At 68.2% G+C, this 55,972-nt stretch carries 57 protein-coding genes and 2 pseudogenes (2 of these 59 cut by a window edge); 15 read left to right on the top strand and 44 right to left on the bottom strand.

Annotation, left to right across the window (positions count from 1 at the left end):
* Positions 1-499, top strand: the 3' portion of a protein-coding gene (locus ACIHA7_RS21060; RefSeq protein WP_397291967.1) for a thiamine pyrophosphate-dependent enzyme. It extends 1,943 nt beyond the left edge of the window; only the last 499 of its 2,442 coding nucleotides appear in the window; the start codon falls outside the window, past its left edge; it ends in the stop codon at positions 497-499.
* A gap of 5 nt (positions 500-504) precedes the next feature.
* Entirely contained in the window at positions 505-987 is a 483-nt protein-coding gene (locus tag ACIHA7_RS21055) for a hypothetical protein (protein ID WP_397291963.1), read from the top strand.
* A 129-nt stretch (positions 988-1,116) separates the two neighbouring features.
* Here the strand turns inward: ACIHA7_RS21055 and ACIHA7_RS21050 are convergent, their stop codons facing one another.
* The 6 genes from ACIHA7_RS21050 to ACIHA7_RS21025 are packed head-to-tail and all read right to left on the bottom strand — an operon-like array spanning position 1,117 to position 7,056.
* On the bottom strand, positions 1,117-2,298 hold the full coding sequence (locus ACIHA7_RS21050; protein WP_397291959.1) for a cytochrome P450: 1,182 nt from the start codon (positions 2,296-2,298) through the stop codon (positions 1,117-1,119).
* 29 nt (positions 2,299-2,327) lie between these two features.
* Complete coding sequence (locus ACIHA7_RS21045; protein ID WP_397291955.1) at positions 2,328-3,611, bottom strand: cytochrome P450; 1,284 nt, start codon at positions 3,609-3,611, stop codon at positions 2,328-2,330.
* On the bottom strand, positions 3,608-4,219 hold the full coding sequence (locus ACIHA7_RS21040) for an ATP/GTP-binding protein (protein WP_107657896.1): 612 nt from the start codon (positions 4,217-4,219) through the stop codon (positions 3,608-3,610). Before ACIHA7_RS21040 ends, ACIHA7_RS21045 begins: the two co-directional genes overlap by 4 nt.
* Positions 4,200-4,562, bottom strand: coding sequence for a DUF742 domain-containing protein (locus ACIHA7_RS21035; RefSeq protein WP_397291950.1), 363 nt, complete (start codon positions 4,560-4,562; stop codon positions 4,200-4,202). Before ACIHA7_RS21035 ends, ACIHA7_RS21040 begins: the two co-directional genes overlap by 20 nt.
* Positions 4,559-4,975 carry a roadblock/LC7 domain-containing protein gene (locus ACIHA7_RS21030; protein ID WP_397291947.1) on the bottom strand — a complete coding sequence of 139 codons (417 nt, stop codon included), beginning with the start codon at positions 4,973-4,975 and terminating at the stop codon, positions 4,559-4,561. The genes ACIHA7_RS21035 and ACIHA7_RS21030 overlap by 4 nt, the downstream gene beginning before the upstream one ends.
* On the bottom strand, positions 4,972-7,056 hold the full coding sequence (locus tag ACIHA7_RS21025) for a sensor histidine kinase (RefSeq protein ID WP_397291943.1): 2,085 nt from the start codon (positions 7,054-7,056) through the stop codon (positions 4,972-4,974). Before ACIHA7_RS21025 ends, ACIHA7_RS21030 begins: the two co-directional genes overlap by 4 nt.
* 493 nt (positions 7,057-7,549) lie before the next feature.
* On the opposite strand from ACIHA7_RS21025, the gene ACIHA7_RS21020 reads away from it, so the two are divergent.
* A complete protein-coding gene (locus ACIHA7_RS21020; RefSeq protein WP_397293113.1) occupies positions 7,550-8,023 on the top strand; it encodes a hypothetical protein in 474 nt (157 codons plus the stop codon).
* Between the two features lie 19 nt (positions 8,024-8,042).
* On the opposite strand, the gene ACIHA7_RS21015 is transcribed toward ACIHA7_RS21020, so the two are convergent.
* Together ACIHA7_RS21015 and ACIHA7_RS21010 are read right to left on the bottom strand one after the other, a co-directional pair.
* Entirely contained in the window at positions 8,043-8,645 is a 603-nt protein-coding gene (locus tag ACIHA7_RS21015; RefSeq protein ID WP_397291940.1) for a hypothetical protein, read from the bottom strand.
* Positions 8,646-8,828: 183 nt separating this feature from the next.
* Positions 8,829-9,239 (bottom strand): MarR family winged helix-turn-helix transcriptional regulator, encoded by a 411-nt coding sequence (locus ACIHA7_RS21010; RefSeq protein ID WP_397291936.1) that lies wholly within the window; start codon positions 9,237-9,239, stop codon positions 8,829-8,831.
* A 147-nt stretch (positions 9,240-9,386) separates the two neighbouring features.
* On the opposite strand from ACIHA7_RS21010, the gene ACIHA7_RS21005 reads away from it, so the two are divergent.
* On the top strand, positions 9,387-9,782 hold the full coding sequence (locus tag ACIHA7_RS21005) for a hypothetical protein (protein ID WP_397291932.1): 396 nt from the start codon (positions 9,387-9,389) through the stop codon (positions 9,780-9,782).
* Between the two features lie 208 nt (positions 9,783-9,990).
* Here the strand turns inward: ACIHA7_RS21005 and ACIHA7_RS21000 are convergent, their stop codons facing one another.
* A complete protein-coding gene (locus ACIHA7_RS21000; RefSeq protein ID WP_397291928.1) occupies positions 9,991-10,980 on the bottom strand; it encodes an alpha/beta hydrolase in 990 nt (329 codons plus the stop codon).
* Between the two features lie 54 nt (positions 10,981-11,034).
* Here ACIHA7_RS21000 and ACIHA7_RS20995 point away from each other — a divergent pair, with 54 nt between their 5' ends.
* Complete coding sequence (locus ACIHA7_RS20995; protein WP_397291924.1) at positions 11,035-11,883, top strand: SDR family NAD(P)-dependent oxidoreductase; 849 nt, start codon at positions 11,035-11,037, stop codon at positions 11,881-11,883.
* 199 nt (positions 11,884-12,082) lie between these two features.
* On the opposite strand, the gene ACIHA7_RS20990 is transcribed toward ACIHA7_RS20995, so the two are convergent.
* Positions 12,083-13,009 (bottom strand): LysR family transcriptional regulator, encoded by a 927-nt coding sequence (locus ACIHA7_RS20990; protein WP_397291922.1) that lies wholly within the window; start codon positions 13,007-13,009, stop codon positions 12,083-12,085.
* Positions 13,010-13,078: 69 nt separating this feature from the next.
* On the opposite strand from ACIHA7_RS20990, the gene ACIHA7_RS20985 reads away from it, so the two are divergent.
* Entirely contained in the window at positions 13,079-14,212 is a 1,134-nt protein-coding gene (locus tag ACIHA7_RS20985) for a YbfB/YjiJ family MFS transporter (protein ID WP_397291920.1), read from the top strand.
* Here the strand turns inward: ACIHA7_RS20985 and secG are convergent.
* From secG to ACIHA7_RS20960, 5 genes are all read right to left on the bottom strand, one after another.
* Positions 14,199-14,432 (bottom strand): preprotein translocase subunit SecG, encoded by a 234-nt coding sequence (gene secG, locus ACIHA7_RS20980; RefSeq protein WP_397291917.1) that lies wholly within the window; start codon positions 14,430-14,432, stop codon positions 14,199-14,201. The two genes, ACIHA7_RS20985 and secG, sit on opposite strands and share 14 nt — an antisense overlap.
* 60 nt (positions 14,433-14,492) lie before the next feature.
* Positions 14,493-16,085, bottom strand: coding sequence for an MFS transporter (locus tag ACIHA7_RS20975; protein WP_397293112.1), 1,593 nt, complete (start codon positions 16,083-16,085; stop codon positions 14,493-14,495).
* A 187-nt stretch (positions 16,086-16,272) separates the two neighbouring features.
* Positions 16,273-17,202: an EamA family transporter gene (locus ACIHA7_RS20970; protein WP_397291913.1), complete on the bottom strand. Its 930-nt coding sequence runs from the start codon at positions 17,200-17,202 to the stop codon at positions 16,273-16,275.
* Between the two features lie 198 nt (positions 17,203-17,400).
* Positions 17,401-17,928 (bottom strand): hypothetical protein, encoded by a 528-nt coding sequence (locus ACIHA7_RS20965; RefSeq protein ID WP_397291909.1) that lies wholly within the window; start codon positions 17,926-17,928, stop codon positions 17,401-17,403.
* Positions 17,929-17,937: 9 nt separating this feature from the next.
* The gene (locus ACIHA7_RS20960) at positions 17,938-18,567 is read right to left on the bottom strand and encodes a TetR/AcrR family transcriptional regulator (RefSeq protein WP_397291906.1); all 630 of its coding nucleotides are present in this window, start codon (positions 18,565-18,567) and stop codon (positions 17,938-17,940) included.
* Between the two features lie 169 nt (positions 18,568-18,736).
* Between ACIHA7_RS20960 and ACIHA7_RS20955 the strand changes: the two genes are divergently transcribed.
* Positions 18,737-20,158 carry a lipase family protein gene (locus ACIHA7_RS20955; protein ID WP_397291902.1) on the top strand — a complete coding sequence of 474 codons (1,422 nt, stop codon included), beginning with the start codon at positions 18,737-18,739 and terminating at the stop codon, positions 20,156-20,158.
* A gap of 48 nt (positions 20,159-20,206) precedes the next feature.
* Complete coding sequence (locus ACIHA7_RS20950; RefSeq protein ID WP_397291899.1) at positions 20,207-20,989, top strand: META domain-containing protein; 783 nt, start codon at positions 20,207-20,209, stop codon at positions 20,987-20,989.
* Between the two features lie 115 nt (positions 20,990-21,104).
* Here ACIHA7_RS20950 and tpiA read toward each other — a convergent pair whose 3' ends face one another.
* The 9 genes from tpiA to ACIHA7_RS20905 form a co-directional block, all read right to left on the bottom strand.
* Positions 21,105-21,902: a triose-phosphate isomerase gene (tpiA, locus tag ACIHA7_RS20945; protein WP_397291895.1), complete on the bottom strand. Its 798-nt coding sequence runs from the start codon at positions 21,900-21,902 to the stop codon at positions 21,105-21,107.
* 8 nt (positions 21,903-21,910) lie between these two features.
* The gene (locus ACIHA7_RS20940; RefSeq protein ID WP_397291891.1) at positions 21,911-23,125 is read right to left on the bottom strand and encodes a phosphoglycerate kinase; all 1,215 of its coding nucleotides are present in this window, start codon (positions 23,123-23,125) and stop codon (positions 21,911-21,913) included.
* 4 nt (positions 23,126-23,129) lie between these two features.
* Positions 23,130-24,149 (bottom strand): type I glyceraldehyde-3-phosphate dehydrogenase, encoded by a 1,020-nt coding sequence (gene gap / locus ACIHA7_RS20935; RefSeq protein WP_107657914.1) that lies wholly within the window; start codon positions 24,147-24,149, stop codon positions 23,130-23,132.
* 435 nt (positions 24,150-24,584) lie between these two features.
* Positions 24,585-25,568 carry a DNA-binding protein WhiA gene (whiA, locus tag ACIHA7_RS20930; RefSeq protein WP_040736336.1) on the bottom strand — a complete coding sequence of 328 codons (984 nt, stop codon included), beginning with the start codon at positions 25,566-25,568 and terminating at the stop codon, positions 24,585-24,587.
* Complete coding sequence (gene yvcK, locus ACIHA7_RS20925; RefSeq protein ID WP_397291887.1) at positions 25,559-26,605, bottom strand: uridine diphosphate-N-acetylglucosamine-binding protein YvcK; 1,047 nt, start codon at positions 26,603-26,605, stop codon at positions 25,559-25,561. The genes whiA and yvcK overlap by 10 nt, the downstream gene beginning before the upstream one ends.
* 37 nt (positions 26,606-26,642) lie before the next feature.
* Positions 26,643-27,623, bottom strand: coding sequence for an RNase adapter RapZ (rapZ, locus tag ACIHA7_RS20920; protein WP_240772276.1), 981 nt, complete (start codon positions 27,621-27,623; stop codon positions 26,643-26,645).
* Between the two features lie 334 nt (positions 27,624-27,957).
* The gene (gene uvrC / locus ACIHA7_RS20915; RefSeq protein ID WP_397291881.1) at positions 27,958-29,967 is read right to left on the bottom strand and encodes an excinuclease ABC subunit UvrC; all 2,010 of its coding nucleotides are present in this window, start codon (positions 29,965-29,967) and stop codon (positions 27,958-27,960) included.
* Between the two features lie 151 nt (positions 29,968-30,118).
* Positions 30,119-30,547 carry a hypothetical protein gene (locus ACIHA7_RS20910; protein ID WP_397291878.1) on the bottom strand — a complete coding sequence of 143 codons (429 nt, stop codon included), beginning with the start codon at positions 30,545-30,547 and terminating at the stop codon, positions 30,119-30,121.
* A 147-nt stretch (positions 30,548-30,694) separates the two neighbouring features.
* Complete coding sequence (locus ACIHA7_RS20905; protein WP_397291875.1) at positions 30,695-31,381, bottom strand: HAD family hydrolase; 687 nt, start codon at positions 31,379-31,381, stop codon at positions 30,695-30,697.
* Between the two features lie 234 nt (positions 31,382-31,615).
* On the opposite strand from ACIHA7_RS20905, the gene ACIHA7_RS20900 reads away from it, so the two are divergent.
* Together ACIHA7_RS20900 and ACIHA7_RS20895 are read left to right on the top strand one after the other, a co-directional pair.
* Positions 31,616-33,580, top strand: a complete 1,965-nt coding sequence (locus tag ACIHA7_RS20900; protein WP_397291872.1) for a gamma-glutamyltransferase family protein — start codon at positions 31,616-31,618, stop codon at positions 33,578-33,580.
* A gap of 90 nt (positions 33,581-33,670) precedes the next feature.
* A complete protein-coding gene (locus ACIHA7_RS20895; protein ID WP_397291868.1) occupies positions 33,671-34,210 on the top strand; it encodes a GNAT family N-acetyltransferase in 540 nt (179 codons plus the stop codon).
* A gap of 25 nt (positions 34,211-34,235) precedes the next feature.
* Here the strand turns inward: ACIHA7_RS20895 and ACIHA7_RS20890 are convergent, their stop codons facing one another.
* The 4 genes from ACIHA7_RS20890 to ACIHA7_RS20875 form a co-directional block, all read right to left on the bottom strand.
* Positions 34,236-34,616, bottom strand: coding sequence for a PH domain-containing protein (locus ACIHA7_RS20890; RefSeq protein ID WP_397291864.1), 381 nt, complete (start codon positions 34,614-34,616; stop codon positions 34,236-34,238).
* 129 nt (positions 34,617-34,745) lie between these two features.
* A complete protein-coding gene (ribH, locus tag ACIHA7_RS20885) occupies positions 34,746-35,225 on the bottom strand; it encodes a 6,7-dimethyl-8-ribityllumazine synthase (protein ID WP_397291862.1) in 480 nt (159 codons plus the stop codon).
* A 21-nt stretch (positions 35,226-35,246) separates the two neighbouring features.
* Positions 35,247-36,491, bottom strand: coding sequence for a bifunctional 3,4-dihydroxy-2-butanone-4-phosphate synthase/GTP cyclohydrolase II (locus tag ACIHA7_RS20880; RefSeq protein ID WP_135232026.1), 1,245 nt, complete (start codon positions 36,489-36,491; stop codon positions 35,247-35,249).
* 76 nt (positions 36,492-36,567) lie between these two features.
* On the bottom strand, positions 36,568-37,191 hold the full coding sequence (locus ACIHA7_RS20875; RefSeq protein ID WP_397291857.1) for a riboflavin synthase: 624 nt from the start codon (positions 37,189-37,191) through the stop codon (positions 36,568-36,570).
* Positions 37,192-37,765: 574 nt separating this feature from the next.
* On the opposite strand from ACIHA7_RS20875, the gene ACIHA7_RS20870 reads away from it, so the two are divergent.
* On the top strand, positions 37,766-38,236 hold the full coding sequence (locus ACIHA7_RS20870) for a hypothetical protein (protein WP_397291853.1): 471 nt from the start codon (positions 37,766-37,768) through the stop codon (positions 38,234-38,236).
* 99 nt (positions 38,237-38,335) lie between these two features.
* Here the strand turns inward: ACIHA7_RS20870 and rpe are convergent, their stop codons facing one another.
* Positions 38,336-38,992: a ribulose-phosphate 3-epimerase gene (gene rpe, locus ACIHA7_RS20865; protein WP_397293111.1), complete on the bottom strand. Its 657-nt coding sequence runs from the start codon at positions 38,990-38,992 to the stop codon at positions 38,336-38,338.
* 96 nt (positions 38,993-39,088) lie between these two features.
* On the opposite strand from rpe, the gene ACIHA7_RS20860 reads away from it, so the two are divergent.
* Together ACIHA7_RS20860 and ACIHA7_RS20855 are read left to right on the top strand one after the other, a co-directional pair.
* Positions 39,089-39,511 (top strand): ATP-binding protein, encoded by a 423-nt coding sequence (locus tag ACIHA7_RS20860; RefSeq protein ID WP_147131737.1) that lies wholly within the window; start codon positions 39,089-39,091, stop codon positions 39,509-39,511.
* On the top strand, positions 39,511-40,446 hold the full coding sequence (locus ACIHA7_RS20855; RefSeq protein WP_397291848.1) for an RNA polymerase sigma factor SigF: 936 nt from the start codon (positions 39,511-39,513) through the stop codon (positions 40,444-40,446). The genes ACIHA7_RS20860 and ACIHA7_RS20855 overlap by 1 nt, the downstream gene beginning before the upstream one ends.
* 4 nt (positions 40,447-40,450) lie before the next feature.
* Here ACIHA7_RS20855 and ACIHA7_RS20850 read toward each other — a convergent pair whose 3' ends face one another.
* The 8 genes and pseudogenes from ACIHA7_RS20850 to ACIHA7_RS20815 form a co-directional block, all read right to left on the bottom strand.
* Positions 40,451-40,801: an MmcQ/YjbR family DNA-binding protein gene (locus tag ACIHA7_RS20850; protein WP_397291844.1), complete on the bottom strand. Its 351-nt coding sequence runs from the start codon at positions 40,799-40,801 to the stop codon at positions 40,451-40,453.
* A gap of 258 nt (positions 40,802-41,059) precedes the next feature.
* A pseudogene (locus ACIHA7_RS20845) lies at positions 41,060-42,466 on the bottom strand (RsmB/NOP family class I SAM-dependent RNA methyltransferase); the annotation flags it as partial.
* Between the two features lie 245 nt (positions 42,467-42,711).
* Complete coding sequence (locus ACIHA7_RS20840) at positions 42,712-43,197, bottom strand: hypothetical protein (protein ID WP_397291840.1); 486 nt, start codon at positions 43,195-43,197, stop codon at positions 42,712-42,714.
* Between the two features lie 200 nt (positions 43,198-43,397).
* Positions 43,398-44,321 (bottom strand): methionyl-tRNA formyltransferase, encoded by a 924-nt coding sequence (gene fmt / locus ACIHA7_RS20835; RefSeq protein ID WP_397291835.1) that lies wholly within the window; start codon positions 44,319-44,321, stop codon positions 43,398-43,400.
* On the bottom strand, positions 44,321-44,887 hold the full coding sequence (gene def / locus ACIHA7_RS20830; RefSeq protein ID WP_397291831.1) for a peptide deformylase: 567 nt from the start codon (positions 44,885-44,887) through the stop codon (positions 44,321-44,323). The genes fmt and def overlap by 1 nt, the downstream gene beginning before the upstream one ends.
* Before the next feature lie 138 nt (positions 44,888-45,025).
* Positions 45,026-46,033, bottom strand: coding sequence for an esterase/lipase family protein (locus ACIHA7_RS20825; RefSeq protein WP_397291827.1), 1,008 nt, complete (start codon positions 46,031-46,033; stop codon positions 45,026-45,028).
* A gap of 61 nt (positions 46,034-46,094) precedes the next feature.
* Entirely contained in the window at positions 46,095-46,748 is a 654-nt protein-coding gene (locus tag ACIHA7_RS20820) for a PadR family transcriptional regulator (RefSeq protein WP_135232035.1), read from the bottom strand.
* Between the two features lie 104 nt (positions 46,749-46,852).
* Positions 46,853-47,437, bottom strand: coding sequence for a TetR/AcrR family transcriptional regulator (locus ACIHA7_RS20815; protein ID WP_397291821.1), 585 nt, complete (start codon positions 47,435-47,437; stop codon positions 46,853-46,855).
* Positions 47,438-47,515: 78 nt separating this feature from the next.
* On the opposite strand from ACIHA7_RS20815, the gene ACIHA7_RS20810 reads away from it, so the two are divergent.
* Complete coding sequence (locus ACIHA7_RS20810; RefSeq protein ID WP_397291816.1) at positions 47,516-48,361, top strand: SDR family oxidoreductase; 846 nt, start codon at positions 47,516-47,518, stop codon at positions 48,359-48,361.
* A 67-nt stretch (positions 48,362-48,428) separates the two neighbouring features.
* Here ACIHA7_RS20810 and ACIHA7_RS20805 read toward each other — a convergent pair whose 3' ends face one another.
* Complete coding sequence (locus tag ACIHA7_RS20805) at positions 48,429-49,121, bottom strand: hypothetical protein (RefSeq protein WP_397291812.1); 693 nt, start codon at positions 49,119-49,121, stop codon at positions 48,429-48,431.
* 2 nt (positions 49,122-49,123) lie between these two features.
* On the bottom strand, positions 49,124-49,723 hold the full coding sequence (locus ACIHA7_RS20800) for a TetR/AcrR family transcriptional regulator (RefSeq protein ID WP_397291807.1): 600 nt from the start codon (positions 49,721-49,723) through the stop codon (positions 49,124-49,126).
* A 71-nt stretch (positions 49,724-49,794) separates the two neighbouring features.
* Here ACIHA7_RS20800 and ACIHA7_RS20795 point away from each other — a divergent pair, with 71 nt between their 5' ends.
* Positions 49,795-50,238, top strand: coding sequence for a DUF6196 family protein (locus ACIHA7_RS20795; protein WP_397291804.1), 444 nt, complete (start codon positions 49,795-49,797; stop codon positions 50,236-50,238).
* On the opposite strand, the gene ACIHA7_RS20790 is transcribed toward ACIHA7_RS20795, so the two are convergent.
* The 5 genes and pseudogenes from ACIHA7_RS20790 to coaBC form a co-directional block, all read right to left on the bottom strand.
* Positions 50,235-50,633, bottom strand: coding sequence for an SSI family serine proteinase inhibitor (locus tag ACIHA7_RS20790; RefSeq protein WP_397291799.1), 399 nt, complete (start codon positions 50,631-50,633; stop codon positions 50,235-50,237). The two genes, ACIHA7_RS20795 and ACIHA7_RS20790, sit on opposite strands and share 4 nt — an antisense overlap.
* Positions 50,634-51,080: 447 nt before the next feature.
* On the bottom strand, positions 51,081-52,904 hold the full coding sequence (locus ACIHA7_RS20785; RefSeq protein WP_397293110.1) for a primosomal protein N': 1,824 nt from the start codon (positions 52,902-52,904) through the stop codon (positions 51,081-51,083).
* Between the two features lie 567 nt (positions 52,905-53,471).
* Positions 53,472-53,843 (bottom strand): annotated as a pseudogene (locus ACIHA7_RS20780) (primosome assembly protein PriA); the annotation flags it as partial.
* Positions 53,844-53,976: 133 nt separating this feature from the next.
* Positions 53,977-55,188 carry a methionine adenosyltransferase gene (metK, locus tag ACIHA7_RS20775; protein ID WP_107657937.1) on the bottom strand — a complete coding sequence of 404 codons (1,212 nt, stop codon included), beginning with the start codon at positions 55,186-55,188 and terminating at the stop codon, positions 53,977-53,979.
* 212 nt (positions 55,189-55,400) lie between these two features.
* Positions 55,401-55,972: the 3' end of a bifunctional phosphopantothenoylcysteine decarboxylase/phosphopantothenate--cysteine ligase CoaBC gene (coaBC, locus tag ACIHA7_RS20770; protein WP_397291792.1), read on the bottom strand. Its footprint extends 652 nt past the window's final position; 572 of the gene's 1,224 nt are visible here — the last part of the coding sequence; its start codon lies beyond the right edge, outside the window — the gene reads right to left on this strand; its stop codon occupies positions 55,401-55,403.

Genomic DNA, 55,972 nt, shown 5'->3' with positions numbered 1-55,972 from the left:
CGTCTGTATCTACCTCGAACCCATCGCCCTCTACCACACCCGCGACCTGCACGAGCCCGGCGACAATGCGTGGCTCGCAACACCTTCCGACACCGACCACGTCGAGATCGGACGCGCCCGCGTCTACGGTGACGGCACCGACCTCACCATCGTCACCTTCGCCAACGGCGTCCCCATGAGCCTGCGGGTAGCCCGCCGCCTGGCCGAGCGCGGCATCCGCACCCGTGTCCTCGACCTGCGCTGGCTCGCCCCCCTCCCCGTCGACGACCTCCTCCAACACGCCCGCGCCACCGGCCGCGTCCTCATCGCCGACGAAACCCGCCACAGCGGCGGCGTCTCCGAGTCCGTCTGCGCCGCCCTCATCGACGCGGGCTTCGACGGCCACATCGCCAGAGTCACCAGCGAAGACACCTTCATCCCCCTCGGCCCCGCCGCCGACACCGTCCTGCTCGACGAAGCCAAAATAGAGACCGCCGCCGGAAAACTCTTGGCACAGTAGACATCATGGCCGGCACCGAAGAGGAAGCCATCACGGCGGAACACCGACGCTACTGGCAATACCAGCAAGATCTGGCCACAGTAGCCGACACCGCCGAACCCGACCTTGTCGCCGCCATTTTGAACGACCCGGACAAGGCCATGGCCGAAGCCGCCATATCCGGCCACTTCGACAACCGTGCGCCCCACCTGATCCAACTCGGCAGCACCCACTTCGATCAGTGGGTAACCACCATGTCCGACCTGATCGCCGACCACACATTCCTCGCCCGCCGCCTGCGGGAATGGGCACTGCTGAAGTCGATTCTCCTGGGCGGCAACTGGATTTCCGAAGAGGTTATCGCGGCCACCGACTGGTTCCAGCGCAAGGCAGTCGACCTCGTCACCGACGTCGACGCACTGGCCCTGCTGGCGGAACAGGGCAGGACGCGACGGGTTCGTCATGCCGCGAACCGTGAGCTACGCCGCAGGGCGGCGCGCCTCGACTGAGTGGGAGGCGCGCCAATACTCGGCGTCCCTTGGCGGAAAGCCGTTCCGCTACACCTGGCGGAGCGCTCGTTCCGCAACACCAGCGATCGAAATCTACTGGCAGGGCGGTTTTTCCGCGATGCGAGCGGGTCAGCTGAGCTGGACGGGGAACGCTGCCAGGTCGTTTTGGGTAAGCACCGGAAGGTTGCGGATTTCTTCGACCGGAACCGCGAGGCGGAGGTTGGGGAAGCGGTCGAAGAGGGCGGGGAGGGCGATGCCCGCTTCGAGGCGGGAGAGGGCGGCACCGGGGCAGATGTGCGGGCCGTGGCCGAAGGTGAGGTGGCGGTGGGAGGTGGTGCGGGTGAGGTCGAACTCGTCGGAGTCTTCGCCGTGCACGGCGGTGTCGCGGCCGATGGCGCGGTAGGACATGACCACACCCTCACCCTTCTCGATCGTGGTGTCCCCGATGGTGATGTCTTCGGTGGCGAAGCGCATCAGCAGGTGGGTGACGGGGCTGTCCCAGCGCAGGGTCTCCTCGACGGCCTGCTTCCATTCGATGTCGCCGGAGCGGACCTTGTCGAGTTGGTCGGGCCGGGTGAGCAGGGCGCGTACGGCGTTCAGGATGAGGCCGACGGTGGTTTCGTGACCGGCGGCGACCAGCGCCTTCAGATTGCCGACCACCTCCTCTTCGGTCAGCGGCTCGCCACCGTCGGTGGCCAGGATGAGGGCGCTGGTCAGGTCGTCGGTGGGGTCGGCGGTCTTCTTGCGCACCAGATCGGTGTAGTACCGGTCCATTTCGTCGATGACCCGCAGCCGCTCGTCCTGCGGGGTGAGCAGCGAGAAGAACGCTTTGTACCAGGTGAGCAGCATCGGATGGTCGGCGCGGTCCACGCCCATCAGCTCGCTGATGACGCGCATCGGCAGCGGGTAGGCGAAGACCTCTTTGAGATCGACCACGGAGTCACCCGACGCGCTGAGGTCGTCCAGCAGCTCGCTGGTCAGTCGCTCGATCACGGGACGGATGTCCGCTAGTCGACGCGGCGACAAAGCCTGCGTCGTCTTGATCCGCAGCCTGCGATGCTCGGCACCGTCCACCGTGAACATGGAACGTCCCGCGTCGATCATGCCGATCAGCGGCCACTGCCGCGTCACCACCCCGGAGTTCCACAGCGACCAGCCGTTGATGTCCTTGATCAGCCGCGGATCGACGAGCAGCTGCCTGGCCACCGCATGTTCGGTGACGGTCCAGGCGGGCACGCCGAGCAGTTCGATGCGGGTGAGCGGACCCGCGGCACGCAGGTAGGCGGTCTCGCCGGCGAGGTCACCGACCATCGGATCGATGGCAAAAGGGCATGTTTGTGTCACTGGGGACCTCCGACTGCACGAACTGGGGTGAAACGAACCGGCAAAGACGTCATGCCGCGCAGGAACGCCGACGGGCGCCGGACCAGGTTCTGCGCGGGAACCATGAGATCGATGTCGGGCAGTCGGTCGAGGAGCACCTCGATGCTGGTGCGCGCGATGATCTCGGCCAGTTGCTGAGCCGGGAACGGGCACCGGTACTCGCCGTAGCTGAACGCGAAGTGCGCGCTGTTACCGGCGTGCGCGGGTTCGACACCGTCGACGAGGTGCTGGCGCACATGCGGATCGGCGTTGGCGGCGGCGAGTCCGAGCAGCAACATGTCGCCCGCCCGAATCACCTTGTCGGCCAACCGCGTATCGCGCGCCGCCCACCGGCCTGCGAGGATCTGGGTCGGGGTGTCTTCCCACAGCACCTCGTTCATCGCCTCGCCGACGCTGCGCCGCCCACCGCCGAGGGCAGCGGCGAACCGGTCGTCGGTGAGCATGAGCCGCACCGAGTTCCCGATCCAGTCGGCGGTCGGCAGGTGCGCTGCGGCGGTGACCGCCATCAGGTCCTGCACGTACTCCTCGTCGCTGAACTGCGCCGGGTGCGCGAGCATCCGCGACACCAGGTCGTTGCCCGGCCGCGCCTTCTTGGCGGCGAGCACCTGCTGCATCTGCTCGTAGAAACGCCCGTACGCCGCCTGCGCGTCGGCACCACCGTCGGCGAGCGCCTTCATGCTCCACGCCAGCCGCGCGCCGTCCTCATCGGGAAAACCGAGCGCCCAGGCGAGCGCGAGCACCGGCATCGGCACCGCGAACTCGGCGACCAGATCGGCCTCGCCCCGCCCGCAGAAGCCGTCGATCAGCCGGTCCGCCACTTCCTCACAGGTGCGGCGCAATTCGAACGGATCGACCGATTCGAGCGCGGGCTCGACCATCGCCACGTGCCTGCGGTGCTCGGCACCCGCGGTGAAGTAGATCGACGGCCGCGGCTGCCCGACCATCGGCAGCAACGGCCAGTCCTCGGGGATGTTGGGCCACTGGTTCCACAGGCTGACGTCGCGCGGGAACAGCTCCGGATCGCTGGTGACCTGATGCAGCTCCCGATACCCGATGACCAGCCAGGACGGGATACCACCGGGCAGCTCGACGGACACCACGGGCCCGTGCTCGCGGCGCATCTCGCGGTAGAGATGCTGCGGGTCGGTGTGGAAGCGCGGACCGCTCAGCGGCACGGCGCCGGTCTCCGGGTGGACCGGGCAGCCGCCGGTGGCCGCCGCGGCGGCACTCGAGGTGGTCATGATGCGGTCTCCGCTCGGGCGTCGGCGTAGATGTGCTCGACCAGGCTGATCAGCACGCGCTTGCTGGACTCGCGCGACCTGGCGTCGCAATCGACCAGCGGCACATGCGGATCCAGGTCGAGCGCGTCGCGCACCTCGGCGAGCTGGGATGGCCCGCCGAAGTTGTTGCACGCCACCACGAATCGGGTGCGCTGAGCTTCCAACCGGTCGATGGCATACCACGAGTCGGCGATTCGGCGCTGGTCGACCAGCACGATCGCGCCGAGCGCACCGGAGAACAGCCGGTCCCAGAGGAAGAAGAACCGCTCCTGCCCCGGGGCGCCGAACAGGTACAGCACGTTCTCGGCGTCGATGGTGATGCGCCCGAAGTCGAAGGCGACCGTGGTCGTGGACTTGCCGGGGGCGCCGGTCGGGTCGTCGATCCCGACGCCCGCGTTGGTCATCGTCGCCTCGGTATCGAGCGGGCGGATCTCGCTGACCGCGCGGACCATGGTGGTCTTGCCGACACCGAAGCCGCCGACGATGACGATCTTCAGCCCCTGGCGGGTCGCGCTGTTCAACGGGGCGTCGGCGCGGGCGGGCCGAGCGTCAAAGGTTGCGGAGTCCAACGAGCACCTTCTCGAGGGTGGTGGAGTCGGGCACCGAATTCCACGGCGCAGCCGGGCCGACGTCAGGATGCCGGACGGTGATCTTGCCTGCGTGCAGCAGGTCCGACAGCAGGATGGTGGCGATGCCGAACGGGATGCCCAGCTCGGCGGCGATCTCGACGACCGCGGTCGGTGCGCGGCACATGTCCAGGATGGCGACGTGTTCGGACTGCATGCCCTGCGTCGGCGCGCACTCGCTGACCACCAGGGTGACCAGGTCGAAACTGTCCGAGTCCGGTTTACTGCGTCCCCCGGTCAGTGTGTAGAGCCGGTCGGGGTCGTCGTCGCGGCCTGGCCTTTTCACGACACGCTCGCTCCCCCGACGCGCGGCGCGGACGCGAGATGATGACCCAGCTGTTCGACCAGCTCCCGCATGTTGTGCCCGACCAGGCCCGCGTCCGCGTCCTCGCCGGCCACGACCGCGATGTGCGCCGCGAGACCTGCCTCGACGATGAACAGGAGGCCGCCGTAGAACTCCGTCATCGACTGGCGCACACCGCCTCTGCCGTCACCGAACTCGACGGACGCACCGTGCGAAAGACTTTGGATGCCCGCGGCGATGGCGGATAGCTGATCCGCCTTGTCCATGCTCAGCTCCGGCGTGTGGCAGATCTTGAGACCGTCACCGGAGAGCAGCAGCGCGTGGCGGGCGCCGGGGGTGCGGGCGAGCAGTTGCTCCAACAGCCAGCTGAGTTGCGACGGCACAGACGTTGTCATCGATCATTCTCCACGGCAACGGTAGGGGACGGGGAAGGTGTCGCGGCAGCGGAGGAATCGGTGTCCCGACCGGACACCGCGCGCTGGAACGCACCGAAGGACGCGGGCGTCGACACCGGCGGGGTTGCCGCGGCGGGCGCATCGTGCGTGGGTAGCGAGAGCCCGGCAGGGTGCACGGCGGCGAGGGTGCTGCCGCGGCGGCGCTTGGGTAAGCCCATGCTGGTGTGCTCGACGGTGGGCGAGAGGTCCGGAGCGGGCGCGGGATTCGGGGTGGCCGAAGTGTTCCATGCGGTGGAGTTCGTTGGAGCCGAGGGGTTCTGGGCGGCGGCCGAATTCGCGGCGGCGGCAGACTGCATGGTACTCGCGAGGCTCGCGCCGACCACGGAGTTCGCGGCGGCTGCAGAGTTCGCGGCGGCCGCGAAGTTCACGTCAGCCGCAGGGTTGCCGACCGACGCCCTCTCTCCGGCACCCGCAGCGCCCGCGCCGACCGGAGGATTCGCACCAGTCGCAACGCTTCCGGCACCCGCATCGCTCGCGCCGACCGCGGAGTTCCCGCCAATCGCGAAGTTCCCGGCACCCGCAGGGCTTGTGCCGCCCGTGAAGTTCGCGGCATCCGTAGGACTCACACCAGTCGCAAAGTTCGCGTCAGCCGATGGGTTTCCGGCCCCCGGAGCGCTCGCGCCGTCCACAATGTCCGCGGCATCCGTAAGACGCGCGCCAGCAGCAAAGTTCGCGTCAGTCGAAGAGTTTCCGGCGCCAATAGTGCTCGCGCCGACCTCGGAGTTCACGCCAGTCACGAAGCTTCCGGTATCCGCAGCGCTAGTGCCGCCCGCAATGTCTGCGGCATCCGCAAGACGCGCGCCACCAGCAGAGTTCGCACCAGTCAGCGAGTCTTCGCTACCCGCGGGGCTCGCGCCAGCCGCAACGCTCGCGGCCGCCGCAGTATTCGCAGCAGCGGCCAGGTTCGTGCCGGCAGGATGCACAGCGGCGAGGTCCGGCAACGCCGCGACTCGCGCGGCCGACGCCGGTTTCGGTTGCGACAGCGCGCTGAGCTGCGACTTCGCGCTGGGCAATGTCGCGGTCGGTATCGCGGGGATGGTGCCGAGCGCCGATGGTTGCGAGCGGTCTATGCGTGCTGTGAGATCCCGCGGCACCACCACGACGACTGCCGTACCGCCGATGGCAGAGGGCCGGAAGGACACGGTGAGTCCATGCTTGCGCGCGAGGTGCCCGACGACGGCGAGACCCAACCGCGTGCCGCTCAACGACGAAAGGTCCGACGCACGCTGGCCGCGTCCGTCCGGCCCGTTCGACACGGTCTGCTCGGCGCGGCGCAGCGCCGACTCGCTCATCACCAGTCCGCTGTCCTCGATGGTGAGCACCACGCCCGCGGGCACCTCGGCGGCGTAGACGTGCACCTCGGTGGTCGGCGGGGAGAAATTACACGCGTTGTCGAGCAGCTCGGCCAGCGTGTGCATCACGCCTTCGGCCGCGTGCCCGGCGATGGCGATTTCGGCGATGGCCCGCAGCCGAACCCGCTGGTAGCCCGCGACCCGCCCCATCGCGCCGCGCAGGATCGACTCCATGGCAATGGGTTTGGCCCAGCGGCGGCCGGAGCGGGCGCCGCTGAGCACGGCGATACTGTCGGCGAGGCGACCCGCCTGCGCGGTGCGGTGGTCCAGGTGCAGCAGGTCGGCGAGCACCTTCGGGTCGGCGTGCCGATGCTCCATCTCGCGCAGCTCGGCGAGCATGCTGGTGGTCATCGCCTGCATGCGGCCCGCCGCACCGGCGAACGCGGCCATCGCGGCGGAGCGGCGGCTGTCGCTGTTCTTCGCTTCCCACGCGTGCAGGTTGGTGGCCTCGCTCGCGGCCGCCATCCTGGCCGACGCCTCGGCGGTGACCGCCGCCGCGGCCTGGCGGGCGCGGATCGCCGCACCGCGATAATGCACGGCGGCGGTTACCGTGGCGCACAACGCGATAGCCGCTGCGACGGCGCCGATGGTCAACGGGATGCGGAAGTCGGTCGGTGCGTAGTACACCGCGACCACCACGACGACCGAGGTGACGGCGGCGCAGGTCAACAGCGCTAGCAGGGGTATGCGCAGACGTCGAAACAGCGGTTCCCGACGCTCGCCTTCCGGCGCGTTCAATGACTGTGACAAGTTCCGTACTTCCGCACTCACGTTCACCAAGAAGGCATGCTGGCTGCTCCCGACCCCTCCTGCAGCGTTCGGGCTGCACCAAATGTACAGACCACCAAGCAGTTCCGCATCTCGGCAAAACGCACATACCTGAACCGCCATCGACCTGCACGGTAGCTGTATTGTATTGCGCTACTTTATTTTTCAATCACGCTGGCGGTTTGCTGACCTGCCCTCGACTACTGCGCGCGCACCACCTCGTCACACAGCGGTCACACCGCCGCCGTCCGCAGTCCGCGTCGCCGCAAACTTTCCGTATATCGCCGCCCCGAGGCGCGCCGCACCGGTATCCCAGCGATTCGGATTCGACCGGGGAATACTGGAAACACAGTGGCGGTGACGACAACCAGCGGCGAAGGGCACGGCGGTGACCATGATGTCCATGCTCGGTGAGGTTCGGCCGGAGCACGATCGCGCGGCGGACGGCGATCTGGTGCTCCTGCACTATCTGCGTTCCTTCCGCAAACCGGTCCTCGACGTGTGGTCCGCGGCGACCGACCGGGCACAGTTGGCGCGCTGGCTCGGCACCGTGTCCGGCGGCCACGGCAATCTGACCATCGAACCGATGGACGGACCGGTGTCGCGACCGATCGCCGTGCGCGTCGATCACTGCCAGGCACCGCACGAATTGGTCGTGCACGTCGACGGCTGCCTGCTCGAGGTTCGGATGACCCAGGTCGGTGTGGTCACCAACGTCGAGCTGATCCGCCGCCACGTGAGCCCGGCGGAGGCGAGCGCGATCGGCCCCCGCTGGCAGTACCTGCTGGATCGGCTCACCGCGTACCTCGAGTACCAACCGCTGCCGCGGTGGGCCGACTACCCGAAGCTGGCCGACGAATACCGTTGAGTCACGGCTTCACCCACCGTCAGAGGAAGAACCCGGCGATCCCCCAGCCCGGCCGGGCCTGCGCCTCACGAATCCATTCCATGCACGATTCGATCGCGGCCAGCACCTCGTGGTCGACGTCCTCGCGCTGTTTCGGCGTCGTCGATTCCCATTGCACCAGGGCTTCCGCGCACTGCTCCGGCGTCCATTCGCCGTAACCGGGTAGCTCGTCGGGCTGGGGTAGGGCGGCGGGCAGTGCATGGTAGACGAAGTCGGCGAGGCTGATCGCCTTGATGCCCAACTCGGCGAGGCCCTCGTCGACCTGCTCCAGCCAGCTGCCGCGGAACGGGGAGAAGTACCGGTTGTCGACGAACCTGCCGTAGAACTGACAGATCGTCTGGTAGGCGTAGCCGTACTGGAAGCCGTACGCCTCGTCGAACGGGCCGCCGTCGATGACGGCGCGCACCGCGTCGTAGCGCGCCGGGGCGCCGTTCGCGATCTCCTCGGCGAACCAGTCGTCGGCGTGCGCCAACTGGGCTTTGAACCGGCCGCCGATCATGCGCCGGAGCTTGTCGTCCCGCGAGCCGATCGCGGCCCTGACCCTATCCAGTTCGACGACGTAAACGCTCAGGCTGTAACTCATGATCGAACATTAGCGGCACCCACCGACACGAACGCCGCACCGACGGAAGGCGTTGGACGCTAAGCGGTTTGCACGGTGACTCGATAGCTGAGCGTGATCCCCTAACACAGCTCGCGACAAACGCTTCGGCCCAGAGGCTGGGCTCGGTCGCGCCATCGAGCAGGGGCGCCGCATCGGGGGCTTTCAGAGTTCGGAGACGGCTTCCTCGTAGGCGCGAAGCGTCGCTATTACGAGGGCGCGTTCCTCGGCGGTGAGCGGGCCCAGTGCGGCGCGCCAGCCGCGGTCCGCGCCGCCGAGCCAGGCGGCTACGGCCGGTCGGTGGGAGTCGGCGATGGTGACGAGGGTTCGTCTCCGGTCGTTGTCGTCGGTGTGTCGGTTCACGACGCCTTGGCGGTTGAGGTCGGCGACCATCAGGCTCACAGTCGTTGGCGCCACCTGCAGCCGCTTCGCCAGCTCGTTCACTGTCACGGGACCGTCCAACAGCACATAAGTCAGCAATGAAAGATGACGCGGCGCCAGCTCGAACGATTGCAAGGCTGCGGGAACCGGCAGGCGTTTCGCGCGCCCGACCAGCCGCGGCATGAGCAGCACCATGGCGCGAACGCTCTCGTCCAAGGATGGATCAGGCTCCGTTGACATGCCTCCCTCTCCAGGATATCTTTGCTTACAAAGCTATTTGGCGCATCAGGCCTCATGATCCCATGCGAAAGCGCGGATCCCCTGCTCGATCGAGGAGAGCCATTGACCGAACCAGTCGTCCGCCCCAAGGCGCTGACCATCGGACTACATCCACATGCGATGGACTACAGCCGCCTTCCTGATCTGGACGAGACACAACTGACCGCCCGGATTGGTGCCGCGAACGATGCCCTGCGAGATACCGAATTCGATATCACCCCATGCCTGGTCAGCGCATCACCCGACGAAGCCGAAACGGAAGTCCGGAAACTGCTCGCCGATCAGCGATTCGACCTCGTCATGATCGGCGGCGCGGTACGCGCCCTTCCCGAGCACACCCTGCTGTTCGAGCGCGTCATCAACGTCGTAGCCGACGCGGCCCCCGGAATTCGATTCTGCTTCAACACTTCACCCGAGACCACCCTGGACGCACTCCGTCGAGTATCAGCGTCCAACTGAACCGCGCGGATCGCGGCCAATCATTTATGCCCTGGGGTGCCGGGATCGCGGGCGGGATTTCCGGGTGCCGAACCAACGCGTCAGGCGAACTGGCCCGGTTCGGCGTCCTCGGGTGCGCGATTGGTTTCGCCGCGGGCTCGGTCAGGTCTAGCGGCTACGCGCGACGCGGCAAGCACGGCCCAGTCAGCGCCGGCTACATCGACCGCGGTTACGCGGGCACGTCGGACGAGTTCGGGACGAGCTCCCGCAGGTGGCTGGTGATCAAGGCGTCGACCTCGGACGCACGTTCCAGTTGCACCAGGTGACCCGCGTCGCCGATCTTCGTCACCGCGCGCAGGTCAGGGACGTAGGTGCGCAGGGTGGTCAGGGGGTCGCGGCCGCTGAAACCCTCCATGTCGGGGTCGCGGTCGCCGTACATGAAGTAGGCGGGGACGGTGACGGACGCGTCGGCGTAGGCGGCGGTGAGTTCCCAGTTGCGGTCCAGGGCGCGATACCAGTTCAGTCCGCCGGTGAAGCCGGTGCGTTCGAAATCCTCTGCCAGGGTGCCGAATTCGTCCTCGGTGAGCCAGCGCCACGGTAGCGGCGGCGCTGTCGGCAGCACGTCGAGGTAGCCGGTGCCCTCGGCCGGGAACTGCCAGGTGTCGAGGTAGTGGTAGTCGGCGCTGAGCGAGTAGTAGACGTTGGCCAGGAATTCTCGTGGGCGAGCCGCCAATTCGGCGTCGGCCACGCCCGGTTTCTGAAAGTAGTCCAGATGCAGGAAGTGTCGCGCGGCCGCCTTTGCCCACAGTTGGGACGGTGCTCGGGGCGGGCGTGGGGCGAAAGGATTGTTCAGGACGATGACGCCGCGCACGCGTTCGGGCGCCCGTAATGCCAACTCCCACACCAGGGCCGCGCCGAAATCCAATCCGACGAACACCGCCTGCTCGGCGCCGATGTCGTCGAGCAGGGCGAGCAGATCACCGATGACGGCTTCGTTCGTGTACGACTCGACGTCCGCGGGCACGTCGGTCTGTCCGTAACCGCGCAGGTCCGGCGCGATGGCGCGATACCCGGCCGCGGCGACCGCGGCCAGCTGGTTGTGCCAGATGAACCAGGTGTGTGGAAAGCCGTGGCAGAAGATCACCGGATACCCCGCGCCCTGCTCGGCGACGTGCATCCGGACGCCGTTGGTCGTGATGAACCGATGCGCGATCTCCACTGCGGCCTCCAAAATCTAGAACGTGTTCTCGTTTCACGGTAGTGTCCTGAAGTCGTGAACGGAATACCTGAGGCACTCAGCGGCAAGATCGCGGTCGTCACCGGCGCGAGTCGCGGCATCGGCAAGGGCATCGCACTGGAACTCGGTGCCGCGGGTGCGACGGTGTACGTCACCGGACGCTCGGCCACCCCGGGTCGGCTGCCCGGCACCGTGCAGGAGACCGCCGCCGCCATCGACGCGGCGGGCGGGGTCGGCGTTCCGTTCGTCTGCGATCACCACGACGACGAGGCGGTGCAGCGACTGTTCCAGCAGATCGGCGACGCGCATCAGCGCCTGGATGTACTGGTGAACAACGTGTACAACTCCCCCGCCGCGGCCCGCTGGCTCGGCAAGCCGTTCTGGGAGGTGCCGCCGAAAGCGTGGGACGAAACCTTCGATATCGGCGTCCGATCGCATTACGTGGCAAGCGCTTTCGCCGCGCCGCTGCTGATCGAATCCGGCGGGTTGATCGTCAACATCTCCTCACCGGGTGCGCAGCGGTACATGCACAACGCGGTATACGGCGTCGCGAAAACCGCACTGGACCGGTTGACCGCCGACATGGCGCACAACCTGGCCGACACCGGTGTCACGGTGGTTTCGCTGTGGCCCGGCATCGTGGATACCGAACTGCTGCAAATGGTTCCGGCCGACGCGCAGGGTCAGCGGTTGGTCACGCTGCCGGGCGAAGGTACCTACGATCTCGCCGAGGCAGAGTCACCGCGCTTCCCCGGGCGCGCGGTCGTCGCACTCGCCACCGACCCCGCCCGTCGCTCCCGCACCGGATCAGCCTGGCGGGTAGCCGATCTCGCCGACGCCTACGGCTTCACCGACGTCGACGGGCGCGTCCCACGCGCGGACTGACCTCGGGGCCAACGAGGAACGGGTGAGCCGCCGCGCGACCGAGAGGGCACCACCGGGGACACACCGATAGGCCGACGCAGCCGGCTCGACCTCACCGACCTCGACGGGCACGTCCTAAAGTTGGTCGGATGATCACGAGGAACTGATGCAGGCAACAGCCGAGAGGCCGCCAACACCAGTTCCCCCTCGCCGACAACGCTCAAGCAACACCCAAGAACCGTTGCACCGCACGGGAGGGCGCGGGCTTGGCATGCCACGCGAGGTACACGTGCGACGGTGGCGCGTCCGGAATATCCAGGTAGACAACACCGGGATGCGGTGCGCGGCTGCGGGCCAGCGCGGGAACGCCGCCGATGCCGCGGTTCGCGGCGACGAGTTCGATCCATTCGTCGAAGTTCCGGCAGGTGATGATCGGCCGGTCCGGGTCGCCCTGCTCCCACGAACCCGCATGGGTGGTCCCGGAGACCACGTTCACCACGAGCGGGTAACCGGCGAGATCGGCCCAGCGCAGGTCGCTCGCGTCCGCCAGTGGCGAGTTCGCGGCGACGGCGAGCAGCCGCTGCTCGGTGGCGATCACCCGTGACTCGAGATGGCTCGGCAGCCGCGTTTCCCTGCGGTATATGGCGATATCGATGGCTCGGGCTTCGAGGGCGGCCAGCGGATCGTCGATGCGGTGCAGCGTGATGCGCCCGCCGAGCGCCTCGTAGCGACGGCGCGTGCCCGCGAGCCAGCTGGTGGGCAGCAGCCAGGCGAAGCCGACCTCGACGGCGGCCCGTGCGCGCAGCTGCGCGGCGACCGTGTCGACGTCGGCGAGGATCCGCCGAGCATGCGTCAGCAGTTCGGTGCCCTCGTCGGTCAGTACGAAGCGACGGGACGTGCGTTCGATGAGTCTGCACTCGAGGTGCCGCTCCAACTGCTGCATGGTCCTGGTCAACGCGGGTTGGCTGAGGTGCAGGCGGGCCGCGGCACGGGTGTAGTTCGACTCCTCGCACAGTGCGACGTAAGCGCGCAGATGCCGCAACTCGAGCTGGGTATGCCCGCCTGGCCGCTGCTCCCCGCCCGTCGCGCTCGTCCGATCGTCCGCACCCGTCGGAACGGTCCCCTCCGGCCGCGCACGTTCGTCCATGCTTCAAGCGTATACATGGTGCACAGAAAGCATTTAACAGACGGCGGAACGGACCGTACGGTCGCTGGAGTGACCGCTACTCGCACCCACCCGCCGCGCAGCGGTCTCGCCCCCGCCTTCGCGGCCGCCGCCGGGCTGGCCGCCGCGATGGGCGTCGGCCGCTTCGTCTACACGCCGCTGCTGCCGATCATGGTGGACGCGCACCGGATCAGCACCCACGACGGCGCGGTGATCGCGACCGCCAACTACGCGGGCTATCTTCTCGGCGCCATTCTGCTCACCCGCTGGCCGGAACTGAACAGCCGCAACACTTTTCGCATCTCCGCCGCGCTGCTGATCATCAGCGAGGTGCTGATGGCGGTGCCCGCACCGACGCTGTTCCCGGCCACACTGCGCCTGATCGCCGGTGTCACCAGCGCCGTCGTCTTCGTCGCGTGCGCCGGGGTGGCCGCCCGGCCGGGCAGCAGCCGGGATGCGGCCGGAATCGCCTTCGGCGGAATCGGATTCGGGATCGCGCTCACCGGGGTGCTGGTGTTGGTGGTGCGGCCGTTCCTGGGTTGGCAGAGCATGTGGCTGGTCTCGGCCGTGCTGACCGCGGTGTTGCTGGCGCCCGCGTTGCGGCTCGATATCCGGCCTGGTCGGCGTGCGGGCAAGGCCGCCATCCGGTCGCGGGGCGCGTGGCGGGCGCTGCTCGTCGCCTATTTCCTGGAGGGTGTCGGCTACATCGTGATCGGCACGTTCCTGGTCGCCGCGGTCAGCAACCAGCGCGGGCCGGTGGTCGGCTCGACGATCTGGGTGGTGGTCGGCGTGGCGGCGGTGCCGGCCACGGTGCTGTGGGGTGTCGCGGCGCGCCGCTGGGCGCCGGCGATCGCCATGCCGATCGCGCTAGTGGCGCAATGTGTTTCGGCGGTGCTGCCCGCCGTCTCGACCGCCGTGTGGCCCGCCGTGCTCGCGGCGGCGCTGTTCGGCGCGACGTTCCTCGGCATTGTGATGCTGGCGATGCGGATCGGCGGTGAGTTGTCCGATGGTGGCGCGGCGGCGCCGCTCACCGCCGTTTATGGTGCGGGGCAGATGCTCGGTCCGTTGGTGGTGGCGCCGGTGATCGGCGACAGCTATCCGGCCGCGTTCGTCATCGCCGCCCTGGTGCTGGCGGCTGCGACGATCGCGGCCGGTGTGGTGACGCGCCTGATCAGGCGAACTTGATCTCCAAGCCGATGCCGAGGATGGCGATGACCCAGACCACGCCGGTGAAAATGGTGATTCGGTCGAGGTTCTTCTCCACAACGGTCGAGCCGGAGAGGCTGGACTGCACACCACCGCCGAACAGGCTGGACAGACCTCCACCCTTGGCGCGGTGCAGCAGCACCAGCAGCACCAGCAGCAAGCTGGTGATGATCAGGAGGATATCGAGGAACATCCGCATGCCCGACAGTGTATGCGGACGATGGAATCCCACCGAATCAGGCACTCGGAAAGGTCGATCCTAAGGTGGCAGGATCGCGACCAGGTGGGTGACCTGGTCTTCGCCGATGGTGAATCTCGACGCCTCCTGCTCGCGGATCTGGTCCTGCGCGGTGAGTCTGACCTGGTGCTGGTGCATGTGTTCGGCCCACGAGCGCACGACGAACGCCTCGACGTAGCGGTCGAGCTCGCCGACGTCGCGGTAGAGCCGCCACTCCATCGCGCCGGTGCGTTGCCGGGAACGGCCGACGAACGCCATGGCGGTGATGAACTCCTCGACGTTCTCCGGCGGGACGTCGTAGGTGCGCAACACCATGACGGGGCCGTCGGCGGGGTCGGGTTCGACCGCGAGCTGCGGTTCCGGCCAGAACGCCGACGGGGTCTGGTCGAGGTTCTCGGCGTTGTGACTGATCGGCAGCCAGACCGTGCTCACCGCACACAGCGCGAGCAGTGCCGCGGCGATCAGCAGGGCCTTGACCGGCCCGGCGGCACCGGCGACCACACCCCACGCCAGCGAGCCGATGGCCTGACCACCCATGAAGACCAGCAGATAGACCGACAACCCGCGCGCCCGGACCCACGCGGGCAGGAGCAACTGCATGGTGGAGTTCATCGTCGACATCGCCAGCAGCCAGGCGAAGCCCGCGAACACCAGCAGCACCAGCACGACCGGCACCACGTGCAGCACCGCCGCGGCCGCCGTCGCGACGCCGAACAGGACGGCGGCCGTGCTCAACCGCTGGGTGGGCGTGAGCAGCAGGCGCAGCCGCGACAGGCCGACGGCACCGAGCACCGCGCCGACGCCGAGCGCGGCGAGCATCAAGCCGTACCCGGACGAGGACAACCCGAGCTCGTCCCGCGCGATCACCGGCAACAGCGCCCACAGCGCGCTGGCCGGGGCGATGAACAGGATCGAGCGCAGCAGCACCCGACGGATCGCGGGCGCCGCCTTGATGAACCGCGTCCCGGCCTGCAGCGCGGCCAGCGGGCGTTCGCTCGGCAGCTGCCGATCCGCGGCAGGCCTGCGCCAGACCCCGAGCACCACGACGATGCCGATGAACGACACCGCGTTGAGCGCGAACACCAGCGTCGGCCCGGACAGCGAGACCAGCACACCCGCGATCGCGGGCCCCACCGCCCGCCCGATATTGATGCTCATGCTGCCGAGCGCGGCCGCCGACGGAATCTGTTCGCGCGGAACCAGTTCCGGCTGGATCGCCTGCCACGCGGGCCCGGTGAGCGCCTGACCGCAGCCGAGCAGGAACAGCAGCGTGAGCAGCACGGCCGGAGTGGTGTGCCCGGTTGCCGTGGAGACCGCGAGCACCGTCGCCAGGATCGCCATGGTCGACTGCGCACCCAACAGCAGCCTGCGCCGATCGACCAGGTCGGCGATCACGCCGGACGGAATAGCCAGCAGCATCACCGGCAGCGTGATCGCCGTCTGCACGAACGAGACCAGCGCCGCTGCGTTGGGCTCGTCCACCAGAATCCACTGCGCGCCGACAGTCTGCATCCAGGTGCCCAGGTTGGACACCAATTGCGCGATCCAGAGGGCGCGATACACCTTCGACCGCAGGGGTGCCCAGGTAGAGACAGTGGCGTTGGCGGCAGTGATCACTCAGCGAAGCTTAGGCTCGTCCGCCGCCTCGGGTATTCAGGACAGACCGGGGTGCCCCGTTCAGGCTGAACCGGAGCCGGCCTCCTTGCCTCTTCATGTCTGGACCACGTCCTCCGAACAGCGTTGCCGACCGGCGGTGCCGTCCTGGGCAAGTCCGCCGAGCCCGACGGACTTGCCCGTGAACTCACGAATCAGTTGATCCCCGCGACAGCACTACGCTCGGCCGTGACTCGTTGGCGGCGAGGAGGAGGGCGGCGGTCAGTAGCGTGCCGCCCATCATGCCCAGCGGGGTCAATCGCTCGCCGAGGACTATCGCCGCGAGGATCGCACCGGTGAGCGGTTCGAGCAGCGCGAGGACCGCGGCGGTGCCGGGGCCCGCGGCCGGCAAGCCGCGGAAGTACAGCGTGTAGGCGACCGCGGTCGGCACGAGTCCGAGGGCGGCGAGCAGGGCGAGGCTGCCTGCGTTCGGCTCGAAGGTGATACCGGTGGTCAGCGCCAGGGGCATGAGTAGCACTGCGCCGCCGGTGAATCCGAGTCCGGTGGTGGTCATCGCATCCAGCCCCGGTATCGGCCGGGCGCTGATGACAGTGACCGCGGCGAACGCACCCGCCGCCGCGACTGCCAGAGCCGCACCGGCAAGCAGCCCGGGGGCGTCCAGGTCATCGGACGGCACACCGACCAGCAGCGCCAGTCCGGCGAGTGCGAGCCCGATCGTCGCCGCGCGCCTGCGGTCGACGGCACGGCGGCCGGTGAGCTGCTCCAGCAGCGCGACCACCACGGGCGACGCACCGATGGTGATCAAGGTGGCGACGCTGACCGACGATGCCGCTACCGCCCCGAAATAGCACGCCTGGAAGGTCGCGGCGAGCGCACCGACCGCGCCGATCCTGCGCCAGGCCAGCAGATTTCGCGGCCACGGACGTCGGGCCAGCGCGAGTATGGCAACGAGCAGCAGCCCGCCGACGGCGAGGCGGCAGGCGGCCACCGCCACGGGTGACAATCCGGTGGCACGACCGAGCAGCGTGCCGAGCAAACCGCCGGTGCCCCAGAGCATTCCGGCGCCGACAAGGTAGACCAGCCCGGAACGGCCGGTCGTGAACAGAGATATGGACATGAAGGATTCGCGCTCCTGCGACAGAGAGGGATGGGGTCGCGGAAGCGAGGTGCACAACGAATGCCGAAGAGACGCACTCACCTATCAGGTGGCGCGCTGACTGCTACACCTCGCTCAGGAGGCGGGCGGCGGTGTGATCGGAAAGCATCGGTGCACGCGGCCGATCCTAATGCCCGGCGGCGCGCCGTGTTGCCCGGGTTATTTCCCGAAGTCGCGCAGCAGCGGATCGGCGGCGATCCGGGCGGCGGTCTCGGAGTCCGGCGGATACGGCCTGGCTCGCACGATCCACGCACGACGCAGCTCGGGGATGGTCACCTGGAGTTCGTCCCACTGCGAGGTCAGTTTGCCGGTCCAGTCCATCTGTTCGGGACCGTCGAGGCATCCGATGGTGTAGCCCAGATAGTCGGTCCACACCGCATACGAGGTGGCGAGCGTCAGGTCATTCGGCACGTCGAGCTTCAGCAACCACCTACCGTGCGCCCATTCATGATCTCCCAGCAGCGAATTGGCCGTACGCCGGATGGCGGACCGACGCAGACCACGGCCCGGCCAGCACCAGACCGGCGGTGCGTCCCCGCAATCGATACCGCGCCTTGTCATTTCGGCAGCGACGGTCTCGAAGCCCGGTCGCAGGTTCGGCGAGATGAGCTCCCAGCTCGCCCGATACGAGCCGTTCGCGCGCACCGCGGCGACCACCTCGGGCGCCTGCAGCGTCCACAGCCTCATCCGATCGACCTACTCGTCGACCGTGTCGGCGTAGGTCTGCATCATGTCCTCGATCAACCGCAGGACCGCTTCGTCGAGCTCGGGGCGCTGATACACCCCGCGCACCACCGCCTGACCCGAGAACAGATGCAGCACAAGGAAGAACAGCGGCTCACGCAGCCGCTGCGGATACCGGCCCAGCACCCCGGTGCGCTCGACCGCGGCCACGATCTCGTCGTAGTAGTTCTCCACCGTCGGCGCGATCCTGGCCCGCAGCTCGGCGTCCGAGCGGGCCGCGAGGTAGATCTCGCGCAGCGCGTGGGTGATGTTGTCGGACTGCGCCGCTTGCAGGAAACGCAGTGCGGTGTCGAGCGGATTCGCTTGATCCCCAAGGTGTTCCATCACCTCGGTGAACGCGGCGGTCTGCCGCGCGACGATCTCCTCTGCGGTGCGCACGATCAGGTCGAGTCTGCTGTCGAACTGCCGGAACATGGCACCGACGGACAGCCCGGCGCGTCCGCAGATCTCCTGCACGGTGGCGCGCTGATAGCCCACCTCGCCGATCGCGGCGATGGTCGCGTCGATCAGCTTGGCGACGGTGGCGGCGCGGCGTTCCTGCTGCGTCCGGCGTGGACGCGATATTTCGGCGCTCCCGGTCATGATTACCCATCCTGCCCCGCCGGTCCGGCACCCGCTGTCATCGGGTCAGCGTGATCGTTGACACAGCGTCGAGCAGCCCTCTACAGTCGACCCGCCAGTTAGGAAACAATCGCTCTCTTTTCTGCCCGAGAGCCGGCGCGCAGCGCTGCGTTATGTCGAGGAGTTCCGAATGAAGATGGGCACCGCCACGGGCACCAAGAGGGTGGTCGCACACGCTTGCCTGGTACTGACCGCGGGTTTGACCCTCGCGGTGTGCCCCGCGACGGTCGGCGTCGCAGCGGCCGAGCCGGTGGCGGTCGCGCCGCCGCTGCCCTTCCCGCTGCCACCGGCTCCGCCGTACCTCGACCCGGGTTTCTACAACCCCGACCCGGCCAAGGTGGCCGCGGCGCAGCCCGGCGATATCTTGGCGGCACGGCAGGTCAACCTCGCGAACTTCTTCCTGATCCCGCTCAATGTGCGGGCATGGCAGCTGTCCTTCCGCAGCACCAACACCCGCGGCGAGCCGATCCCCGCGGTCGCCACCGTGATCGTGCCGCACCGCCCCTCGCCCACCCCGGACCGGAATCTGGTCGCCTTCCAGTTCGCCGAGGACTCGCTCTCGGTGAACTGCGCGCCGTCCTACGTACTGCAGATGGGTTCGCTGCCCAATCCGACGAACCCGGTGATCTCCGCGGAGTTCGTCGAGGTCCAGGCCATGCTGCAACTCGGCCACGCCGTGGTGGTGCCCGACCATCAAGGACCGAACGCGGCCTACGCGGCCGGACCGCTCGGCGCTCGCATCACCTTGGATTCGATCCGGGCCGCAGAGAACTTCGACCAGGCGGGCCTGCCCGGAGCGGCCACCCGAACCGCGCTGTGGGGCTACTCGGGCGGCGCCATCCCGACCGCGCACGCGGCCGAGCTGCAACCCACCTACGCGCCGGAGCTCAACCTGGTCGGCTCCGCGGTCGGTGGCCTGCTGGCCGACCTGCGCATGACCCTCGACTACAACAACGGCACGTCGACCTTCGGCGGCGCGGTACTCGGCGGATTGTTCGGTGTCGCACGGGAATACCCGGAGCTCAACCGATTCATCGACCAGTACATGAACCCGCTCGGCAAGGCGGTGCGGGTGGTCCACGAAGGCCAGTGCGTCGCTTTGCAATTCGCGGGCTTCCCGTTCGTGAACATCAAGGGCCTGTTCAACTATCCGGGCGGCGATCCGATGACCGCACCCGAACTGCAGCCGCTGCTGGACGAGATGACCCTTGGCCGGCGCGGCACTCCCCCGTTCCCGCTCTACATCTACGAGGCGCCGCTGGACGAGGCGATGCCGATCAACGCGGTCAACAAGCTGTACGACACCTACTGTAAGGACCCGAACGCCCAGGTCGCCTACACCAGGGAGATCATCAGCGAGCACGGCATCGCCGCGGTCTCCGGCGCGGGCTCGGCCGTGCTGTGGCTCAACGATCGGCTCAACGGTGTTCCCGCGCCGCAGGGCTGCAGCAATCGGGATGTGCCGTTGCAGATCCTCGATCCCGGCGCGTTCGCCGCGTTCGTGAACGTCATCGGCCAGACCCTCGCTTCGGCTCTCGGCATGCCGGTCTGACCTGCCGAAAACCCGGCCGAACCGCACGACGTCGGTACCATCGCCGTCATGGCGGCTAATTTCGTGCGGTTCGGCCCGATCGTTGCCCTGGCACTACTCGCGGCCACTGCCTGTTCGAGTGGCGACTCCGACTCGAAGCCGGCCGAGCCCGGCCTGGTCGGCCGCACCTTCCTCTCCACCGAGGTCGAGGGTGCGCCGATTCCCGGCGGCGGACCGCTGACGCTCACCTTCAAGGACGACCGGATCACCGCGGACGCCGGCTGCAACTCCCACTCCGGCGTGGTCGCGCTCGACGACCACAAGCTGCACGTGTCCGGCCTGGCGAGCACCCTGATGGCCTGTCCCGGCGATCGGGAAGGCGCCGACGAATGGCTCAGCGGGCTACTGAATTCCGATCCCCGCTGGCAGCTCGACGGAGCGAAGCTCACTCTGAAAAACGACAACCTCACGGTGCACCTGCTGGACAAGAAGGTCGCCAAGCCGGACAAGCCGATCAAGGGCACCACCTGGATCGTCACCGCCCTCGTCACCTCCGACGCCCAAATGCGTTCCCAGACAATAGATGAGGTGAAGCCAACGCTCACCATCGCCGAGGACGGCAGCGTCTCCGGCAGTGCGGGCTGCAACCGGATGACCGGCCGCGCAACAGGTCCCGATACCGAGCTCACCTTCCAGGTCGGCACCACGAAGATGCTGTGCTCACCCGAGGTGATGGAGGTCGAGCAGGCGGTGCTGAAAGTGTTGGACGGCAAGACAACCGCCACCGTCGACGCCGACGTCCTCACCCTCCGCAATGCCAACGGCAACGGACTCACCCTGCACGCGGAGTAGTTCGGCAGCCGATGCCCGTACTCCGGAGAGACGGGGTGGGGTACAGACGATTCACGCACAACACAGAAAAGCCGGGCAGCGCTCTCGCGGTGCCCGGCTCTTCCGGTGAAAACGGTTACGGCAGTGGACCGCCCGCGGCAATCGCGGAGAGGGTGGCGAACTCGTCACCCTTCAGCGAAGCACCGCCGACCAAGGCGCCGTCGATATCGGTCTGGCCGACGAGCTCACCGACGTTCTTGGCGTTGACCGAGCCGCCGTAGAGCACGCGCACGCCCGCGGCGACCTCCGGGGAGGCCAGCACGGCCAGCTCCGCGCGGATCGCGCCGCAGACTTCCTGCGCGTCGGCGGGGGTGGCGACCTTGCCGGTGCCGATGGCCCAGACCGGCTCGTAGGCGATGACGACCTTCGAGATCTCCTCCGCCGTCAGGCCTTTCAGCGAACCACGCAGCTGCTCGAGGTTGTACTCGACATGCGTCTTCGCCTCGCGGACGTTCAGGCCCTCGCCGATGCAGACGATCGGTGTGAGCCCGTGCTCGAGCGCCTTCTTGGCCTTGGCGAGCACGGTGGCGTCGTCCTCGTGGTGGTACTGCCGCCGCTCGGAGTGGCCGACCGCCACGAAGGTACAGCCGAGCTTGGCCAGCATCGCGGCACTGATCTCACCGGTGTAGGCGCCCGAGTCGTGCATCGAAACGTCTTGCGCGCCATAGGTGAGCAGCAGTTTGTCGCCCTCCACCAGCGTCTGCACGCTGCGCAGATCGGTGAACGGCGGCAGCACCGCGACGTCCACCTTGGCGAAGTACTTCTCCGGCAACGCGAAGGCGATCTTCTGCACCAGGGCGATCGCCTCGAGGTGGTTGAGGTTCAGCTTCCAGTTGCCCGCGATGAGCGGCTTCCTGGCATAGGACTTCGTCACAGCACTCCTCAATCTTCCAGCACTGCGATGCCCGGAAGTTCCTTGCCCTCCAGGTACTCCAGCGACGCGCCGCCGCCGGTGGAGATATGCGAGAAACCGTCCTCGGGCAGCTCTAGCGCACGCACGGCCGCGGCCGAATCGCCACCGCCGACGACGGTGAACGCACCCTTGCCGGTGGCCGTGACGATGGCCTCGGCCACGCCGCGGGTGCCGGCCGCGAAGTTCTCGAACTCGAACACGCCCATCGGGCCGTTCCAGAACACCGTCTTCGCCTCGGTCAGCAGCGCCGCGAACCGGTCGGTCGATTCCGGTCCGATGTCCAGACCCATCCAGCCGTCCGGAATCTCGTGCGCGGGCACGACCTTCGAGTCGGCATCGGCGGCGAACTTGCTCGCCGCCACGATGTCGCGCGGCAGGTGAATGACGTCCGCGTACCGATCGAGCAGGCCCTTGCAGGTCTCGATCATCTCTTCCTGCAGCAGCGAGCTGCCGACCGAGAGACCCTGTGCGGCAAGGAAGGTGAAGCACATGCCGCCACCGATGACCAGCGTGTCGACCTTCGGCGCGAGCGCCTCGATCACCGCGAGCTTGTCGGAGACCTTGGAACCGCCGAGCACGACCGCGTACGGCCGCTCGGTGTCCTTGGTCAGCTTGGCGAGCACCTCGACCTCGGCGGCGACCAGCTTGCCCGCGTAATGCGGCAGCAGCTTCGCCACGTCGTACACCGACGCCTGCTTGCGGTGCACCACACCGAAACCGTCGGAGACGAACGCGCCGTCGTCGCCGACCAGCTCGACCAACGCGGCGGCGAGCTTGGCCCGCTGCGCGTCGTCCTTGCTGGTCTCGCGCGGATCGAAGCGGATGTTCTCCAGCAGGAGCACATCGCCGTCGGTCAGCCCCTCGGAGCGCGCGAGCGCGTCCCCGCCGACCACGTCACCGGCGAGCTGGACGTTGCGGCCGAGCTCTTCGGCGAGCTTCGCGGCGACCGGCGCCAGCGAGAGCTTCGGGTCCGGCTCGCCCTTCGGCCGGCCGAGGTGCGCGGTGACGACCACCTTCGCACCGGCCTCGACCAGCGCTTTCAGCGTCGGCACCGAGGCGATGATGCGACCGGGATCGGTGATCTGACCGTTGTCGTCGAGGGGGACGTTCAGGTCGGAGCGCACCAGGACGCCCCGACCCTCGACACCCTCGTTCAGCAGATCCTGGAGAGTTTTGACTGTCATGGCCTCAGAGCGACTTGCCGACGAGGCCGATGAGGTCGGCGACACGGTTGGAGTAGCCCCACTCGTTGTCGTACCAGCCGACGACCTTGACCTGATCGTCGATCACCTTGATCAGCGGCGCGTCGTAGATGCACGAGTGCGGGTCGGTGACGATGTCACTCGACACGATCGGGTCGACGTTGTACTTCAGGATGCCCTTGAGCGGTCCCTCGGCGGCGGCCTTGTAGGCGGCGTTGATGTCGTCGATCGAGGCCGACTTGCGCAGGGTGACGGTCAGGTCGGTGACCGAGCCCGTCGGAACCGGCACGCGCAGCGCGTAACCGTCCAGCTTGCCCTGCAGTTCGGGGAGCACCAGGCCGATGGCCTTGGCCGCACCGGTGCCGGTCGGCACGATGTTCAGCGCGGCCGCGCGGGCGCGACGCAGGTCGCTGTGCGGGCCGTCCTGCAGGTTCTGGTCCTGCGTGTAGGCGTGGATGGTGGTCATCAGACCACGCTCGATGCCGAAGCTGTCGTTCAGCACCTTCGCCAGCGGGCCGAGGCAGTTGGTGGTGCACGAGGCGTTGGAGATGATGTTCTGGCTGCCGTCGTACTTGTCGTCGTTGACGCCCATGACGACCGTCAGGTCCTCGCCCTTGGCAGGCGCGGAGATGATGACCTTCTTGGCGCCCGCGGCGAGGTGGCCCTTCGCCTTGGTGGCATCGGTGAAGATGCCGGTGGACTCGACCACCACGTCGACGCCCAGGTCGCCCCACGGCAGCGCCGCCGGGCCCTCCTTGATGGCCAGCGCCTTGATCCGCTGGTCACCGACCACGATGGTGTCGTCGCCGTCGAGCGAGACATCCTGCGGCAGGCGGCCGAGGATCGAGTCGTACTTGAGCAGGGTCGCGAGAGTCGCGTTGTCGGTGAGGTCGTTGACCGCGACGATCTCGATGTCGGTGGTGCCCAGCGCCTTCTGCGCCTCCACCGCCCGGAAGAAGTTACGTCCGATACGACCGAAGCCGTTGATGCCTACCCGGACAGTCACGTTATCGCTCCTCAGCTTTCAAGCGGATCATTCCGATGTCTAGTAACAGTAGTGCCCGCCTGTAACCCCACCGACATGCACCTGTCCGTTGTGAACTGGCGATCTCGATGCGGTCATCAGGCCACCAGGGTGCGAACGTTCCCGAGTCACCACTTCACTACGGTAACCAGGGAAATCGATCACCGACTGGTCTGTTTCCTCACAGTCCGGTCCGCCGACCAGCGCAGGAACATCGTCAAGAGTCCTGGCATTCCGACACACCGGTCATTCTGACGTCTGCGGGGTTACCCGGTTCCCGTTCCGGCACACGTGTGCGTTTGTGCGCATGGTTCGGCCATCATTTTCGGCGCAACCCACCGATCGCGCTGCAGCCCGGTAGCGGAATCATCCGGCCGGTCACCCGAGTGGGCGACCGGCCGGATGACACACTCCGAATCAGGCTTCGTCGAGCAATTCGGCCGTGACAGCGGATTCCGTGTCGGGGATGCCGAGCTCCTTGGCCCGCCGGTCCGCCATCGACAGCAGGCGCCGAATCCGGCCCGCCACAGCGTCTTTCGTCATCGGCGGGTCGGCGAGCTGGCCGAGTTCCTCCAGCGAGGCCTGCCGATGCTGCACACGCAGTTTGCCAGCGGCGGCGAGATGATCGGGCACATCGTCGCTGAGGATCTCCAACGCACGCTCCACCCTGGCGGCCGCGGCGACCGCGGCCCTGGCCGAGCGGCGCAGGTTGGCGTCGTCGAAGTTGGCCAGCCGGTTTGCGGTGGCCCGCACCTCGCGGCGCAGCCTGCGCTCCTCCCAGACGATGCGGGTGCCGTGCGCACCCATCCTGGTGAGCAGCGCGCCGATGGCCTCGCCGTCGCGCACTACGACCCGGTCGGTGCCGCGCACCTCGCGCGCCTTGGCGGTGATGCCGAGCCTGCGCGCCGCGCCGACGAGCGCGAGCGCCGCCTCCGGACCAGGGCAGCTGACCTCCAGTGCGGAGGAGCGGCCGGGTTCGGTGAGCGAGCCGTGCGCGAGAAACGCTCCGCGCCAAGCTGCTTCGGCATCGGCGATGCTGCCGCCGACCACCTGCGCCGGCAGGCCGCGCACCGGACGACCGCGCACATCGAGCAGCCCGGTCTGCCTGGCCAGCGCCTCGCCCTCCTTGGACACGCGCACCACGTAGCGGGAGGTCTTGCGCAGCCCGCCCGCGCCGAGCACGTGCACATCGGAGCCGTAGCCGTATAGCTCGAAGATCTCCCGGCGCAGCCTGCGCGCGATGGAGCCCATGTCCACCTCGGCCTCGACGATCACCCGCCCGCCGACGATGTGCAGGCCGCCCGCGAAGCGCAGCAACGCGGACAGTTCCGCCTTGCGGGAACTGACTTGCGACACCGTGAGCCTGCTCAGCTCGTCTTTCACATCGGCTGTCATCGCCACGAGACGCGCTCCTTTCCACCCAACCCGGAACGCACATCCTGACCCATGTGCCGTCCCTCGACTCGAAGCCCTGCCATTTGTGGCCGAGGTTGCCGGATCAGTTGATCCAGTGCGGCGGCAAGCTTTCCGGGGTGATGCCGGTCCGTTCCCGCTTCGGCGACATCGGAGAAGGTTACCCGTGCCCGCAACTGTTCGGCAGCTCTCGCCACATGTTCTCTTTCGCGACCCTCGGGCACCGACCCCGAATCGACCAAAACTTCGTCGACCACGAATTCCGGTGCGTGCTGGGACAATACATGCAGGTGCCGTTCGGCGGAGAAACCCGCCGTTTCGCCGGGCTCGGCGGCCAGGTTCAGCACGAGAACTTTTCTCGCTCGGGTGTACACCAGCGCCTCTCGTAGTTCGGGGACGAGCACATGGGGGATGACGCTGGTAAACCAGGAGCCCGGTCCGAGCACGACGACGTCGGCGTGCTCGATGGCCGAGGTGGCCTCCTGGCTGGCGGGTGGATCCGACGGAATCAACCGCACCCGCCGGACCTTTCCCGGGGTGGTCGCGATGGCGACCTGACCGCGGATGCAGCGGCTGACGCGTGGATCTGCTTCCAGCCCAGCCACATCCGCTTCGATATCGAGCGCGATGGGCGACATCGGCAGCACCCGGCCGGTGATGCGCAACATCTTCGCGAGTTCGTCGAGCGCGGCGACCGGGTCGCCGAGCACCTCGGTCAGGCCGGCCAGGATGAGGTTGCCGACCGAGTGGCCGGCCAGTGCGCCGGTGCCGCCGAAGCGGTGTTGCACGGTCGTGGTCCAGATTCCGTCGGCGTCCGCGGCCAGCGCGGCGAGCGCCATCCGCAGGTCACCGGGCGGTAGCACGCCCAGCTCGGCGCGTAGGCGACCGGACGAGCCGCCGTCGTCCGCGACGGTGACGACCGCGCAGATCTTTCTGGTCAACCGCCGAACGGCGGTCAATGTCGAGTACAGGCCGTGCCCGCCACCCAGCGCGACAATGCCGGGATCGGATTCCCACCCCGTCATGCCGCGGCCTCGCTACCACGAGGCATCGTGCGCTCACTCATTCGCGCCCCAGATCCCGATGCACGACGCGCACCACATCGGCGGGGCCCTCGCTCCCGCCGGTGCCCTCGCTCATCAGTTCGCCAAGAGCCTCGGCTATCGCCACGCTGCGGTGCCTGCCTCCGGTGCAGCCCACTGCCACCGTCATGTATCGCTTCCCCTCTTGGCGGTAACCGTTCATGGTCAGCTCGACCAGGTGGTGGCAGGTACGCAGATAGTCGGCCGCGCCGGGGCGCGACAACACGTACTCGCTCACCACTGATTCCTGACCAGTGTGTTCCCGCAATTCCGGTATCCAATGTGGATTAGGTAGAAAACGCACATCCAACACCATGTCGGCGTCCAGTGGAACCCCATGCTTGAAGCCGAAAGATTGCACCGTCAGCTGCAGTGCACTGGGTGCACCGTCGCCGAAGGCCTCCTCCAGCTTGCGGTGCAGCTGGTGGATGGACAGCTCGGTGGTGTCGATGACCAGGTCCGCCGCGGTTTTCACGGCCGAGAGCCGGATGCGTTCTGCGGCGATACCCGACGAGAGCGTGCCGTCTTTGCTCTCGCTTTGCAGCGGGTGGCGGCGCCGGGCGAAGCCGAAACGCCGGATCAGCACATCGTCGGAGGCTTCCAGAAACAGCACCCTGGTTTCGATGCCGAGTTTGCGCAACTGTTCGGTGACCACCGAGAGGTCGCCGGTGAAGAACCTGCTGCGCACGTCCATCACCAGGGCCAGACTGCGGATCGGCGGATCGGCGGAGGCGCCGAGTTCGACCATCCGGCCGATCAGCTCCGGGGGCAGGTTGTCGGTGACGTACCAGCCGAGATCCTCGAGTACGCGGGCGGCGGTGCCGCGGCCCGCGCCGGATAGTCCGGTCACGATGACGACTTCGACCTGTGGGTTCGCCGCCGCGACAGCGCTCGAGGGGCCGGCCCGCCCCTCGGTCTGTCGCGGATCACCCGCAGTGTTGTTCGCTTCGACGCGTGTCATGTCCTACCGGATCCGTCACACGACCGCACCGCGCGGGCGCTCGGCTCCGCCGTGCGCCGTGGCACGCTGTGTTGTCGGTTCACTCGCTGCGCTCGCTCTCTGGGTACCTCTCGAATCATCCCGCACCGGTTCCGGTATCGGGCGCAGACATGCGCGATCACCTTCCGTGGTGCACGTGGAAGGCTAGCGACTCCACCGAGCCTGCGCTCGGTTCCGTCGTGCGCCCGCACGCGGTGTATCCCTGGCTGCTCGCTGGCGCTCGCGCACAAACATGTGTTGGAACGGTACCGAGAATATAGGTGGATCGGAGCAAAGCCGGTGTTTCCGATCGTCCTCAGCCTTCCTGGAGCGCCGCGAGCACGGCCTTGGCGGTGGCCAATCCGATGCCAGGGACCTCGGTGATCTCCTCCACCGTGGCCTGCTTGAGCTTGGCGACGGAACCGAAATGGGTAACCAATGCGGTTCGGCGCGCCGTCCCCAGGCCCGGCACCGAGTCCAGCGCGGATGCGGTCATCCGGCGGGAGCGTTTGCTGCGGTGGAAGGTGATGGCGAACCGGTGGGCCTCGTCGCGGATCCGCTGCAGCAGGAACAAGGCTTCACTGTTGCGCGGCATGATCACCGGGTCGCTCTCCCCCGGCACCCACACCTCTTCGAGGCGTTTGGCCAGGCCGATCACCGCGACATCGGTGATGCCGAGTTCGTCGAGCACCTCGGCGGCGGCCGCGACCTGGGGTGCGCCGCCGTCGACGACGTAAAGGTTGGGCGGGTAGGCGAACTTACGCGGACGGCCGGTCTGCGGGTCGATGCCGGGGCGGGACACGATTTCCGCGGTGTCGTCGAGGGCCTCGACCTCCGCCAGGTCCTCGTTCACCATCAGCTCGCGCTCCTTCTGCAGCTTGTAGAAGCGCCGCCGGGTCACCTCCCGGATGCTGCCGACGTCGTCGGAGCGGCCGTCGCCCGCGGCCTCCTTGATGGTGTAGTGCCGGTACTCGGATTTGCGGGCCAGTCCGTCCTCGAACACCACCAGCGAGGCGACCACATCGGTGCCCTGCACATGGCTGATGTCGACGCACTCGATCCGCAGCGGGGCGCTGTCCAGTTCGAGAGCGTCTTGAATGGCTTGCAGCGCAGCCGATCGCGACGTCAGGTCGCCCGCGCGCTTGAGCTTGTGCTGCTGCAAGGCCTCCATCGCGTTGCGCTGCACGGTCTCGGCGAGGGCCTTCTTGTCGCCGCGCTGCGGCACCCGCAGTTGCACGGCCGAGCCGCGCAGGTTCGACAGCCACTCCTGCAACTGCTCGGCGTCGGCCGGGAGCTCGGGGACCAGCACCTCCCTCGGCACCACCGTCGCGGGCTGCTCGGCCTCGCCCAGCTCCGCCACCGCGACCTGCTCGCCGTAGAACTGGGTGAGGAACTGCTCCACCAACACGGCCAGTTCGCTGCCCGCCTCGGGTGAGTCGATGGCGTCGCCGGATTTGTCGACCACCCAGCCGCGCTGGCCCCGGACCCTTCCGTCGCGGACGTGGAAGATCTGCACCGCCGCCTCGAGCTCGTCGGTGGCGAAGGCGATCACGTCGGCATCGGTGCCGGTGCCGAGCACCACGGCCTGCTTCTCCAGCGCGCGGCGCAGCGCCTGCACGTCGTCGCGCAGGCGGGCGGCGTTCTCGAAGTCGAGGTCCTCGGCGGCGTCCTGCATGCGGCGTTCGAGCTGGCGCACCATGCGGTCGGTGCGGCCTGCCAGGAAGTCGCAGAAGTCCTCCACGATCTGGCGGTGTTCGGCGGCGCTGACCCGGCCGATGCACGGCGCCGAGCACTTGTCGATGTAGCCGAGCAGGCAGGGGCGCCCGATCTGGTTGTGCCGCTTGAACACTCCGTTGGAACAGGTGCGCGCGGGGAACACCCGCAGCAGCAGGTCGAGGGTTTCCCGGATCGCCCAGGCGTGCGCGTAGGGGCCGAAGTACCGCACGCCCTTCTTGCGCGCGCCGCGGTAGACGAACAGGCGCGGGAACTCCTCGTTCAGCGTCACCGCGAGCACCGGATACGACTTGTCGTCCCGGTACCGCACATTGAACCGGGGGTCGAACTCCTTGATCCAGTTGTACTCGAGCTGCAGCGCCTCCACCTCGGTGGAGACGACGGTCCATTCGACGCTCGCGGCCGTGGTGACCATCTGCCGCGTGCGCGGATGCAGCGACGCCACGTCGGCGAAGTAGGAGTTCAGCCTGCTGCGCAGGCTCTTTGCCTTGCCGACGTAGATGACCTGCCGATATGCGTCCCGGAACTTGTACACCCCTGGTTCGACGGGAATCGTGCCCGGCTTGGGCCGGTACGTCGCTGGATCTGCCACCCATCAAGCCTATCGAGCACGTCCGACAAGCTCGGCAAGGCGATCCGGGTTCGGTGCCCGTGCGGGGTCGCGACCCGGATCGACCGGCCGCTCGTTGCCGAAACACGCTGCTGGACAGGAAGTTCGGTGCCTAGTTCTGCCGCCGAACGCGTCATTCGCCTGCGCCGAACCACTCCTTGGCTTCGGCGCGGCACAGCTGGTAGACGACGGCGCTCGACGCGCCGAGCGAAAAGAGCACCGCCACGATCCACTGCGCGAACGGGATGTCGTTGGGCTGGGTTCGCCAGCCGACCACGGCCTGGGCGAGCGCCAAGATGATCGCCAGCACCCGCACGCCGCTCGCGCCGCGGAGGAATCCCCAGGCGGCGAGGCCGAGCAGCCAGCTGAACAGGAACTGGATGGCCGCGCCGCCCGCGGCCTCGGCGCTGCGCGTCACTCCCATGACCACCGGATAGACGAGTCCGAATCCCGCCAGCCCCCAGGCGGCTTCCCGCGCTTCGCTGACGGCCTCGGGCAGCTCGCTCAGTGCCCATAATTTCTCGGCGACCGCTAAATCCTCGTCCGAAAAGTCCGCGCCCACGGCGCTCCCCACTCCCGATCAACACTCTCGACCCGTATCGACGGGTGCGCCAGCTGGACGCTAGAGCACCGGAGCGAGTCGGACAACTCGGGCGCGGCGGGGGTTATCGGGAGATGATGCCGTGCTGATCGCGGGCGCGCCGGTCGATCAGGACAGCCCGTGCTGGTGCAGTGCGTCGAGCAGACCGGACGGCCGCTCGCCCGTGGGCAGGGGGTCTACCAGGGCGAATCGGCAGCCGAGTGCGGTCGCGCCGCCGTCCGCCTCGGCGCTGTCGCCGACCATCAGGGCGGCGGCCGGGTCGACGCCGAGTTTGTCGAGGGTGGCGGCGAAAATGCGTGGATCGGGTTTCACCGCGCCGACCTCGAAGGAGAGGGCGAAGGCGTCGATGTAGCGGTCCCAGTTCCGGGTGGTGAAGGCGGGGCGGATGTCGAACGCGATGTTGCTCACCACCCCGACCTGAATGCCTTGGGCCGCAAGCGAGGTCAATACTTCGTCGACGTCCGGGTAGGGCGTCCAGGACATCGGATCGATCAGGCGGCCGTAGAGGACGGCGGCTTGGTCGTCGGTCGGGACGCCGGACTTGCGCAGGACCTCCAGGTAGGCCCGCCGATGCAGCTTCGGGTCCAGGTCACGGTTGTCCCAGGCGTGCTGGCCGTCGGCGTCGAACCGCACCAGCTGACCGACCGGGGCGGTCATCCTGCGCAGGATCTCGGCCTTCTCGTGCACATCGAAGGGGCGGCCATCGGCCGCGACCAGGTCCGCACCCCAGGATTCGTCCTCCTCCAGTCGAAACAAGGTTCCGGAATAGTCGAAGAGCACCGCTTCGATGGTCACCGGATCAGCCTACCGACCGGTCCGCAGTAGCGGGAGTCGTCGCAGGTCACCAGGGCGCAGGCGGATATCCGGTGGTGCGCAAGGGGGTTCGTCGTCGTTACGCGGGCCTCGTCGCGCCTGGAAGGATCTTGTCGAGGCGCCGGCATCCTTGCGGCACCGGTAGCGCCGGACTCTCCCGGCGTCGGTCGGACAAATCCCTCCCCCGGTGTCGGTGCCGGGCGTTAGAGTCCCCCCATGAGGCGCGCGCGAGGAACGTGGACGGGTGTGGCGGCAGTGCTGCTGCTCGCCCTCGGGACGGTCACGGCATGTTCGTCGGAGGAGGACAAAGCCGCGGCCGTCTGCGACACCGTGCCGAACGGAACACCGGTGGCCGCGACCTCGGCAGGCGCCACGGGCGGCAAGACCCAGGACATCAGCACCAATCCGGAGATCTCCACCGGCTACCGGTCGGGGATGACGGCGGTGCGCACCAAGACGTATGCGGTGGCGACGGCGAACCCGGTGGCGACGAAGGCCGCGTGTGGCGTGCTGCGCGAGGGCGGTACCGCCGCGGACGCGCTGATCGCCGCGCAGACGGTGCTCGGCCTGGTCGAACCGCAGGCGTCCGGCATCGGCGGCGGCGCGTTCCTGATGTACTACGACGCGAACACCAAGACCGTGGACGCCTACGACGGGCGCGAGGTCGCGCCCGCCGCGGCCACCGAGAACTACCTGCGCTGGGTCAGCGACACCGATCGGTCCGAGCCGAAACCGAACACCCGCGCCAGCGGTCGATCCATCGGCGTGCCAGGGGTTTTGCGGATGCTGGAGATGGCGCACCGCGACCACGGCAAGACCGGCTGGCGGGAACTGTTCGACCCGGCCATCGATCTCGCCGATCGCGGGTTCCCGATCAGCCCCCGCTTCGCCGGGCAGATCGCGGAGTCCGCCAAGGATCTGGCCCTCGACGAGGCGGCGAAGGCGTACTTCCTGAATCCCGACGGCACCCCCAAACCCGCGGACACCATGCTGACCAACCCGGCGATGGCGAAGACGCTTGGCGCCGTCGCCGCCGAGGGCGCCCAAGCCTTCTACACCGGCACCATCGCGGCCGACATCGTCGAAGCGGCCACCTCCGCATCCGGCGGCCGCACCCCGAGCCTGATGACCACCGCCGACCTGGCCAACTACCAGGCGAAGAAGCGCACCGCGCTGTGCACCACCTATCGCGCGCACGAGATCTGCGGCATGCCGAACCCGTCGTCGGGCGGCAGCACCGTCGCCGCCACCCTCGGCATCCTGGAGAACTTCGACCTCGCCGCGCTGCCGCCGGACAACCTCGGTTCCGGTTCCGACGCCCGCAACGGCGGCAAGCCGAAGGCCGACGCCGTCCATCTCATCGCCGAGGCCGAACGCCTCGCCTACGCCGACCGCAACAAGTACGTCGCCGACTCGGACTTCATTCCGCTGCCCGGTAATTCACCGCAGACCCTGGTGAACAAGGACTACCTGAAGCAGCGCTCCGCGCTGATCGACCGCGGCCGCAGCATGGGCACCGCACAGCCCGGCGACTTCGGTCCGGTCCCGCTCGGTGTCGGCGCGCAGCCGCCCGAGCACGGCACCAGCCATATCTCGGTGGTCGACAAGTACGGCAACGCGGCGGCCATGACCACCACCGTGGAGTCGGCATTCGGCTCATTCCACCTGGTCAACGGTTTCGTGCTGAACAACCAGCTCACCGACTTCGCCGCGGACCCGCTCGGCACCGACGGCGCACCCGTCGCCAACCGGATCCAGCCCAACAAGCGCCCGCGCAGCTCGATGGCCCCCACCCTCGTCTTCGACAAGGCCCCCGACGGTACCCGCGGCGCCCTCACCCACATCGCAGGCTCCCCCGGCGGCTCGGTGATCATCCAGTTCGTCGTGAAAACCCTGATCGGCATGCTGGATTGGAGCCTCGATCCGCAACAGGCCGTCTCCGCCCTCTCCTTCGGCGCGGGCAACACGCCCTCCACCGGCGTCGGCGGCGAACACCCGAGCATCAACACCGCCGACAACGGCAACAACGACGCCCTGGTCCTGCGCCTGCGCGAGCTAGGCCACCAGGTCACGGTCGCCCCCCAATCCAGCGGCCTCAGCGCACTCCAGCGCGACGGCGACGGCTGGATCGGCGGCGCCGACCCCCGCCGTGAGGGAGCAGTGCTCGGCGACACCCGCTGAGTCGGCAGCGCGGGTGCGGACGTCGTCCTCGTCGCGCGTGTCGGGGGTTTATCTCGCGGTAGTGCCACGGTTGGCCGTTAACCTGCAGTTATGCAGACCGGTGCGTTCGTCCTCGCGGAGGCTTTCGCCGAGGATCCGCTGATGACCTACTTCTGGCCGCGACGTGGGTTGCGGCAGCATGCGCTGCCTGCGTTCTGGGACTCGCGTATCGCCTCGCGAGCGGAGACGGGCATGGTCGATGCGGCGTGCGACACGGACGGGAACATCGTCAGCGTCGCATTGTGGGAACCGCCGGGGGTCATCTCATCGATCGCGAAGCCGTTCACCCTGTTCCGGGCGTTGAAAGGCAGTCTGCCCCGGGCACTCGCGGCCTCCCGCCAGATCGAAGACGTCCGACCCGATACACCCCATCTGTACCTCGCCGCCGTCGGTACTCACCCGAATTGTCGGCGTCAGGGCTTCGCGTCGTCCCTGATCGAGCAGCGGCTGGCCGGCTCGACCGAGTCCTGCTTCCTGATCTGCAATTCCCGTGCGGCCTGCCCGTTCTTCGAACGCTTCGGCTTCAAACGGCAGGGCGAGCTACCCATCGACCACGGGCCCGTCGTCTATCCCATGCTGCTGGCGCGCTGAACCTCGACACCGGCGGCGGCACCGATCACTTCGGCTCGGCGGTGTACTTCACGCCCAGTTCGCGCAGCTGCTCCATGGCCTCGGCGGCCCGCTCCTTGTCGTTGGAGCGGATGGCCAGCATGGGAACGTAATCGTCGTTGACGAGTTCGAGCCTGGCCCAGGCTTTCCGATCGGGGAAGGTGACTCCGCGAACGGTGTCCCAGGAAAAGTCGTTGTCGCCGAGGATGTTTCGCACCGAGACCCCGCCGGCGCCGACCCGTACGCGCGGCCGGGTGAGCAGCAGGACCGCGGCGGCGATGACCAGGCCGATGCCGATCATGGCTAGCTGGTCGACGACGCGGAAGTTCACGCCGGTCGAACCGGTGCGCAACCAGATACCGCCCGCGAGGAAAGCAGCGGCAATCACGACGGCGACGATGCGCGCGTTGCGCACGGCACGGCGGGGGCGGATCTCGAGCTCCCACCCCGATGTATCGCCTTGTCCTGTGGTGGTTTCAGTGTTCCTTCGGAAAATGCGAGAGACCGGCATCAGTTACTACGCGGACTGCCGCAGGGAACGCAGCGTCAGCGCGGCGTCGAGCGCCGCGGCGCAGGCCTGCTCGCCCTTGTTCTCGGCCGAACCGGGAAGACCGGCCCGATCCAGCGCCTGCTCCTCGTTGTTCGTGGTGAGCACCCCGTTCGCGACGGGCGTGCCCGCGTCCAGCGAGACCCGGGTGAGACCGGCGGTGACCGCGTCGCAGACGTACTCGAAATGCGGTGTGCCACCCCGGATCACCACGCCGAGCGCGACGACCGCGTCGTGCGTGCGCGCCAGTTCCTGGGCCACCACCGGCAGTTCCATCGCGCCCGCGCACCGCACCACCGTGACGTGCAGCACGCCGGCGTCTTTGGCCACCTGTTCGGCGTTCGCCACCAGGGTGTCGCAGATGGTGGTGTGCCAGCGCGACGCGACGATGCCGAGTTTCAGATCCTTGGCATCCGCGAGCGCGAAAGTCGGTACGCCGGTACCGCTCATCGATGTCTGCCTCTCCGTGAATTAGCGGGCGGTCTCGCCCAGATCGATGTCGTCGAGCCCGATCAGGTCGTGGCCCATCCGGTCGCGCTTGGTCCGCAGGTAGCGCAGGTTCTCGGCGTTGGCGCGCAACGGCATCGGCACCCGGTCGGTGATCCGCAGACCGTAGCCGTCCAGGCCGACGCGCTTGGCCGGGTTGTTGGTGAGCAGCCGCATCGAGCGAATCCCGAGGTCGACCAGGATCTGCGCGCCGGTGCCGTAGTCGCGCGCGTCAGCGGGCAGCCCGAGTTCCAGGTTCGCGTCGACCGTGTCGTGGCCGGAGTCCTGCAGCTGGTAGGCCTGCAGCTTGTGCATCAGCCCGATGCCGCGGCCCTCGTGACCGCGCATGTACAGCACCACGCCGCGGCCTTCCTGGGCCACCATCTCCAGCGCGGCATCCAGTTGCGGACCGCAGTCGCAGCGCAGTGAACCGAACACGTCGCCGGTGAGGCACTCGGAGTGCACCCGCACCAGCACGTCCTCGCCGTCGGCGAGGTCGCCGCGCACCAGCGCGACATGCTCGACCTCGTCATAGATGCTCTGGTACCCGACGGCCATGAATTCGCCGTGTGCCGTGGGGATCCGCGCCTCGGCGACGCGCACCACGTGCTTCTCGTGCTTGCGCCGCCAGGCGATCATGTCGGCGATGGAGATGAGCGCGAGGTTGTGCTCGTCGGCGAAGACGCGCAGCTCCTCGGTGCGGGCCATGTGGCCCTCGTCCTTCTGGCTGACGATCTCGCAGATCACGCCCGCGGGGCGCAGTCCGGCCATCCTGGACAGGTCGACCGCGGCCTCGGTGTGGCCCGGCCTGCGCAGCACGCCGCCGTCCTTCGCGCGCAACGGCACCACATGGCCGGGGCGGGTGAAGTCGTCGGCCTTCGCCTCGTCGGAGGCGAGTAGTCGCATGGTGGTGGCGCGGTCGGCACCGGAGATGCCGGTCGTGATGCCCTCGCGGGCGTCGACCGACACGGTGTAGGCGGTGCCGTGCTTGTCCTGGTTCATCGCGTACATCGGCGGCAGACCAAGCCGATCGCAGTCGTCACCCGTCAGTGGCACACAGATGTAACCGGAGGTGTAGCGAATCATGAAGGCCACCAGCTCCGGGGTGGCCTTCTCCGCCGCGAAGATGAGGTCGCCCTCGTTCTCGCGGTCCTCGTCGTCGACGACGACGACCGCCTTACCGGCGGCGATGTCGGCGACTGCGCGCTCGATGGTGTCGAACCTGGTCACGTCTGTTGTGCTCCATCTCGAATTAGGTCCGCCACTACACTACGGCGTCGCTCGCGGATGATGACCGCCCGGCTGTTCACCCGCGCTGCTGCAGGCGCTCCACGTACTTCGCGATCACGTCCACCTCCAGATTGACGGTGGTGCCGACGGTGGCAAAGCCGAGATTTGTCAGGGCAAGCGTGGTGGGGATGAGCGAGACCTCGAACCAGTCGCCGCTGCCCGCCTCCGCGGGCTCGACGGCGACGCCGAGGGCGGAGACGGTGAGCGAGATGCCGTCGACGGTGATCGAGCCCTTCTCCACCACATAGCGTGCGATCGAGTCGGGCAGCGAGATGCGCACCACGTCCCAGTTCTCCGAGGGGGTGCGGGAGAGCACGGTGCCGGTGCCGTCGACGTGACCCTGGACGAGGTGTCCGCCGAGCCTGCTGTTGAGAGCGGCGGCCCGTTCCAGGTTGACCTTCGATCCGGTCTCCAGCTTGCCGATGCTGGAGCGATCCAGCGTCTCCTGCATCACGTCGACGGTGAACGAATCGCCGCCGACCACCTCGACGACGGTCAGGCACACACCGTTCACCGCGATCGAATCGCCGTGCCCGGCATCGGAGGTCACCAGTTCGCCCCGGATCGTCAGCCGGGCGGCGTCGGCCAACCGCTCGGTGGCGACGATCTCGCCCAGCTCCTCGACGATGCCTGTGAACATGCCCTGACTCCCTGTCGTTGTCCCCGGTTGCGGAACAGCCCGGCCGCGACGGGTATTCCCGCCGGTCGGTGCCCTTGGCTCAGCTTAACGACGGCTGGTCGTAGCCGACAGCACGGTTCCGCTCAAAGGGCCAGCAGACCGTGTCCCGGCAACCGCCGAAGGAAGCAGACCGTCGGCCAGTGACACGCCACCTGGGGCAAACGATCAATAAAGAATTGATGCCGAATTAAAATCGAACATGCGTATATATCGGCTTTTTCATGTCGACAATGATTATTGCGACGAAATACGGATACCATCAGTTCGTGTTTTGCACACTTCCGGCAAACCCACGAGCTCTTTCCATACCCAGTTGCCACCCACTTTTCACATTTGCTTGCGCCGTGACCGAAATAGCAGCAATATTGTTATACAGCCGATTCCTACCGTTCACCGAACAGTTCGAGGAGGCACCGTTAGACCTGGTGAAGCACGTGATGCCGCCAGGAAGTTCGACCAGAGGATTGTCCACTACTCACGGAAGTAAGAAAACCACAGTGGGTCTAATCAAGCTCGACACAGTTGGGGGCGCGGCGTGACCACTCTTCTCGATTCGACGCTGGAAGTTCGCTGCGCGCAGTACCGACGCGAATTGCACCTGCCCGCCTCGATCGATCCCACCTCGCGACGCATTCTGCTGCATATCGGCGCGCACTACGGCGCCATCACCATGCCCGCCGACCTCGGCGAACGGGTGCAGCAGCGGCTCGAGCAGGCCGCCATCGCGGGACCGGTCCTCGATCACGCCCGCGCCAAGCGGTGGACCTTCCTGACCGGACCGTACCGGCCGGACACCCTGACCGCCGCGGTCTCCGCCGAGCTGTTCCGGATGTACGCGACGGTGGCCTGCACCGGCAGCCAGATCGTGCTCCCCTCGCCCGACGACGAGCACACCGGCTATCGCACGTGGATTCGCTCCCCCGAAACCGCGACCACCCGGCCGCCGCTCAACGCGGTGATCGAGGCAACCCGCGCCGTCGGCGCGTGCAAAACCCGCGCGCTGTAAGCGAATTCGCCGAGACAGACCGCGCGTACCCCGGCACCGCTTACCGCGCGACGCGCACAATCGCTGCCTGTTGAACCCGCGCAGTCAGCGATCCGTCGCTCAGCCCGCGCGCACCGCGGCGGCTTGCCGGCGCAGCGACTCGACGGCCGCCTTGGGGTCGGCCGTGTTGTACACAGCGGACCCGGCGACGAAGCAATCGATCCCTGCCTCGGCCGCAGCCTCGATCGTGTCGGCATTGATACCACCGTCGATCTCCACCAGCAGTCGCAGCTCGCCCGCGTCCACCAGCCTGCGCACCGTGCGCGCCTTCTCCAGCACATCGGCGATGAACGACTGCCCGCCGAAGCCGGGCTCGACGCTCATCACGAGCAGGGTGTCGAACGAGCGCAGGATCTCCAGGTACGGCTCGATCGGCGTGTTCGGCTTCACCGAGAGACCGGCCTTGGCACCCGCCGCGCGGATATCCCGGGCCACCGCGATCGGATCGTCGGTCGCCTCGGCATGGAAGGTCACATTGTGCGCGCCCGCCTCGGCGTACGGCGGCGCCCAACGGCCCGGATCCTCGATCATCAGGTGGCAGTCGAGCGGGATGTCGGTCGCCTTCAGCAGGCTCTGCACCACCGGCAGGCCCAGCGTCAGGTTCGGCACGAAATGCGCGTCCATCACGTCGACGTGTAGCCAGTCGGCCCCCGCGACCGCCCGTGCCTCGTCCGCGAGGTGGGCGAAGTCGGCGGACAGGATGGAGGGGGCGATCATCGGAACGGCCGGGCGCGCGTAAGTCGGGGTGGACACAACGTCGCAGTCTATCGGTAGTGTGGGTTGCCCAGCGCGGGAGTGGGTAGCCTGCATAGGGTGATCAACATTTCGGCGGAACAGGGGCTGTACAGCACCCCGGTGGAGATTCGGGTGGCCGCATCGGTCACACAGCTGCCCATCGTTCGTGGGCTCGCCGAAACTCTCGTCCTACTAAGCGATTTCACGCTGGACGAGGTGGCCGACATCCGGCTGGCCGTCGACGAGGTCTGCTCGACCCTGATCGCCGTCGCCGGACCCGACACCAGCCTGAACTGTCGCTTCACCGTGGGCGAGACCGAGTTGCTTGTCCACGTCAGCGGGATCGCAGCCAAGGCGGGTTTACCGGACCAGCGCAGCTTCGGCTGGCATGTACTGCGCACCCTCACCGATGAGGTACAGGCAAAACAGGATTCGTTCGATTCGACGGTTTCCGGATATCCGACGACGGTCGAGTTCCGTCGGGTCCGGGGGAAAGCGTAGTGGCGGACGAGGACACCGTGTTCGACTCCGATCGCGACGACAACGCCGACACCGTTATCGACAAGGCGGATCCCGCCACCGAGAAGGCCGACGACGCGGAGGGCGTCGCCGAGGACGCGGACGATGTCAGCACCGAGGACGCCGCCGAGGAGAGCGAAACCATCGAAGCGGTGCGGACGGTCGCCGGCTACGACGACGTCGGGCTGCTCTTCGAACAGCTCGGCGCGAGCAAGCCGGGGACCGCGCGGCACAGCGCGATCCGTGCCGAACTGATCAGTCGCTGCATCCCGCTGGCCGATCACATCGCGCGCAAGTTCAGCGGGCGCGGTGAACCGTTCGACGACCTCACCCAGGTGGCGCGGGTCGGGTTGGTCCACGCCGTCGACCGTTTCGACGTCGAGCGCGGCTCGAACTTCCTGTCCTTCGCGGTGCCGACGATCATGGGCGAGGTGCGCCGCTACTTCCGCGACAACACCTGGGCTATGCGGGTGCCGCGGCGGGTCAAGGAGACCCACCTGCGGATCGGCGCGGCCATCGACGCGCTCTCCCAGCGGCTGGGCCGATCCCCGACGGCCAAGGAAATCGCCGCCGAACTCGACGTGGACCCGGACGAGGTGACCCAAGCCGTCATCGCGGGCAACGCCTACCAGCCGAGCTCCATCGACGCGGCCACCCTCGGCCGCGACACCGACGCCTCCCTGCTGGACACCCTCGGTGAGGAAGAGTCCCAATTCGACCGGGTGGAGGAGTATGTCGCGATCCGCCCGCTGCTGGCCGGGCTGCCCGAGCGGGAACGCCGGATCCTCACCATGCGGTTCTTCGAATCGATGACGCAAACCCAGATCGCCCAGCAGATGGGGATCTCGCAGATGCACGTCTCGCGCATCCTCGCGAAAACCCTTGCGCGGCTGCGGGAACAGTCGAGCCGGGAGTAACGGTTCAGTTCTTGGCGGACGCCCGCTGTTTGCGCACTTTCGGCGGGGCGGTGAGCCACCATGCGTCGTCCAGCATCTCGCGAAGCTGTTCGCGGGTGACGCGTTCGAGATCGATGAGGATGAACGGGTGACCGTCGTAGTGCGGGGTGGTGTAGAACGCCGGATCGCCGGAGGCCAGCAGCGCATCCTTCTCAGCGGGATCACACACCAGGGCCAACCCGCCTTCGGCGTCGACGCGTAACCGGCCGAAGCCCTTGCCGCCGACCTTCAACGCTGGACTGTTCCACCAGGTCGACTCCTCGACGCCGGGAAGTTCGGTCGCGAGGGCGACCACGTCTTGCCACGTCAGTGCCATGAACGTCAGTCTGCCCGACGCGCCGAGCGAGGGATTGTACGAATGGAACCACAATGGCGGAACGGTCGCTCGGCAGCGTCGAGAGCCCGGCTTGGACCGCACACAAATTGACCCGCCGGAGCCGTCGCCCCCGCACCAGCACCCGACGCACACGCCCGGCATCCCCGCCGCACGCCGAGCTGGACGAGTGATCATGGGGAACTGGTGGTGGCGAATCGCGAGAGGCCGCCTACACCAGTTCCCTCTCGATCCCGCGGGTCAGGGTTTGCGGAGAGCGGACATGAACATTGCGTCGGTGCCGTGGCGGTGCGGCCAGAGTTGAGCGGTCGGGCCGTCGCCGAGGTCGTCGACGCCGGGGAGGAGGGGGCGGGCGTCGAGTTGTTCGGCGCCGAGGCGGCGGACCGCGTCGGCTACCACGACGACCGTTTCCGACAAGTGGGGCGAGCAGGTGGAGTACAGCAGGACGCCGCCGGGGCGGAGCAGATCCCATGCGGCGGTGAGTAATTCGCGCTGCAGCGTGACCAGTTCGGCGACGTCGGCCGGTGTGCGACGCCAGCGGGCCTCGGGGCGGCGGCGCAGTGCGCCGAGACCGGTGCACGGGGCATCCACCAGGATGCGGTCGTAGCCGGGGGTCAGTCCGCTGGCGCGGCCGTCGGTGACGTGGACGTCGACGGGCAGCCCGTGCACGGACTTGCGGACGAGTTCGGCGCGGTGTTCGGCGGGCTCGACCGCGTCGACGCGGAAACCATCGATCGCGGCGAGGGCACCGAGCAAAGCGGCCTTACCGCCTGGACCGGCACACAGATCCAGCCAGCGGCCGCCGTCCGGTCCGTGCAGCGGGGCGCGGGTCAGCGCGAGGGCGACGAGCTGACTGCCCTCGTCCTGCACCCCGGCCATGCCTTCGCGCACCGGCTCCAGTTTTCCGGGATCGCCGCCGTCCAGATAGACCGCGTACGGCGACCAGCGGCCTTCTTCGCCGCCGGTGACGAGCGCCAATTCCTCCGCAGTGATTTCGCCGGGCCGGGCGACCAGATGCACCGCAGGCCGAGCGTCATCGGCGGCCAGCGCGTCGCGCAACTCCCCAGCCCGTGCGCCGAGCGCGTCCGCGAAGGCCTGCGCTATCCACACCGGATGCGCGAACTCGAAGGCCAACCGCCCCACCGGATCCGAAGGCGCGAGTTGCGCCACCCATTCCTCGACCGTCTTCTCCCCGGCGCGCCGCAGCACCGCGTTCACGAAACCGGCTTTGCCCGTACCGAATTCGCTGCGCGCGAGCGCCACCGAGGTATCCACCGCCGCGTGCGCGCCGATGCGGGTCCGCAACAGCTGATACACGCCGAGCCGCAACACATCCAGCAGCGGTCCGTCGATCTCCGCGATCGGCCGACCCGCGCCCGCCTCGATCACCGCGTCGAGCAGTCCGCGCGAACGGCATGCACCGTAGGTGAGCTCGGTGGCCAGCGCCGCGTCCCGGCCGGTGATCCGCCGATCCCGAAGCAGTCCAGGCAGCACGAGATTCGCGTACGCGTCGCGCTCCCGCACCGCCCGCAACACGTCGCGCGCGACGAGCCGAGGGGCATCGGCGGTCTCGCCGGGACGCCCGCCCGCACTCGATCCCCGATCCTTCGGGCCGCCGGCACGCTTCGCCGAGCCCGCCGAACGTCCGCCCTGATCAGCTGTGCGCGAACCACTCTGGGCCGACTGCCCGCCACGGCCGGGCGCCGACCGCCCCGCACCACCTTTCGCCGAGCCCGCGCCCCGCCCCGAGCCCGTTCGCCCGGTCGATCCGTCCGCCGCGCGCGCCCCGCGCGAAGCCGAACCGCCCCGCGCGGATTCAGCACCACCCGACCGCTCATTCCGCGGTCGGCCGGAATCGCGAGACTCGTTGCCGCGCTTACGCTCCGGGGGCGTCATCCGATCACCGCGCCCTGCGCGAATCCGACCGACTGGCTCTGCGCGAAACCGTCCGACCGGCCCTGCACGAAACCAGCTGCCCGGCTCTGCGCGAAACCGTCCGACCGGCCCTGCACGAAACCAGCCGACCGGCCCTGCACGAAACCAGCCGCTCGGCCCTGCGCGAAACCGTCCGACCGGCTCTGCGCGAAACCGTCCGACCGGCCCTGCACGAAACCAGCCGCTCGGCCCTGCGCGAAACCGTCCGACCGGCCCTGCACGAAACCAGCCGACCGGCCCTGCACGAAACCAGCCGACCGGCCCTGCACGAAACCAGCCGACCGGCCCTGCACGAAACCAGCCGACCGGCTCCGCGCGAAACCAGCTGCCCGGCTCCGCGCGAAACCGGCCGCCCGGCCCTGCACGAAATCGATGACCGCGTGCTGCGTGAAACCGGCCGTGGCAGCTCGGTCGGTTAGCGAGATCTTGCACCGTGCTGTCATGCTCCACCGCTCTCGTTGAGGTCGCGGCGCGTCGCCACGGATATGAAGGGGGCGGGCCGTTTTCGGCCGCGCCGGGGTTGTGCTGGGGCGCTGGATGATTGGGGTTCCACCGCAATGCCCGGCGGCAAGAGCGCGCGACGCCAATGGAGTGGCGACATCATCGCGGATCGACTTCAGCCGCACCGGACGATCGAGGATCGTCACTCGACCACCGCGCCGGGCTGCAATCGCGCACCGCGTGCCCAGTCGAGGGCCGCCATCATGCGTTTACCTTGGGGCTGCACCTGATCGAGGCGCAGCGCCGTAGTCGCGGTGCCGACGTAGACACCGGACTTGCGAACCTCGATGGCCCGCAGCGGCAGTTCCTCCTCCACCATTTCGACCGGGCCGATCTTCAAGCGATTGCCGTCGACCTCGGTCCACGCCCCCGGTGCGGGAGTGACCGCGCGAACGCGGCGGGCGATGGCGAGCGCGGGCAAATCCCAGCGGATGTGCGCAGCCTCGGCAGTGATCTTGGGCGCGTGCGAGATGCCGTCGTTGGACTGCGGAACAGCTTGCAGGCTCCCGTCTTCCACGCCGTCGAGGGTCGCTTCGAGCAACTTGGCACCGCTCACCGCGAGCCGGTCGAGCAGCGTGCCCGCGGTGTCGGTGACGGCGATCTTCTCGGTCACCGTGCCGAACACCGGCCCGGTGTCGAGCCCGGCCTCGATCTGGAAGGTGGACGCGCCGGTGATCTCGTCGCCCGCGTCGATCGCGGCCTGCACCGGCGCCGCGCCACGCCACGCGGGCAGCAAGGAGAAGTGCAGGTTGATCCAGCCGAATCGGGGGATGTCGAGCACCTGCTGCGGCAGCAGCGCACCGTAGGCCACGACCGGGCAGCAGTCGGGCGCCAGCGCGGTGAGCTCTTCGATGAACTCCGGTTCGGACGGGCGACGCGGTGTCAGCACTGGAATACCGTGCTCGTCGGCCAGCAGCCCGACCGGCGACCTCGTCACCTTGCGTCCGCGCCCGGCCACCGCATCCGGCCTGGTCACCACGGCGATCACCTGGTGGCGCTCGGACTCGATCAGGCGCCGCAGCGACGGCACGGCCGGTTCCGGCGTGCCCGCGAAGACGATGCGCATCAGCGACCCCGTCCGAACGGGCCGGCCTGGCCCGCTCCGCTCACCGACCGCGACGGACGCACCGTGACGCCCGCGCTGAACCAGTCGGACTCGCGAATGGTCCGCATCGCGTCCTTGCGCGCCGCCGGGTCGAGCCGATCGATGAACAGCACCCCGTCGAGGTGGTCGGTCTCGTGCTGCACGCAGCGGGCCAGCAGCCCGTCGGCGGTGAATTCGACCGGCGCGCCGTGCATGTCGACGCCGGTCGCCCGGACCCGCAGCGCCCGCCGGGTGTCGTAGCGCACCCCCGGAATGGATAGGCAGCCCTCCGGCCCGACCTGTTCTTCGTCGCCGACCACTTCCCACTGCGGGTTCACCAGATGCCCCGCGGCGTCATGAGTGTCGTACACGAAAACACGCAACCCCACTCCGATCTGCGGTGCGGCCATGCCGACGCCACCATCGTCGTGCATGGTGTCGGTCAGGTCGGTCACCAGCTGCTGCAGTTCCCGGTCGAATACGGTGACCTCCGCCGCGCGGGCACGCAGGATGGGATCGCCGAACAGGCGAACTGACTGAATGGTCACGGCAAACTCCCGGGAGCGGACGAACACGGTCGTCTCATTCTAGTGAGACGCCCGAATGTCCCCGATCCACCAGCCCGAAGCTGGTAGAACTCCATTGCGGTCGGGCGGGGTGAGCTGTCCCCCGCCCGGCCGCCCTGGTCAGGAGTTTCCGGCGATGATCACTTCGGGAATGCCGGTGCCCAACATCACCGGGCTGCAGACCGGCGCGGGGGTGCTCGGGTCGAGCACGTTCAGCAGCAGCTGCTGCACGAACGGGTCGTAGACCATGTGGAAGTGCCCGGTCAGGTCGACGGCGCAGCGGTCTTGCAGCGAGATGTTCACCGCGCCGGGGCCGCGCAGCGCGATGTTGCTGTTCGGCTGGATCATCTCGTCGACCTTGCTGCCGATGGTCGTGTACTTGGGGCCGGGCACGGTGTCCCCACCCGCATTGAGTTCGACCATGACCGGCGAGCCCTGTGCCTGCTGCACCGCGGCGAGCGAGGTCACCCTGGCGAACGCCATCATCCCGCCCGGCACCGCGTCGACCACGGGCACCAGTCCGTACATCACCCCGCCGTAGCTCGGCGAGGCCAGGCCGACCCACTGGCCGACCTTCGGCGCACCGCCGAGCTTGTTGACGTAGAAGCGGGTGACGGTGGCGCCCTGGGAGAATCCGACCAGGTCGACCTGGCTCGCGCCGGTGGCCGCGAGCACCTGGTCGACGAACGCGCCGATCTGGTGCGAGCTGAGCACCACATCCTCGGTGCCGTAGCTCTCGGCGCCCGGGGTGCCGCCGTAGTTGAGCGCGAAAACGCAGAAGCCGGCAGCGGCCAGTTGCGGCGCGATCGCCGAGTAGTCCGAGTAGGCGCTCGAGTCGGTACCGTGGGCGAGGACGACGGGGCGCGGGTGGGCAGCGTTCGGCTTACAGCCGAAGTCGTTGGTGCCCAATGGGACCGCGTTGGGGTGGGTCTTCAGGTAGCGGGCCGCGCCCAGATGGTCGGTCTGCGGCGGTCCGGGCTGGGTGGGGACCTCGGGCGGCCGGTAGCCGGACGGCTCGGCCTGCGCCACACCGGTGCCGAGTATCGCTACGGCAACCAACGCGGCGGCCAACACCGCCTTACCCAAGTGTGAAAATCCCCAAACCCACAAACCCCGAAACTGTCGCATCTCACAATGATCTACCGAACCCGCCCCAAATGTGCACTCTGACGCGGTGTTTCACACCCCGTTACTTTTCGGGGGTCTCGTCTTCGGCCAGAATTCGGTAAAGCGACTTTCTGGTCTCGGTGAGCAGCTCCGCCGCGCGGGCCGCCTGCGCCGGCGTGCCCGCCGCCGCGACCTGAGCGACCGCGCCCATCAGCTGGCCGACGAGTTCGCGCAGGTCGATGGCCTGCGCACCGACGTCTTCCTTGACGTCGGCCCACGGGTCGCCGATATCGTCCCGATGTTCGGTGACGTACGCGGTGCCCGCCTCGGTCAGCTGGGCCGTCTTGCGCCCGGCGATCTTCTCGATGAGGACCAGGCCCTCGTCCTCCAGCTGCGCCAGCGCGGGGTAGATCGACCCCGGGCTCGGCCGCCAGATGTCGTCGCTGCGCTCGCGGATCTGCTGGATGAGTTCATAACCGTGCATCGGCCGCTCGGTGAGCAGCAGCAGCACCGCCGCCCGCACGTCACCGCGCCTGCCGCGTCCGCCGCGGCCACGTCCGCGACCGAAGTGCGGTCCGAAACCCGGCCCGAATCCTGGGCCGAAGCCCGGTCCGAAGTCGGGACCGTGTCCGTGGCGGCCGCCGCGGCGGAACCGCTGGCGCGGGTCGAAGTCCTCGCCGCCCGGGCGCTGCCGGGGGCCACGTCGGCCGAATTCTCTATGTCCTTGGTGTTCCATGTAAGCCTCCTCAGGCTCTCGTGTTCGTTTCATATTATCGACGATATATCGTCAATGCATCGAACGCAAGGGTCTGGTGGCATATTCCCCGGGACATCGAGCGCTCAGGACGCCAGCGAGTCGATCCAGCGCACCAACCTCCCCCCTTCCGTCACCATGAGCTCGGGCTCGCGGAAGGTGTTGGTGAGCAACGAGATTCCCTGATAGGCGGCGATCAGCGCGACGGCGAGCTCCTCGGCATCCGCGCGACCCATGGCCGCGAACTGCGCCTCGACCCAGTCGACCAGCTGCCGCATCACAGCGGCGAGCTCGCGGTCCAAGCCGTCGGCGCGCTTGTCCAGTTCGGCGGCGAGGGTGCCCGACGGACAACCGAAGCGCGCGGCCGTCTCCCGCTCGTCGACCCAGCCGTTGATCAGCGCCTTCAGCCGGTCCTGCGGTGCGGGCAGTTGCTCGAGCATGGCGATCAGGTCGCTCAGCGTCTGACCGTGGGCGCCGATCGCGGCACGGACCAGCTGATCCTTGGTTTTGAAGTAGTAGTAGACGTTGCCGACCGGCACGTCCGCGGCGTGGGCGATGTCGGCGATGGTGGTCTTTTCGACCCCCTGCTCATGGAACACGCGGGCCGCGGCGGTGCCGAGCCGCTCGCGTTTACCACCCTTCGGCCGCTCTGCGGCTGCTGAGTTAGTCACATAACTCACTATAGACAAGCTGGACGTTCGTCGATTACGTTCGATTTAGTCAGTCAACTAACTCAAACGGAGTACAAGATGATCGTGGTTACCGGAGCAACCGGAAACATCGGCGCACACCTCGTGCGGACCCTCGCCGAGGCGGGCCAGCAGGTCACCGCGGTTTCGCGAGGCGGTGGGGATGCCGTACTGCCCGTCGGCGTGCGCACGATGCGCGCCGATCTGGGCGATCCCGCCAGCCTCGCCCCTGCCGTCGCGGGCGCCGAGGCGCTGTTCCTGCTCATCACCGGGGAGCAACTGGTGAGCGGCCCGGATCCCGAACTGTTGCTGAAGGTCGCCGAGGCCGGTGGTGTCCGGCGGGTGGTGTTCGTGTCGTCGCAGGGGGTGGCCACCAGGAGTTCCGCCGAGGGCTATGCCCGGTTGATCGCCTTCGAGGAGGCCATCCGGCGATCCGGGCTGGAGTGGACCCTGCTGCGGCCTGCGGGCTTCTTCAGCAATACGTACGCGTGGGCGGAGTCCGTCCGAGCCGAACGGACGGTCGCGGCGCCCTTCGGTGCGATCGGCTTGCCGTCCATCGACCCCGCCGATATCGCGGCCGTCGCCGCCGCGGCCTTGACCGAGGACGGCCACGCCGGGCAGGTCTACACCCTGACCGGCCCGGCACTGAGCACACCGCAGGAGCAGGCGGCGGCCATCGGTGCCGCCCTCGACGCACCGGTCCGATTCGTGGAATTGACTCGCGCGCAGGCATATACGGGAATGACGCAGTTCATGCCCGGACCGGTGGTCGAGCACACGCTGTCGATTCTGGGCGAACCGACCGCCGCCGAGCAGGAGATCAGCCAGGACGTGCGCCGGGTGCTGGGCCGGGCACCGGCGTCGTATGCCGAATGGGCCGAACGTAATCGAGACGTGTTCGCCTGACCAGCGGGCAAGGCTGCCTGACCACCAGACGAGACGAGATACGCCTGGTCACCGTGGGCGAGGTCCCCTATTCCGGCTGGCCGAACACTCGAATGTGCTGTTCCCCCTGCCTATCTCGGACATCTATGCCGAGGCCGAGCAGTTCCTCGTCGAGTTCAACTACGGCGAGGGACTTTTCGTCGGCGAGTGCGGCCCGGCGAGCGCGCAGCAGGGCGTCGGCGGCCTTCCCGGTTTCGGGTCGGCCGTCGACCCAGCGAATGAAATCCGCGCCGAACGGATCGTTCTGTGCCAGCCACGGGTAGCCGTGCCTACGGAACGCGTTCTCGATATCGGTGCGGCGCAGGTCGTTCGCGCGGAACCGGGCGAGCCTGCGCTCGGTGCGATCGGTGAGCACCAGGTCGGCGTCCTCACGGAACACGGCGGCGACGTGTTTGCGCGGCACGTATTGTGCGCGACCCTCTTTGACCAGTTCGACGTGGTCGTCGGCGACGGTGAGGGTCAGGCTCTCCTTGCGGCCGATCTCGAAAAGCACCAGGCCCGCGGCGATTCCGAGGCACGCAGCGGCAGGCACCAGCCATACCGGTGGCACGGTCATCGCCACCTGGAGCGGACCGGGATCCAGGCCGACGCCGATCGCCCAGCGCCCGACCGGCGGCACGGCGAAGCCGACACCGCAGCCGACGGCGAGTCCGCCGACTACGAACAGCCAGCGCCACATCGAGGACAAGCGCAAGACAGTGGGCGTGGCGGTGGTGGTCATGGCTACTCCGGTTCGATCGGTCGCAACAGCCGGGATACGGTCGCGCGCACCAGCGGGCGCGGGTCACGCGGGTGGTCGGCGTCGGCATTGAGGAAAGCGGCGTCGATCACAGCGAGAATCCAGCGCGCGGTCTCCATGGGTTCGAAGCCCGGATCGAGCTGTCCGGTCCGGACGCCACGCTCGACCAGCGCGCCGAGCGCTTCGGCACTCAGTCGCGCGTCCGCCACGACAACCTTCGCCAGATCCGCGTCCTGATCGAGGCGGCGCAGCAGCTCGACCATCAACCTGGGTGCCACCGGGTCCATCGCCTCGGCGGCCAGCGCGTCGACGAGGTCGAGAATGGCGGCGAGACAATCGGTTCGGTCGACATGGCGGGCGATCACCGCAGCGTGCTGGGGAATCGACAGCTCGAAGATCGAGCGGAAGACGGCGGCCTTGTCCTTGAAGTAGTAGAAGACGCTGCCCGAACTCAGCCCCGCGGCGCGGGCGATCTGCGTGGCGGTGGTGCGTTCGTAGCCGTGCGTGGCGAACTGTTCGGTGGCGGCCAGCGTGATGGCGTGCCGACGTTCGGCGACGCGATTCGGATCGACGGTTCTGGCCATGGCCCGATCGTATCATTAACTGATCGGACAGTTAAAGAATAATCGTCAGAGACCGTTGCTACGGTTGGCAGGTGGTGGATATCAGCATCGAGTCCGAAGCCCAAACGGCCCAACGGCTTCGGGGGGTCATCGCGGCCGCGGACCTCGACGTGCACGACGGCGTGTGGTGTTTCCGGGAGAGCCCGCTGGCCGACCCGCCGCAGTTGACGCCGCGGACCCTCGCGGTGGTCCGGGACGCGGACAGCTGGAGCGCGCTCGTCCCGTTCGCCGAGGCCGAGGGCGCCGAGGTGGAGAAGTTCGGCCTGTTCTCGTTCCACTTCCCCGCCGGGCTGGACAACAGCGGCTTCGTCGGATGGCTGGCCGGCCACCTCAAACGCGCACTCGGCACCGGGGTGTTCGTGGTCTGCGGCAGCAACCGGAACCGCGGCGGCATCTACGACTATTGGGGCTGCCCGGTCGAGTTGCTCGCCGCGGTCGAGCGGGAGATCGAGGCGCTGCGCACCGCCGACAGCTAGAAGACAGGTGTCGTGCGGGCGCTCAGTTCGCACTTGTTGCCGAAGGTCTTCTCCCAGGTGACCGACCTGCCGCGCCAGGTACCGGTGGCTATGGCGGTGACCGGCTCATAGACCTGGACGCAGACGGCGGTGGGATCGCCCGCGAGCTTGTCGAAGTCGCCGTCAGCGGCGGTCAGCGCGGCGCAGGCCGCGTCCGCGGCGGGATGCTCGCCGCCGGTGGGCTCGCAGGTGAGGGCGACGCGCGTCCCTGCCGAGCCGGGGGCTTGCGGGGAGACCGACAGCGTCAGAATCGACTTCGCCGGATTCGTATCGTCGGCGGTGCATGCCGCGCAGGCGAGGGCGACGAGCACAAAGCACACGGTCGCTGAGGTGCGGCGGAGCGAAGGGGTCGTCATCGGTCCACTCAATCACGATGCGCGACGTGTTCGGCTCAACTGCCCACGAACTCGCCGCAGTGCGTGCCGAATTCGGCGTGGTGGTTCTTCGCACGCAGCGGCAGATCGGGCGTAGCAGGCCATCACAGGCTGTGCGACGTCCGTGTGGACGGGTAGCCGATCGCATTCCGGAGCTCCACGAGCGACACACCCTGGCGAGACTCTGTCGACGTTGCCGCCACCGTGTGCCACTCGCGAGTGACAGCTCATCATTGCTGCGGCGGCCCGGAGCTCTCGACTTTGTTGCACGCCTTCCGCACCAAGCGGAATCCGATGGAACGAATTCGGTGCCGAGCCACTCATCGGGCTCGCTGTCTCGGCTGCGCCGGTGGTGGTCAGATGCAGATGTGGGATTCGCCGAGCGGCACCCGGTCGGCAGTCGAAACTAGCTTTGCAGCGAGGCTTCGGTCAGCCGATGTCGACCGGATCGATCTGCACCCGCAGCGGCGCATCCGATCGGTGTGTACTGCGGATGGCCTGGGCGGCGGTGAGTGCACGCGCGAGCGCGGCGCCCGATTTGCGGTCGACGCGCAGCAGTATGCGTTCGACCTCGGCGGGCGAGTCGCCGGAGGAGAACGGTTTGCGGGCGCCATCCGGCAGCGGGACCGGGCCGAGGACGTCGACATTGTCCGGAAGTTCGGTGGCGGTGAGTAGTTCGTTGATGGATTCGGCGGTGCCGTCGACGGCGGCCATCCGCACGGCGGGCGGGAAGCCGACCTCGGCGCGGGAAGCGAGCTCGACCCGCGCGTGGCCGACCGGGTCCCAGCGGACGAGCGCCTGCACGGTGGGGATGCCGGGGTCGCCCATCACGATGACCTGACCGCGCGATCGAACCAGGGTCGCGGCGGTCATCCAGCGGCGCAGGGCGTCTTCGGCCGCGCGCAGGTCGGCGCGCCCGAGCAGGGCCCAGCTGTCGAGCAGCAGCGCGACGCCGTAACCACCGGGCAGCACCGGCTCGGCACCGACGGTCGCGACCACGACCTGCGGGCCTGGCTCCACCGTGTCGAGCATCGCGCCGCCGCCCGATCCGCGAATCGGCACCCCGGGGAACGCTCGGCCGAGCTCCTCCGCAGTGCGTTGCGCGCCGATCACCACGGCACGCAAGGCGCGTGACCCGCAGGACGCGCAGCGAAAGGCGGCCTCGGTGATGCCGCACCAGCGACAATTCGGACTGTGCGCGGCGTCGCCTTGCGAATCGCTGTGCCGCGCACGGCCATCCGGCAGCGCGAGCGGTCCGTTGCAGTGCCTGCACCTGGCCGGGGTCCGGCATTTCGCACAGGCCAGCGACGGAACGTACCCGCGCCGCGGCACCTGCACCAGCACGCCGGCACCCTCCTTCAACGCCGACCGCGCGGCCGCGTAGGCCACGCCGGGGATGCGGACCGCACGCGCGACCGGATCCCGCTCCAGCGCGATATCGGTATCGCCGGGCACACTTATCCGCGGCGCCGCATCACGCACCACCATCCGGTCGGCGACCAGGTCGTGCGCCCAGCCCGACTCGACGACCGCCTGGATCTCCGCGGTTCGCGCGAAACCAGCCGCGACGAAGGCCGCCCCCGTCTCGTGCGAGCGCAGCATCGCCACCTCGCGCGCATGCGGATACGGCGACCGCGGTTCAGCGTAGGTGTCGTCGCCGTCATCCCAGATCGCGATCAGTCCGAGGTTCTTCGCGGGCGCGAACACCGCACTGCGGGTACCGACCACCACCTGCGCCGTTCCGCGCAGCACCGCGAGCCAGCGCCGATACCGCGCGGCCGGTCCGAGACCCGCCGACAGACCGACCGCCGAGTCCCCCAGCAGCCGAGTACATTCCGCCAGTACCCGATCCAGATCCCGCTGATCCGGCACCATCAGAATCGCGCTGCGGCCGCGCCCGACTACCGCCGCGGCCAACTCCGCCAAGCGGCGCGGCCAGTCCTCCCCCGGTAAGGCCTGCCACGCTGCCCGTGGTCCTTTGCCTTGCTCCAGTGCGGTGATGAACGCCGGACCGTGGATGTACCGTCCCCATGGGCCGTGATCGACGGTGACTTGCTGGTCGTCCCGCGCTGTCGCCGACCCAGACACAGGCTCGGCGCTGCCGTCGGCCGCGCCTGGCGTTCGACTCGGGTCGGTCGCCGAATCCGCTTCGGTTTCCTCGGCATTCGCGGCGTCCGCTTCCGGCGAATTCCGCGCAGCAGCGTTGCCCGAGGACGCGGACGTATCTTCTTGCGCTCCTGCGGACTCAGCCATAGCCGATCCGGCCGCGGCCAAGCCAACCTCGCCCGCCGCGCGATCACCACCCACCGAATCAGCAATGTCACCAGCAGAATTCACTTCTGACAGCCCACCCGAGGACGACTCCGCGGGGGATGCAACAGCATCGGCGCCGGGCGGTACGGTCGAGACATCTTGCGTCGCTGTAGGATCGGCCGCGACCGTTGAGGACTCCGCCTCGACCGCCGGATCGAGGGTTACCGAATCGGCGGCGGTCCGATCGGAAGCCGCGGCTGAGGACGCCGATTCCGACGACCGCACTGGCTCATTAACGCCTATTGGCGTAGTCGGGACATGTTGCGCGGCAACAGAGCTCGCGTCACTCGATGCGGCGGTCGGCGCACTGGAATCCCCCACCGTTCCATCCGTCACCGAATCAGCTTCGCCCCCAGCCGAATCGGCGGCCCCAACGCCCGACGCCGGGTCAACCTTCAGCGGGACACCAGCAGCCGAACCAGCGCGCCGCTTCACAGACTTCTTTGAAGCCGCCGAATCCTCTTGTGCCGCATCACTTTCGGCGGGCTTCTTCTTGACCCCACCGGTTTCCGTACGCGCGTGCCGCGGCGGAATAGCCAACCGCAACACGTCGGCCCGAGTACCCGCATACCGGGCGGCCACCGCGGCAGCCAGCTTCATGATCTCCGGCGTCAGTACCCGCTCACCGGACACGACCCGCTCCAGCGCGACCAGCTTCCCGCCGTGATCACTGTGCGTGCGACGCTCCAGCAGGTACCCGTCGACCAACCGCCCCGCAAAACGAACGCGCACCCGAACACCCGGCTGCGCAATGGCATCCAGCTCAGGCGGCACCAAATAGTCGAAGTCCCGGTCCAGATGCGCCGGAGACAGCAACGGGAGCACCCGAGCGATCGGGTGCTCCACGGCTGCGGGGCCCGCCGGCGGGACCCCCGGGATGGCGGGGGTTTCCGCCGCGGGTTTGTTCACTCGGGTGGCGTCGGCCTACAGGCCGACGGCCGCGCGCAACTTGTCGGCACAAATCGGATGGAGCCTCCCAGGGCAGGACGACACGCCCACAGCGGCCCCATCCCTACAGGCCGACGGCCGCGCGCAACTTGTCCGCTCGGTCCGTGTGCTCCCAGGGCAGGTCGACGTCGGTGCGGCCGAAGTGGCCGTACGCGGCGGTCGGTGCGTAGATCGGGCGCAGCAGGTCCAGGTCGCGGATGATCGCGCCGGGGCGCAGGTCGAACACCTCGGAGATGGCGGCCGAGATGCGGGCCGGGTCGACCTTCTCGGTGCCGAAGGTCTCCACGAACAGGCCGACCGGTGCGGACTTGCCGATGGCGTAGGCGACCTGCACCTCGACACGGTCGGACAGGCCGGCCGCGACGACGTTCTTGGCGACCCAGCGCATGGCGTACGCGGCCGAGCGGTCGACCTTCGACGGGTCCTTGCCGGAGAAGGCGCCGCCGCCGTGGCGGGCCATGCCGCCGTAGGTGTCGACGATGATCTTGCGGCCGGTCAGGCCCGCGTCACCCATCGGGCCGCCGAGCACGAACTTGCCGGTCGGGTTGACCAGCAGGCGGATGTTCGAGGTGTCCAGCGAGGGCAGTTCGAGGTCGGCGATCACGGCCTCGACGACCTTCTCCCTGATATCCGGGGCGAGCAGGTTGTCCAGGTCGATGTCCGCGGCGTGCTGGGTGGAGATGACCACGGTGTCGAGCCGCACCGGACGGTCGCCGTCGTATTCGATGGTGACCTGGGTCTTGCCGTCGGGCCGCAGGTAGGGCAGCACGCCCGATTTGCGAACCTCGGTGAGCCTGCGGGAGAGCCGGTGCGCGAGCGCGATGGGCAGCGGCATGAGTTCGGGGGTGTCGGTGGTCGCGTAGCCGAACATCAGGCCCTGGTCGCCCGCGCCCTGCTTCTCGATCTCGTCGTCGGACCCGCCGACGCGCGCCTCGTGCGAGGTGTCCACACCCTGGGCGATGTCGGGCGACTGCGCGCCGATCGCGATGTTCACACCGCAGGAGTTGCCGTCGAAACCCTTTGCCGAGGAGTCGTATCCGATCTCCAGCACCTTTTCCCGGACGATGCGGGGAATATCGGCGTAGGCGGAGGTGGTGACCTCACCAGCGACGTGCACCTGGCCTGTTGTCACGAGAGTTTCCACCGCGACCCGGCTGCGCGGGTCTTCCGCAAGCAACGCGTCGAGAATGGAATCGCTGATGGCGTCACAGATCTTGTCCGGGTGACCTTCGGTCACGGACTCACTGGTGAATAGCCGGCTGCCGGACGTGCGCACAGTTCTTCCCTCTCCCTCAACGGGTATTCCTCTGGTTTGCGACAGTAACGCGATGGCGTCACGCCGCAACCCTTCATCTCAGACTATGGCAAACCACTGACGTTCCGAGCGCCAAGAGACGTCTATCTCAGACAGTTCGTCGCCCGGACCCCCCGGGCACCACCGTGCCGATGACTTGCCACTCGGATCATTATCCAGTCTTGCAATTGATTTCAGCGCAACAATGGCCCGAGCGCGTCGAGCACCCGGCTGGCGAGCAGCGCCTTCGACCCGTGGTCGAGCGACTGTTCGGTACCGTCCGCACCGAGCAGCCAGCCATTGTTGGTGTCGACCTCGAACGCCTTGCCCTCGCCGACCGCGTTGACCACCAGCAGGTCACAGCCCTTGCGGGCCAGTTTGGCGCGCGCGTAGGTGAGCACATCGCCGTGCTCGTCGCCGGTCTCGGCGGCGAATCCGACGATCGCGGTGCCGGGCAGATGCCCCTCGCGACGCGCCTGCACCAGACCGGCGAGGATGTCGTCGGTCTTGGTCAGCGCGATCACGTCCGGCTCGCCTGCGCCCTTCTTGATCTTGGCCGCGGCCACATCGGTGGGCCGGAAGTCGGCCACCGCCGCCGCCATGATCACCGCGTCCGCGCCGACGGCATGCTTGTCGACCGCGGTCTTGAGCTGTTCGGCGGTGGTGATGTGCACCAGGTCGACGGCCGCGGGCGCGGCCATCTCGATGGTGTTGCCCGCGATCAGCGTGACGTGCGCGCCGCGCTGGGCCGCGACCCTGGCCAGGG

Origin of the sequence: Nocardia sp. NPDC052316 (assembly GCF_044547795.1) — a bacterium.
GTDB lineage: Bacteria > Actinomycetota > Actinomycetes > Mycobacteriales > Mycobacteriaceae > Nocardia.
This window is presented reverse-complemented; position numbering and strand designations above follow the sequence as displayed.

Excerpts from the sequence above, each read along its gene's own strand:
- ACIHA7_RS21055 (WP_397291963.1), top strand. The coding sequence starts at position 505 with ATGGCCGGCACCGAAGAGGAAGCCATCACGGCGGAACACCGACGCTAC.
- ACIHA7_RS21050 (WP_397291959.1), bottom strand. The coding sequence starts at position 2,298 with ATGGTCGGTGACCTCGCCGGCGAGACCGCCTACCTGCGTGCCGCGGGT.
- ACIHA7_RS21045 (WP_397291955.1), bottom strand. The coding sequence starts at position 3,611 with ATGACCACCTCGAGTGCCGCCGCGGCGGCCACCGGCGGCTGCCCGGTC.
- ACIHA7_RS21030 (WP_397291947.1), bottom strand. The coding sequence starts at position 4,975 with ATGACAACGTCTGTGCCGTCGCAACTCAGCTGGCTGTTGGAGCAACTG.
- ACIHA7_RS21020 (WP_397293113.1), top strand. The coding sequence starts at position 7,550 with ATGATGTCCATGCTCGGTGAGGTTCGGCCGGAGCACGATCGCGCGGCG.
- ACIHA7_RS21015 (WP_397291940.1), bottom strand. The coding sequence starts at position 8,645 with ATGAGTTACAGCCTGAGCGTTTACGTCGTCGAACTGGATAGGGTCAGG.
- ACIHA7_RS21010 (WP_397291936.1), bottom strand. The coding sequence starts at position 9,239 with ATGGTGCTGCTCATGCCGCGGCTGGTCGGGCGCGCGAAACGCCTGCCG.
- ACIHA7_RS20990 (WP_397291922.1), bottom strand. The coding sequence starts at position 13,009 with ATGGACGAACGTGCGCGGCCGGAGGGGACCGTTCCGACGGGTGCGGAC.
- secG (WP_397291917.1), bottom strand. The coding sequence starts at position 14,432 with ATGCGGATGTTCCTCGATATCCTCCTGATCATCACCAGCTTGCTGCTG.
- ACIHA7_RS20970 (WP_397291913.1), bottom strand. The coding sequence starts at position 17,202 with ATGTCCATATCTCTGTTCACGACCGGCCGTTCCGGGCTGGTCTACCTT.
- ACIHA7_RS20965 (WP_397291909.1), bottom strand. The coding sequence starts at position 17,928 with ATGAGGCTGTGGACGCTGCAGGCGCCCGAGGTGGTCGCCGCGGTGCGC.
- ACIHA7_RS20960 (WP_397291906.1), bottom strand. The coding sequence starts at position 18,567 with ATGACCGGGAGCGCCGAAATATCGCGTCCACGCCGGACGCAGCAGGAA.
- ACIHA7_RS20955 (WP_397291902.1), top strand. The coding sequence starts at position 18,737 with ATGAAGATGGGCACCGCCACGGGCACCAAGAGGGTGGTCGCACACGCT.
- ACIHA7_RS20950 (WP_397291899.1), top strand. The coding sequence starts at position 20,207 with ATGGCGGCTAATTTCGTGCGGTTCGGCCCGATCGTTGCCCTGGCACTA.
- ACIHA7_RS20940 (WP_397291891.1), bottom strand. The coding sequence starts at position 23,125 with ATGACAGTCAAAACTCTCCAGGATCTGCTGAACGAGGGTGTCGAGGGT.
- yvcK (WP_397291887.1), bottom strand. The coding sequence starts at position 26,605 with ATGACGGGGTGGGAATCCGATCCCGGCATTGTCGCGCTGGGTGGCGGG.
- rapZ (WP_240772276.1), bottom strand. The coding sequence starts at position 27,623 with ATGACACGCGTCGAAGCGAACAACACTGCGGGTGATCCGCGACAGACC.
- ACIHA7_RS20900 (WP_397291872.1), top strand. The coding sequence starts at position 31,616 with ATGAGGCGCGCGCGAGGAACGTGGACGGGTGTGGCGGCAGTGCTGCTG.
- ACIHA7_RS20895 (WP_397291868.1), top strand. The coding sequence starts at position 33,671 with ATGCAGACCGGTGCGTTCGTCCTCGCGGAGGCTTTCGCCGAGGATCCG.
- ribH (WP_397291862.1), bottom strand. The coding sequence starts at position 35,225 with ATGAGCGGTACCGGCGTACCGACTTTCGCGCTCGCGGATGCCAAGGAT.
- ACIHA7_RS20875 (WP_397291857.1), bottom strand. The coding sequence starts at position 37,191 with ATGTTCACAGGCATCGTCGAGGAGCTGGGCGAGATCGTCGCCACCGAG.
- rpe (WP_397293111.1), bottom strand. The coding sequence starts at position 38,992 with ATGATCGCCCCCTCCATCCTGTCCGCCGACTTCGCCCACCTCGCGGAC.
- ACIHA7_RS20850 (WP_397291844.1), bottom strand. The coding sequence starts at position 40,801 with ATGGCACTGACGTGGCAAGACGTGGTCGCCCTCGCGACCGAACTTCCC.
- ACIHA7_RS20840 (WP_397291840.1), bottom strand. The coding sequence starts at position 43,197 with ATGACAGCACGGTGCAAGATCTCGCTAACCGACCGAGCTGCCACGGCC.
- fmt (WP_397291835.1), bottom strand. The coding sequence starts at position 44,321 with ATGCGCATCGTCTTCGCGGGCACGCCGGAACCGGCCGTGCCGTCGCTG.
- ACIHA7_RS20825 (WP_397291827.1), bottom strand. The coding sequence starts at position 46,033 with ATGCGACAGTTTCGGGGTTTGTGGGTTTGGGGATTTTCACACTTGGGT.
- ACIHA7_RS20820 (WP_135232035.1), bottom strand. The coding sequence starts at position 46,748 with ATGGAACACCAAGGACATAGAGAATTCGGCCGACGTGGCCCCCGGCAG.
- ACIHA7_RS20810 (WP_397291816.1), top strand. The coding sequence starts at position 47,516 with ATGATCGTGGTTACCGGAGCAACCGGAAACATCGGCGCACACCTCGTG.
- ACIHA7_RS20805 (WP_397291812.1), bottom strand. The coding sequence starts at position 49,121 with ATGACCACCACCGCCACGCCCACTGTCTTGCGCTTGTCCTCGATGTGG.
- ACIHA7_RS20800 (WP_397291807.1), bottom strand. The coding sequence starts at position 49,723 with ATGGCCAGAACCGTCGATCCGAATCGCGTCGCCGAACGTCGGCACGCC.
- ACIHA7_RS20790 (WP_397291799.1), bottom strand. The coding sequence starts at position 50,633 with ATGACGACCCCTTCGCTCCGCCGCACCTCAGCGACCGTGTGCTTTGTG.
- ACIHA7_RS20785 (WP_397293110.1), bottom strand. The coding sequence starts at position 52,904 with ATGGCTGAGTCCGCAGGAGCGCAAGAAGATACGTCCGCGTCCTCGGGC.